The organism is Fluviispira multicolorata, assembly GCF_009208585.1.
Lineage (GTDB): Bacteria > Bdellovibrionota_B > Oligoflexia > Silvanigrellales > Silvanigrellaceae > Silvanigrella > Silvanigrella multicolorata.
The window spans coordinates 288,358-346,028 of record NZ_WFLN01000007.1; the positions used below are offsets into that span (position 1 = coordinate 288,358).

A 57,671-nucleotide genomic window follows, 5' to 3' on the forward strand; every position below is an offset into this window, starting at 1 on the left:
AGTTAAAAGATTTAAATCTTGGATTTACCACTTTAACGATTGATAAACATATACCAGAAAATGTATTTTTATCTTTAATGGTTTTAATATTGGTGGGAGCTATGGTTTTAAATAAAGTCTTTCCAGAAAAATTTAAACAAGTTTAGTTTCTTCTAACCAGTTTTGAAAAAGATCTTCAGAACGACATGCCATTAACTCTCTCTTGACAGATTTATCAAGTTTCTTGAGTTTTAAAATTTTATCAGAATTTATAGAATATTTTTTAATGTCTTCCACACTCAATTCATTAAATAATCCCCAATGAATATTCATAGGGGAAAATCTTTTTGTCTCTCCATAAATGCAATAGCGAGCGAGACTTCCCAGCGATGTATTTGCGGGCGGGCAGTTGAGTGCATGATTATTTTTTAACTTTTGCCCTATTACATGCGCAATATAAACTCCCATGGCAGAACTTTCTAAATAGCCTTCAACTCCCATTATTTGTCCAGCTAAATAAATTCTTTTGTCTGCTTTTAAACTAAAATCCTCATTTAATATATTTGGAGAAACGAGATAAGTGTTTCTGTGCATGCTGCCCATTCTAAAAAATTCAACATTGTTTAGACCTGGTAAGGTTTTTAAGATTTCTTTTTGAGCACCCCAAGTCAAACGGGTTTGAAAGCCAACCATATTCCAAGCTGAGTCACCCATTTTTTCTTTGCGTAACTGAACAACGGCATAAGGCATGCGACCTGTGCGAGGGTCATCGAGTCCACGTGGTTTCATGGGGCCGAAGGCGAGGGTGCGAGGACCTCTTTCTGCTAGAACTTCAATAGGTTGGCAGCCATTGAAGTATTTTGGTTCTTCAAAATCTTTATGAGGCACTTTTGCGCCTGCACAAACTTTTTCTACGAAAGAAAAGTATTCTTCTTTATTTAAGGGGATATTTAAATAGTCACCTTCTTCTTCTTCCTCATTGGGTGGAGGAAGTCCGTCTAAAATTGCTTTTTCCTGAGCTTGCTTCTTTTCAAAAGCATGTGTACGTGTTTGGCGATTTGCAAGGAAAGCTATGCTGTTGTCAATAGTATCGCCATCGAGAATAGGTGCAATGGCATCATAAAAATAAAGCTCTTGTGTACCTGTAATTTTACGGAGATCATTGGCAAGATTATCTTCTGTCAATGGACCAGTAGCTATGACAACTGCTGAAAAGTCATTGATTTTAAAAACATCTTCTACTTTCTCGACTACAGTCTCACGAATTGTAATATTTTTATGATTTTTGAGTTTTTCAGTAATTAATTGTGAAAAAAACTCTCTATCAACTGCTAATGTCTCTCCGGCTGGAACTTCAGCTTTTTTAGCTGCAGGAATAACAATGCTACCAAGTTGTTCAATTTCGCATTTGAGTGTTCCTGCAGGGTTTAATCTACTTTTTGACTTTAAGCTATTTGAACAAACGAGTTCTGCAAATAAGTTAGGAGATATTTGTGCAGGAGTGGTTTTTTTTGACTTCATTTCAAATAATGTAACTTGTATTCCATATCTTTCAGCAAGCACCCATGTGCATTCGCTTCCTGCTAAACCTGCTCCAATCACTGCAACCTTCATCAATGAATTCCCCTTTATTTTGGACTCGTATATTCTGTAAATAAGATTTTTTGTTGTCTAAAAGCTCTCAAGTTATGGTAAACCCCCTAACAGAGGAAAAAGCAAAACTGCTTTTTCAATGAGCGAGTTTTTAGCTCATATACTTCTACTCTTTACCCTTAATGGAGTAAATATGCCACTTTTTGTTGTTACAGGTGCACACGGATTTATTGGAACAAATATTGTGGAAAAGATTTTGACTGCAGCTCCTGAGGAACTAGGGTTTGCAAATGGGCGTCCATCACGTTTTTCAAATTTTGAAGAAAACCAGCAGGAGAGAGGTTGTTCTGTTATAGCAACAGACTTACCTGACTCTATAAATAGAATAAATGCACGTCGATTTCTAGGTTCAGTGCGTTATCAATATGTAGATTATGAAAAACTTATTGCTCATTTAGAATCATTAGAAAAAAAACCCGACTTAGTTATTCACAATGGAGCGTGTTCATCTACAACAGAAACAAATCCAGAAATTTTTCAAAAATTGAATCTAGGCTACTCACAAGCTTTGTGGGAATATTGTGCTCGTAATAATATTCCGTTTATTTATGCCTCGAGTGCTGCAACTTATGGAGATGGAAGATTTGGATTTTCAGATAAAAAAGAAGATTGTAATAAATATGTTTCTTTAAATTTATATGGAAAATCTAAGCTTGATTTTGATTTATGGGTATTAAAGCAAAAAGAAACTCCTCCAACTTGGTTTGGACTTCGTTATTTTAACGTTTTTGGCCAATTTGAGTCCCATAAAGGCGGGCAGGCGAGCATGGTCTATCATGGTTACAATCAAGCTGTAAGGACAGGCAAAATAAAATTATTTGAAAGCAATACTTCTGAATATGCACATGGAGAGCAATTGAGAGATTTTGTTTATATTGATGACTTAGTTGATATTACAATGGAACTTATTCGTATTTCTTTAGCTCGTATTGAAAATAAATCTTCATATTTAATTTCGGAGAATGGCTTATTTTTAAATATTGGTAGAGGAGTTGCTGAGAGTTGGAACAATCTTGCACAGGAAGTTTTTTCCTCGCTTTCCATACCTGAATCTATTGAATATATTCCAATGCCTGATAATATCATAAGACAGTATCAGAATTACACCTGTGCCGATCTTTCGACATTGCGATCCTTAGGTATACAGCATGAGTTTAAAAGTTTAAAAGCGGGTGTAATAAAATATGTTCAAAAACATTTGATGCGTGGACAATGAATTTTTAAATCCCAAAATAAAATTTGGGTAGATAATATGACTTTGCTTGTGGTAAATAAATAATTCATATAAGAATTATTTTTCCCTGTTTATAGAAGGTTTTTTTGCATGGATGCTCAACAACTCACTCGACAGATTTATTGGTCTCCTTCGGGAGGATTAAACGAAATATTACATATGACAACATATCTATGGCTTTTAATAGCAGGTGTTGTTTTTGCATATGGAGTTTGGAAACATATTAAACTCTGGCGGATGGGTAAACCTGAAGTCTCATTTGACCGTCCCCTTGATCGCTTCATTTTATTATTTCGAAATGTTGTCGCACAAGCAAAAGTTCTTCGTGTAAGAAGGCAAAGGGATCCAAAACCTAAATCAGTTTATGCCGCATTAATGCACGGATTCATTTTTTACGGATTTTTAACATTATTTTTTGCAACGACTATAGTTGCCTTAAAAGATTATCACATTCTTGATATTTATTATGGTTGGTTTTATGCCTTTATTAAAGTTTCTTGCCAAATAGCAGGAGTTGCTCTTGCAGCTGGACTTTTAATGGGAATAATCAGAAGAAGTGATAAAAAATTAGAATTTAAGCATAGTTTAGGTTATACGTTACTTTACTCTTTTTTATTTTTATTAGTTGTTCAGGGTTTTTTATTGCAAGGCTTCCGCTTGGCATTTCAAGAAAATGCTCCTGATGAAAGTTGGGCATTTGTTGGAAACTTAATTAGTTTTTTATTTCCTAAAGAAATATCACCAGAAAATGCAAATGCTTTGTATACTGGCCTTTGGTATTTTCATATGGTAACAACTATGGCATTTATAGCAGTTGTTCCTTATACACGCGCAATGCATATCGTTACAGCATCTTTAAATCTATACACTCAACGTTTAGCACCAGCTGTTTTATTGGCAAAAATGGATTTTGAAAATGCAGAGGCTGAATATTTTGGGGCACGTGATTTAAAAGATTTTACTTGGAAAGATCTTTTAAGTTTTGACAGTTGTACAGAATGTAGACGTTGTACAGATATTTGTCCTGCCAATGCGGTTGGAAAACCACTTGATCCACGTGAAGTCATTTTAAAATTAAAAAATAGCATGACAGTTGAGGCTCTTTTCCCCAAAGAAGGTGAAGAAGAAAAATACTATCTTTATGAAAATGGAACAATCACTCACAATGAAATTTGGTCTTGTACAAATTGTGGTGGTTGCGTGAATGAATGCCCTGTGGGAATAGATCAGTTGCGAACAATTATGCAATTAAGACGTTATCAAACTTTGTCCTTAGGAGAAGTGCCTACTGCTGCAGGAAAAGCTATTGAGAATATCAAGCAATATAGTAACCCTTGGGGGTTGCCACATGCGGAGCGATTTAAATGGGCTGAGGGACTTGATCTTCCTATTATCACTGGTGACACACCAGAGGTAGAGTATTTATATTATGTTGGTTGTGCAGGATCATATGATCTTGGCAATCAAAAAGTTGCACGTGCAGTTGTAAATATATTAAAATATTGTGGCGTTAATTTTGCGGTGATGGGTAAAGCAGAGAAATGTAATGGAGAACCTGTAAAACGTTTGGGTGATGAATACTCTTTTTCTGAAATTGCAAATAGCAATGTAGAACAATTAAATAAATTGAAATTTAAAAAGATAGTGACGCATTGTCCTCATTGCTTTAATACTCTAAAAAATGATTACCAAGAATATGGTGGTAAATATGAAGTGTATCATCATTCGCAACTCCTCACTGAATTATATAAATCACAAAAATTAAAGTTACCGGTTGAAGTTAACAAGACTGTTACATTTCATGATCCTTGTTTTTTAGGACGCCACAATGGCGAATACGATGCTCCAAGACAAATACTTGAAGCTGTTGCAGGGTTACGTCTTTCTGAAATGGAATTGAGTCGTGAAACCTCAAGCTGTTGTGGTATGGGTGGTGGTAATATGTGGTATGAAAGCGAGGGTGGCGGTAAAATTGTAGAAAACCGTTTAAAACACGTCGCAAAATCGGGGGCACAAACACTCGTTACAGGTTGCTCATTTTGTATGATTAATTTTAAGAGTGCTTTTCAAAATTTGGAAGAAACAAAAAATCTTGAAGTCATGGACATTGCAGAAGCCATTGTGATGGCTATGCCAAGCGAAGCAAAAAATGCGGCATCAATGCCTGTGAATTGATATTTGACTTATCTTTATGCTAAGGTTATTTGTGTCCTACGGTTCTTTCTATTTTTATGAAAGTTCCATAATTTCCTTTGGATGTGTTGCTTTTTAGTCTTTTTTTGGAGGGTGATATGCACTCCTTTAGCTTTGGTGAATTAGCTCTTATTTTTGGAATTGTAGTTGTGTTATTTGGTGGAAGTCGCCTTGCAAGTGTGGGTAAATCATTGGGTGAAGGAATTGCAAACTTTAAAAAAGGTTTGAACAACGGTGCGCAGCCAGATGACAAACAATTAAAAGCTTCTGTAACACCTACACAGACTCATAATATAGCACAAGTTGTTGACGTTGAGCACAAAGACGCACCAAAGTCTTAAAATGCAATTCTTCAATCAAATATCACAAAAGCTTTTATTTGTTGTTGGTAAAGGCGGAGTTGGTAGAACAACAGTTGCCACGTCACTTGCCTCTTATTATGCTGGGCAAGGTGAGTCTGTTCTTGTTGTGCAATGGGCATTAAAAGATTCTGTTTCTCCTATATTTTCTTCTCCACAGTGCACTCATAAAGAAACAGCTCTCCCTAGTGGTTTTAAGGTCATGAATTATTCTGCCGCTGAGGCGATAAGAGAGTACTTTGTTGATCATCTTAAAATGAGACTCCTTTATTCCGTCATTATTGAAAATAAACATGTTCAAAAATTAATTCATGCAGCACCTGGAGTTCAGGAGCTGTTTTTTTTAGGGCGTTTATTTTGGTTAGTTGAATTGGCTCAAGTTGAAAGGGGCTACAGTTACGATCGAGTGATTGTTGATGCACCTGCCACTGGACATGCTGTTTCTTTATTTGGCATTGCACCAGCAATTGCAAATTTTGGGATTACAGGTCCTTTGGCTGCAGAGTGTGAACGTGTTTCTAAATTGCTAGCAGATTCACAAAAAACGGGTGTCATTGTTGTTACTTTACCTGAAGAACTTCCTATCGAAGAATGTTATGAATCTATTCCAAGAATAACGAAACAATTAAATCGCCCTCCACTTGCAATATTTTTAAATCAATCCATTAATTCTTCTTTTTATGCAAATATTGATAATATTAAAAATGAAGATTGGTTTTTAAACTTAGAAGAAAAATTTAAAGATAATTATTCAAAACAAGAATTGAAATTGATTTTATTTGCTCTCACAAAGCGAAATATTTTTGAAAAAAAACTGTATGATTGGTCTACAATTGGCGAAAATAAAGATTCACCTATTCCAATTTTGCCACTTCCAGATATTGGACTCATGCATAAAGTTAACACCCCATTCACTGTTATTGAATCACTTGCAAAGTATTTTGCAACTTTAACTTGAATGAATTGAAATTTTTTTGAGGTTAATGATGGTCTCTTCTTTTCCAAAGCTCCATGTCTTTTTGGGTGCAGGTGGAGTCGGAAAAACGACGTTGTCAGCTTCCTTCGCACTTTCTTTAGCAAATTCGGGAAAAAAAGTGGGTCTCTTAAGCATTGACCCTGCTAAAAGATTGCAATCAGCTTTAGGGGTAAACAATTTATCTGAGCGAGGTGTACTTATTCCTTTAGCAAACAAAGGTGTGGGTGAACTGCGTGCTGCTGTTTTGCAAATTGGAGAAAGTTTATCTCGCTGGGTTGAAGAAAAAGGTTTACCTACAGATAAGCAAGAAAAATTATTTGAAAATCCTTATTTTAGCGCATTAGCGGAAAAAATGGCATCGGCTTCAGATACTTTGGCGGCTATTCGCATTGCAGAATGGGTTGAGCAATATCCAGATGTAGAAGAATTAGTAATAGACACAGCACCTGGAATTCATGCAATAGATTTTATTTCGAAACCCGAAAAAATTATGGCATTTTTAGATGGTAAGTTGGTTGAGTGGTTAAAATGGTTTGTAGGTGGTGCTCAAGAAAAACAAAGTTTTTTTGCACGTGCATTGAAAACAGGTGCTCGTAAAGTTTTAGATGGTCTTGCCCTTGTGGGAGGAAGAAGTTTTTTAATTAATTTCGGGGAATTTTTGACTATGCTTGATGATGTATTTTTAACTGCAATTGTTCGTTTAAAATACTCACAAAAATGGTTGCAACATTCTTCTACTCAAATTATTTTAGTCTGTTCTATTCGAGATGATGCCGTTTTTGTAACAAAAGAGCTTGGGCGTATCTTAAAAAGTATGGGAATAAATCCATCATTAGCTCTCATTAATAGAGCTTTTCCAGCACATTTAAAAGATGAAATTGCTTTTCAAGATTTTATTAGTAAAAATGAATTTTTAATTGAATCAGAAAAATTACTTTCTAATTATTTATCAAGTTATATAATGACTCAGCAAAATATTTACAATCAACTTATAAATTATGCAGATCTTGTTATTGAAATTCCCATTTCAGCAGGTTTAGATACCGAGCAAGAATTAAGACTCTCTGATTTATCTTCTTTAGGAGATATTATTAGAACTGAAGCGAGATAATTTTTTATATGAAAAAGATTTTTCTATTAATAGAGTTTTTAGGAAATATTGTGCTTTCTACTTTAGGAGGCTTGGGGCGTTTTATTCTTTTTTTAAGAGAAGTGTTGCGCTGGACAATTTCGCCACCATTTAGAATTGGACTTATTTTTAAGCAGCTTGAATTTGTAGGTAATAAAAGTTCACTCATTATTTTTATTGCAGCTTTTTTTGTTGGTGCGGTGCTTGGTTTGCAATTGGGAGTCATTTTCCGTTTATTTAGTGCTGAAGGGTTGATGGGAGCAGCAACTGGAAAATCGTTAGCGCTTGAGCTTGGTCCTGTCATGTGCGGTTTTATTGTTATTGGACGTGCGGGTGCTGCAATGGCAGCTGAAATAGCAACAATGAGAGTTAATGAACAAATTGATGCAATTGAAGCAATGGGTGTAAATCCAGTGAGTTATTTAGTTGTACCAAGGGTAATTGCAAGTGTAATTATGATGCCAATTTTAGCTGGGATATTTTTATTTGTAGGTGTCGTTGGTTGTTATATTGTAGCAATTTTTTATTATCGTGTGGATACAATGGTCTTTTTTCAGCAACTGCAATGGATAGTTTGGTGGAGTGATGTCGTTAAAGGGCTTGTAAAAGCAACATTTTTTGGTTTTATTTTTGCAACAATTGCTTGTTATAAAGGATTTAATGCAAAGGGAGGAGCTAAAGGAGTAGGTGAAGCAACAACTCGAGCTGTTGTTGTTGGTTTACTTTCAATTTTAGTAGGTGATTTTATCATTACTTTATTTCAAATATAATAAGGTTTATATGTCTGAAAAAGGTTTAGTTTCTTTAATTAATTTAAGAAAAACATTTGGTAAAAATAAAGTTCTTAGAGGACTAGACTTAAACGTTCCTAATAAAAAATTATCATTTATAATTGGGAGAAGTGGTGAAGGCAAATCTGTTACTTTAAAGCATATTATTGGGATATTAAAACCTGACGAGGGAGAGGTTTGGATCAATGGAGTTCCAATGCACAATGCTGACGAAAGAGCTTGGGAAAAAATACGTCAGCAAATTGGTACATTATTTCAGGATGGTGCACTCTTTGATAGTTTAAATGTATTTGATAATATTTCATTTCCTATTCAAAATCATACAAAAATGTCTTTAAGTAAAATGAAAGAGGAAGTGAAAAATTTACTCAGTATCGTTGGTTTGCCATCTATTGAGGAAAAATTTCCGCCTGAATTGTCAATTGGAGAAAGAAAAAGAGTTGGATTGGCACGAGCGCTTGCTTTGAAACCAAAACTGTTACTTTATGATGAGCCCACCACAAGTATGGATCCTTTGGTAGCAGATCTTATTGATAATTTAATATTAAATACGCAGCAAAAATTAGAGGGTATGACATCTGTTGTGATAAGTCATGATATCACATCGGTAATGAATATTGCCGAATATATCTTTTTTCTGCATGAGGGAAAAGTGTATTTTGAAGGAACTCCAGAAGCATTTTGCTCAAGTAAAGATGAACTAGTTAAGCAATTTCTAACTGGCGGCAGAAATGGTCCATTGGCAGTTCCTATAGTATAAATTAAAATTATAATGGCGTGTCAAAATCAGAGTTAAGGATCGTGTTTAAATGTCAATGACTTCGGAATTAAAAGTAGGACTGTTTGCGATTGTTGGGGCTTCGGTTTTGACGACCACTGCATTTGTTCTTGGTGGAAACCCTTTTGCAAGTAAAAAACAACATTTTCATACTATTTTAAATAACGTTGGCGGTGTTGCAGAAAGAACTCAAATAAGAGCCTCGGGTGTGCGTGTGGGAGAAGTTACTTCTGTAGAAATTTTGCCTGATGGAGCTCGCGTAAATTTTGATGTTGATTCTAATGTAAAAATTCCCAGCGGATCTTATATTGAAATAAAATCTCGAGGAATATTAGGTGATGTTTATATTGAAGTTGTTCGTAATTTAAAAGGCTCTGGAGAGATGAAATCGGGGGAGCAACTTCAACGTAATCCTGAATCAAATGACATGGAAACACTTATGACAAATCTCAATGCCATTGCAAGAGATATAAAGAAAATAAGTGGGTCTTTAGCAAATGTTTTAGGAACATCTGAGGGTGAAACTTCAATAAAAAATATAGTTGCGAATATTGAAGGAATGACAAATGATTTGCGTGAAGTGACAGGATCACAAAAAGAGAATTTAAAAGATGCTATTCAAGGACTGCGTGATACCTCTGTGAGACTTTCAAAATTAATCGAAAGAAATGATTCGAAAATCGATCAGATTATTGCAGATGTTAAAACATTTACGACAGAGCTAAGACAAATATCTACCCCAGAAAATCGTGAAAAGATTGAAAGTATAATAACCAGCATTGAAGCCGCATCAGCATCAATAAAACGTATGGCAGCAAAGGTTGAAAATGGTGAGGGAACATTAGGACAATTGATTGCTAAAGAAGAAACTGCAGACGAAGTAAAAGCAACTTTAAAAAGCATTCAAGATGCCGTTAGACCCATTTCTCAATTGAAGTTGACTGTACAAGATCGAGCAGAAGCTCGTCTTGCAAATGCAGTTACGGGTGATAAGTATACAAACGAATTAAATCTTCTTTTTTCGACACGTCCAGACAGATATTATTTATTAGGTGTTACAAATGCTGCTTATGCACGTAAAGTAACAGTGAGTACAGCTACTACTACCACAACATCAAATGGTTCAACTGTAACAACAACTCAAGAAAATAAACCAGAAGATGTCGATAAATTACGTTATAATTTACAGGTTTCGCAGCGTTTTGGATTTATGTCTTTGCGTCTTGGATTATTTTCAAGTTCAGCCGGTTTAGCAACAGACTTCTATGCATTTAATGATAAACTTGTTGGTACGGTTGAAATTTCTCAATTTAATGGAGTGCCAATTCCATCAGACACTTTATATGGAGCAAGGGGAGTTATAAATTTAAAGGCATTTGTAAATTATTTTATAACCCCAAATTTTTTCGTAACGGGTGGAGTTGATGGGCTTGTTATTAGTGATAAACCCTTTCCATTCTTAGGGGCAGGAATTTCAATATCAGATGATGATTTAAAGGGCCTTGTAGGTATTGCTGCCATTGCAAAATAGAAAATTTGACATGCATAAAATTCCTATATAATAAATTTTAATAAATAAAAATTTCCTTACTCTCCATTGACTTCTCATTCAGTTTTTAAATGCAATCTTCGATAATAAATGTGGGTATCGATCTCCTTAAATTTTATCGAGGTTGTTCTTTTATGGATGAAGAGTTTGAATTAGAACTGCGGATGATTTTTTTACGTGAAGCAGATGCTAATTTGGAAGAAGCTGAAGAAGCTTACTTGCAATTTAGTGAAAATGCGTCAAATGATCTTTTGGCACGTTGTTTTCGTTTAGCACACAATTTGAAAGGAAGTTCAAAAGCGGTTGGTTATACTGAAATAGCAGAAATTCTTCATCATCTTGAGTCATTCCTATTAAGATTAAAAAACAAAGAGTTTGCAATAACTCAAAAAATTACCAATGTGCTTCTTGGTACAAATGATAGACTTAAAATTATTATTGAACAACTTAAAATAAATCCAAATTATAAGACGAATTATAAACAAATTATTGATGAGATAAATCAGGTTAGTGGAGAAACTCCTCCTCTTATAAATGAAGATCAAAAACCAGACCTAAAAGAGGGAGATATCATTGTTCTGATTGACTATGATAAGTCAGATAAAGTAAAGAATAGTTCAGATATAAATAAATTAGAAGAAAACAAGTTAGAAGAAAACAAGTTAGAAGAAAGTATTAAGCAAAAAAATTTCCATAATAAAAAGTTTTTAAATGATGAGATTATTCGTGTTTCTTTAAATAAAATAGAAATATTACAAAACTACATTGGAGAAATTGTCATTATTGAAAGTATGATTGAAGAACAAATGAGTTTAGTTAACTATCAATCTATGAAGAATTATTTTCGCTTGTTGATTAAAGCGACTAAAGAAGTGCAAGAAATTGTTGTGAGTCTTAGACTTGTTCCTATAAAGCCAGTGTTTCAAAAACTTTTGCGGACGGGACGAGACACTTCAGCAATGTTGAATAAAGAAGTAAATATAACTTTTATTGGTGAAAATACAGAAATGGATAAATTTATTTTAGATGAACTCATGGATCCTCTTATGCATATAGTTCGCAATGCAATAGATCATGGAATAGAGGAGAGCGAGGAACGTATTGAAAAAGATAAAATGCGGGAAGGTAATATTACCGTTAAAGCAAGTCATGAGTCAGGTAATTTAATTTTAACAATTGCAGATGATGGTAAAGGCATGAACCCAAAATTAATTTATGAAAGTGCTGTGAAAAAGGGTGTCATAAGTGGCACTGAAACTCTAACTGACATGCAGTGTTTTGAACTTATTTTTATCCCTGGATTTTCAACGAAAACTGAAACAACAGAAATTTCAGGGAGAGGAGTTGGAATGGATGTGGTAAAAACCAATATTGAAATGCTCAATGGTAAAATAGATATTTTCTCACAAGTTGATATGGGAACTGAGTTTAGAATAAAAATTCCGCTCTCTGTTGGTATAATGGATGCTTTTATAATTGAAATTTCTAAAGAAAAATTTATCATCCCTGTTCATCAAGTTGTCGAGTGCTTGAGTTTAAGTAAAAGTAACTTAACATATTTAACAGGCATTGATAATGTCATTAGCTTGAGAAATGAAGAAATTTCAGTTGTTGATTTATCCCAAGGTTTAAATATTCAAAACAAGAACGATGAAAAACTTAAAGATAAAGTTATTTTTATTGTTCAAGCTAAAGGTAAAAAGATTGGTGCTTTAGTCGATAAAATAATTTCTATTCAATCAGTAGTGACAAAAAATTTAGGAGAGGAATTGCGCTGCGAATCAGGAATTGTTGGAAGTGTTATTCTTGGAGATGGTAAAGTTGTTCCAATATTAGAAATTGCTGAATTAGTTGCAAGCCAATCATTTCAAAAAAATCTTCAAAAAATTAATAGTAGGCAAATTATATGAGTGAAGAATATATAAAAAAGCATCAAATGATGGTTTCTACAGAAAATCGTTATCTATGTTTTAGTCTTGGCAATGAACATTTTAGCATACCTCTTTTACAAGTTAAAGAAGTGATCGGCATACCTGATTTTACTCAAATTCCATATACGCCAAATTATTTTTGCGGCATTATGAATCTCAGAGGAAAAATTATTAGTGTGATCGATATGCGAAAAAAATTAAATATTGTGAGTAAAGGTACAGAGGAAAACTCAGTCATTGTCTGTGATTTAGAAAATATAACAATGGGTGCTCTTGTTGACTCTGTCGACAATGTAATTAATATTGAAAAAGAAAAAATACTACCAAAGCCAAATATGCAATCTTCAATAAAAAATGATTATATTGATGGACTTATTGAGTTCAAAAATCAAATTATAGTTTTAATAAATTTAGCAAAATCACTAAGTATTGAAGATCTTATACACATTGAGAAATCAGGATCGTGAGGCACCGACTATGTTAGAAAAATTATCTTTACGTAGTAAAATTATGATTTTAAGCATTTGTGGGATCCTTGTAACAGCACTAACAACTATTATATTAACACTTGTCAATGTTTCACAACAAGAAGATATGATTAAAGGAAAATTGTTTTTAGCATCAGAAGATCTTTCAAATTCAATTCAAGATCAATTTTTTGAGCGCTATGGTAATGCTAAAACATTTGCACACTTTTTTAAAAATATTCTTGGTTATTCTAGAGAAAGTGTAAATACGTTGAATCAGTTTTCGGCCATATATGGAATATATGATTTAATTCTTATATGCGATCTTAATGGAAAACTTTTATTTGTAAATGATAAGGATCCAAGCGGAAAAAAAATTAATAGTGAAATTTTATATGGAATGAATTTTTCAAAAGCAACTTGGTTTAAAGAAACGTTAGAAAAAAAATTTCTTGAAGATCCAAAAAAAGATTTTACCAATGTAAATTTTCAGGATGCTGATTTTGATGAATTGGTAGAAAAAGTTTATAATGAGAAAAAATTTACGACAATTTTTTCAACATTTATTTATAATTCTAAAGGTGAGCCAATTGCAATAATAAGTAACCATGCAAATTTTGTTTGGCTTGAAAATACGGTGACCCGTATTTATGAAAGTTTTGCAAAAAGTGGACTCAAAAGTCTTGAACTTAACCTACTTGATAATGAAGGAAATATAATTCTTGATTTTAACCCTTCTACAAATGATTATAAAAGCAATGTTATTCATGATGATAAAATATTAAATAAATATAATCTTGTTAAAGGTGGACAGATTGCAGCAATAAATTTGACTAAAGGTATAGAGGGTGTTGTTGAATCAAGAAATCTGCGCAGGAATACCCCTCAATTTACGGCCCATAAGCTGGTTGTAGGTAATAAAATTGTTGATAAAATATCTTGGAAATTACTAGTTCGAATTGATAGAGATGAAGCCTTAGTTACTATTGGCCGGACGCAAATTTTATTTTTTGTTATTCTTTTAGCTATTTTAATAATATCGATTAGTGCAAGTTTATATTTTAGTTCAGGACTTTCAAATGTTATTATGATTTTAGCAAACAAACTGGCAGAAGGAAATAAGCGGCTTAATAAAACTTCGGGCGAGTTAAATCAGGATAGCCAAGAATTATCTGCTGCTTCATTGCAGCAAACAAGTTCATTACAAGAAACAGCCTCAGCCGTAAATGAAATTAGCTCAATGATGAATAAAGCTTCTGAAATTGCCGAAACTTCTAAAAGAAAATCAGATGAAAATAGAAATAAAATAAATGCTGGAAAAAAAGCAATTGAAACTATGGTACATTCAATTTCAAATATAAAAGCAAGTAATATAAATGTTTTAAAAGAAGTTATTGAAGGAAATAAAAGGATTTCTGAAATTGTTAAAGTAATAGCAGAGATTGAGAATAAGACAAAAATAATCGATGAAATTGTTTTTCAAACTAAAATACTTTCTTTTAATGCTTCAGTTGAAGCAGCTCGTGCCGGTGAACATGGTAGAGGTTTTTCTATTGTGGCTGAAGAAGTAGGAAATTTAGCTCAAATGAGTGGTAGTTCTTCAAAAGAAATTTCTGAGATGCTTGATAATAGTGTTGGGAAAGTTAAAAAAATTATTGATGAAACAAAAGAAAATGTTGAAAGAATCATGGTAACTTCGCAAGAAGCGATTCAGAGAGGTGAATATATCAGTCAAGAATGTATGGAGATTTTTGAGAAAATATATGTAAACTCTGAAGAAGTTAATACTCTCATCTATGAAATATCCAATTCATCGCGAGAACAGGCACGAGGTATATCAGAAATAAATAATGCTATGAATGAACTTGATAATTTAACTCATCAAAATTCAAATATAGCGCAAAAATCAGCGGAAACTTCTTCTGAGTTGTATAAAGAAAGTCATGAATTAGAAGCTATGACTATGAGTTTACTTCAACTTGTCCATGGCTACAAGATTAAATTTACAGTTAAGAAATTTAAAGATAATGATTCTAATAAATATTCAGGCCATACAAAAAAAGAATTTAATAATACGAGTGCATTAAAAAATAAAAATTATGAAAAAAATAAATTAGATTATAAAAATCAAAAAAGCACAAATAAAATTAATGTGGGAGAAAATAAAACTAGTAAGAAAGACGAGGTTCCTGCTTATAATGATGAAAGGTTTGAAGAACTTTAATGAATGAAGAATGGCAACAGCTCATAAAAATAGTTAGTAAAATTGTACAAGATGAAACGGGAAATCAAATTTCTGAAAAAAATATTTCCATGGTTGAATCTCGTTTGAGTAAAAGATTTTTGAGCTTGGGCATAAAATCTCCTTCAGAATACTCAGCATATCTTGAAGATAATTTATTAGAAGAAAAAAAAGCTATAATTTCAATGTTAACAACCCATCATAGCTTTTTCTTTCGTGAGTATTTTCATTTTGAAGATATTGAGAAAAAATTATTAAAAAATATATTAATTGCAAAGAAAGATAAAACAATTCGAATTTGGAGTTCAGCTAGTAGTCAAGGTCAAGAGGCTTATTCTTTGTCTATGTTTTTTCATAGACTTAAACTAGAAAGAAAGTTAAATGATTTTGATTTTAAAATAATTGGCACAGATATTGATCATGAATCAATTAAGTATGCTCAAAATGGTGTCTATATTTATCGTGATATCTCCCATGTACCCATGTCATATATTCATGGAAATTGGTTGAGAGGAAAAGGTGAAATTCGTGATTATGTAAAACCTAAAAAACATATTAAAGATTCTGTTTTATTTGAAGAAGCAAATTTGTTGAAATTAGGAAATAGGTTTTTGTCTGAGAAGTTTGATATTATTTTTTGTAGAAATGTTTTAATATACTTCCATTCTGATCAAATTAAAGAGATTATTAAAAATTTATTGTTAAGACTTGAACCGCATGGAATATTAGTTCTTGGTATCAGTGAGTCCATCGTTGGTCTTGACTTACCTGTAAAACTTTTATCAAACTCTATTTATTGTCAGAGCTTTTATCTTGAAAATGAAAAACAAATTGCTCAGAAAATTATTGGAACAAAAAAATCTCTTATTCGAGTTTTATGCGTAGATGACTCTCCAACAATTCTTGTTTTAATGAAAAAAATATTAAGCGCTGATAAAGGTTTTGAAGTTGTTGCAACTGCAGTGAGTGCAAAAGATGCAAGAGAGAAATTAAAGACCCTTTCTATTGATATAGTAACTTTAGATATTCATATGCCAGAAGAAACTGGTATTGATTATTTGCGCACTTCATTTACAAAAGGTAAACATCCTCCGGTATTAATTGTCAGTTCAATAGAAAGAGATGGAACGGATATAGCTAAGGAAGCTTTAGATCTAGGTGCTTCTGATTACGTGGAAAAACCAGATTTAAAAAATATAGTTGAATCTAGTGAAGAAATATGTTTCAAAATAGATACAATTATTAAGAGTCATTCAAATTCAATTTTGGAAAACAATAATTTTAAACTTGAGCCAATAAAAACGACAAACCTAAGAATGAGGGAGCCTATTAAAGTTCTTATTGTTGACGATTCTCAAACAATACGTATGCAATTGAAAAAAATATTATCAAGCAGCAGTGAAATCAAAGTTGTCGGAGAGCTTGAAGATCCAAGGCAAATCGATAAATATATCCAATTATTAAAACCGGATGTCATTACATTAGATATTAATATGCCTTATTTAAATGGTATCGATGTTTTAAAATTAATTATTCCACGCTATAAAATTCCGACAATTGTAGTGAGTGCTCTCAATTTAGAAGAAGGTTCTTTAGTCATGGAAGCCCTTGAATTAGGAGCCATTGATTTTTTCCAAAAACCTGAAATGCAGTCTATTTTTGAAGAAGGTAAAGCATTAATTGAAAAAATAATTCAAGCTAAAAATGCAAAAATTTCTATTCATAATAGTAGGGCTTATAATTATAATGAGAATAAGATTTTAGATGAAAACTATTTAATTGCTATTGGTTCTTCTACTGGAGGAACTGAAGCTTTAAAACTTATTTTAGAACAACTCCCTTCACAAATTCCTCCAATTTTAATAGTGCAACATATTCCAAGAATTTACTCTAAAGCGCTTGCCGAACGGTTAAATAATATATGTCCATTTGATGTTGTTGAAGCAGAAAATAATGAAATTTTATGTGCAAATAAAGTTTATATAGCACCAGGTAATTATCATATGACGCTAAAGAAAACCTCTTATAAATTACAAATTCAAATATCTGATGCAGGTTTGGTAAATGGACACAGACCTTCGGTTGATGTCTTGTTTAATTCAATTGCAGAACAAAATTTAAAAAAAATTGTGGGAGTTATTTTAACTGGTATGGGCAAAGATGGCGCGCGAGGTTTAAAACAATTAAAAGAATGCGGAGCAAAAACTATCGCACAAAATGAAGAAACGTGTGTTGTTTTTGGTATGCCTCACGAGGCAATAAAATTACAAGCGGTTGATTTTATTGAGCCTCTTGAAAATATTTCAAATAAAATTATAAGTTTAACTAAATTAAATTTATAATTTAACGAAAGATTTATTATTGTCTCGTTGATTTTTCATTTTATTTTGAAGCAAGACGAGTGTCAATTTCTTTCTTTAAACTATCAAAGCTTAAATTACTTTCATACTTTTCACCATTGATATAAATGGATGGAGTCGCATTAATACCTAATAAATTAGCATCATCGAGATCGGCCATAATAGATTTTGTAATTTCTTTTTTATCATCAGCCATACAGGAATTAAACTCGGGCATATTGAGTTTAAGCTGTTCTGCATACTTTGTGTAGAGATCGGCTGTAAGTGGTGCCATGGGCGAGCGTGAGAAAAGCAATTTATGCATTGGCCAATACTGTCCTTGCTTGTCAGCACATTTTGCCACAATTGCTGCAGGCATAGCCTGTGGGTGAATTTGCGTGAGCGGGAAGTCTCTGAATACGTATTGTACTTTTCCTTTATAGGTGTCGAGAACTTGCTGAATTGTTCCACTCGCTTGAACACAATATGGGCATTGATAATCTGCAAATTCAACAATAGTTATTTTTGGATCTTTTAAAGTTGAGTCATATTTATAACCAATATCTGCAAATTTAACTACAGGTCTATTTGGTTTATCAATAGCTATGACTTTAATTTTTCCTTCATCTTCAGCTTTTTGCAAAATACTTTGTTCTGCTTTGGCTTGTTCAACTTGGGAAAGATAACGTTTGACGAGTCCTTCTCTTTCAGTTTCTGGTATCTGTTGCATTTGTGGATTTGCTGAATTTTGTGCAATAAAATTTTTTACTTCTTCAGTATTAATTTTAGTGTTTTTCGCAAAAAAATCATTTTTAGCTTCTTCTAATGTGGCAAATTTATTTTGTGATTGATACTTTGTAAACCAATCATCTAAATAATGTTTTTGTATAATTGTTTGAGCTGTTTCATACAATTTTTTTTGCGCATTAAAAAGTTCGTTGCGTTCTGCTGGTGTCAGTTCGGCAATTTTAAGATTCTTTGAGTCGAAAGATCCAAGGATATCATTGTTGCTTAATGCTTTTTTTGCACTCTGTGATTGGCAACCAATAAGTGCAAGTGAGACTAAAGTAAACGTAGAAATATTCTGCAATTTTTTGTTTTTAAGAAACCGAAATGAGCTAGAAAACATAGTGCCTCCAAATCAAGAAAAAAAGACTCGAATAATGACATACCTTAACTTGAATACGAAATATACTCATTTGAAAAATTAAATGACAAGATTTTTTATTTTTTCAAGTGCATCTTTTAGTGAAGAATCGTCCGTTGCAACAAATGTTGCATATTCTTTAGAAGGTTGCACAAAAGCATCATGCATTGGCTTTACCAAAGAATAAAATTGCTTTTTGACTCCCTCGGGCTGCCGGCCACGTTCTTCAACATCTCGTTTGAGACGGCGCTTGAAACGAGTTTCTTCAGCTATATCAATAAATAAAGAAGCAGTAAAAAAAGGTCGTAGTATTTCTTGAGAGAGTATAAGGATTCCATCAACAATGAGGATCTTTGGTGGATGAAATAAAATATTTTCATTTTTTCGAGTATGGGTAATAAAATCATAAATTGGAATTTGAATTGTTTTATTTTTAATAAGATCTGACAAGTTTTCAGCCATTAATGGAAAATCAATTGCATTTGGATGATCAAAATTTACTGTTCCATCACCTTTAAAATTCAAGCTTTGATCGATATAATAACTATCTTGGCTCAGTATTTTACAGTTTTCATTTCCAAGAATCTGTTGTAAATAATGGGCTGCTGTTGTTTTACCTGAACCACTCCCACCAGAAATGGCAATAATCTTTATTTTATGTGTCATATCCAAATATCAATCCCTAAATTTGAAATTAAATTGTTCCATAGATGCGATCACCAGCATCCCCTAATCCGGGCAGCAAATAGCCTTTCTCATTCATAGTTCTTTCTATGGACAAGCAGTAAATCTGCACATCTGGGTGAACATTTTGAAGAATTTCAATTCCCTCTGGCGATGCAAGCAGACAATTAAAGCGAACTTCTTTTACTCCATACTGCTTAAGTCTTTCAATTGCCGCTACTACCGTTGCTCCTGTGGCAAGCAGGGGATCGAGAAGAAATACTTTATTTCCTTCGATATCATCAGGAAGTCTAAAGTAATATTCAACAGTATTATTTAAAAATTTATCACGATAAATCCCAATATGACCTACTTTGGAAAGTGGGAACATTTGCATAAATCCATCAAGCATTCCCATGCCTGCGCGCATAACGGAGACAATTGTGACATCCTCGCAGATAAATGAGCTATCTGTTTTTTCAAGGGGTGTCTCAATTGGAAATGTTTTAAGAGTTAAGTCTCGCGAACATTCATAAGCCATAAGACGACTCATTTCAGAAAGAACTCTGCGAAATTCACTTGAGTTTGTTTCTTTTTTTCTAAGAGTTGAAAGTAAATGCGTGAGTAAAGGATGATTGATAATATGAATGTTTTTGTTACTTTCTTTATTTGTATACTTAGACATAAAAGACTCCAAGGCAAAAATTTACAACAATTATATTGAATATATAATTATAACTTTATCACGTTGAAAATTCTTGCATAGAGGAAAGCTTAGAAAAAATTATCTTATAAAAATTTACTCCAATTATAAATTTCTTCAATAATATATTGCATTTCATTTTCATTTAAATCTGGATAGAGAGGAAGTCTTAAAAGTCTTTGGGAGTATTCTTCAGTGAGTGGAAGATCTGTTAATTTATTGCCGAGCTTGAGTCCAGCTGGTGCGCTATGCAAGGGGATATAATGAAAAGTTGCTCCAATATTTTTACTGCGAAGATGAGAAATGAGTGAGTTTCTGAGATTTTCATTGCGGGCAATTAAATGAAATAAATGATAATTACTTTCACAGTCATTTGGGATATATGGCAAATTTATTATTTCTTTATCTGCAAGTTCTTTTAATTCTTTCATATAGAATTTATAAATGACTTCTCTTTTTTTATTTAATTCATTCATAATATCAATTTCGGCATCAAGAATAGCAGCTAACGGTTCGGCTAAAATATAACTTGAACCTTTCTCTATCCATGTATACTTGTCGACTTGACCTTTTAAAAATTGTGAACGATTGGTGCCTTTTTCGCGAATAATTTGTGCTTTGTTAGCAAGGAAATCATTATTTGTTAAAAGAGCACCCCCTTCTCCGCAAATTACATTTTTAGTTTCGTGAAAACTTAATGCAGCCATATCACCAATGGTTCCTAAATTTCTTCCTCGCCATTTAGCGCCAATTGAGTGTGCAGCGTCTTCGATTATAATAATATTTTTACTCTGGCATAAATCTTCGAGTTTATCCATGGCACATGCTACTCCTGCATAGTGAACAGGAATAATAGCTTTGGTTTTATCAGTCATTTTACTTGCAACGTCTTCCATGTCCATATTCATGGTTAAAGGATCGATTTCACAAAAAACAGGTTTGAGACCAGCAACTAAAATGGCATTTGCTGTAGATGTAAAAGTAAAAGAAGGGAGAATAACTTCATCACCTTCTTTCGCATCTAAGAGTAACGTTGAAATTTCAAGTGCATGTGTACATGATGAAGTTAATAAAGCATGTTTAACTGAGAGTATATCGCAAAACTTTTTTTCAACTTTACGGCAAAAAAGACCATCGCCTGATAAATTTCCAGAGGATAAAACATAATTAATATTTTCAAAAGCTTTTTGAGGAATATGTGCGCGTGATAATGGTATTTTCATTTGTGACTCCAGATATCTTCATAAAGTTTATTTAATTTAGTTAACTTATTTTCCCAGCTGTGTTCATTATAAACCCATTTTTTTGCATTTTCACCATGCTCGCATATGAGTTTAGGATTTTCAAGATATGTCGTGATGGCATTTGCAATTTCTTGTGGATCTTTGGGTTTAATAAGAATCCCTCGGTGATTGTGTTTTACCTGTTCGGGAGTTCCTCCTGAATGTGTTCCAATGACTGGTAAACCCATGCTCATAGCATCGATAACAGAGAGGGAGTAGGTTTCTTCGTATGTGCCTAATATAAAAATATCCATGGCATTTAGAAATGGAATAATATTTGCTTGAAAAGGAATTAACTGGATGCGGTTTTCAACTTCAGATAAAGTTATAAAATTTTTAAGCCAATTATTAAGTTCGTAAGCTTTTTGTTCGTATATGGGTTTTCCATCGTTTGATGTTTTTAATAAAGTAGGTTCGCCCATTATCCATAATTTTATTTTATTTTTTATCTCTGGTTTAAGTAACAAAATAGCTTCGGCAATTTCACGCACCCCTTTTGCGGGATCGATGCGACACATTGTTGCAATAACAATGTCATCTTTATGAGTGTTCCATTCTTTTCTTAAATTTTCGGCCTTATGAGGATCTTTTACATATGAATTTAATTCACGACCATATCTTAATAAATGTATTTGTTCAGGTTTTATTGGGTAATTTTCTTTGATATTTTCATTTAATATTTCGGAAGAAGAGGTGATTGCAGAAACTTTGCTATATATTAAACGATGGATAAAACTTTTTTTAGAAGGTGCACTCATATATAAACTAAATATTTGTTTTACATTTTTTATGAAAATGAGAGTGAGTGATACTAACCAAACATCTTGGCGAGTGTGTGTGTGAATTATTTGAAATTTATTTTTTTTAATTATTTTCTTTATATTTAAAATATCTTTTATGCTAATACGCGCTTGTTTGTACGCATAAAATACTTTAATTCCATGTTTTTCAGCTTCGCAGGCTATTTTTGAACCCTCAATACAATATATTGCAGGCTTTTGCCCTGTCTCGTGCATTTTTTTTAGCAAATTGATTGTGTAGAGTTCAAGACCTCCCCATGCGTGAGATGTGTTGACATGTAAAACGTGCGGCTGTTTTTGCATTCTATATCCTAATTGAAAATCATCCTTACTAAGCAGAAAACTTTAGATTTTCCTTAGTAATCTAAACTCACTTTGTGAGTGATACTATATAAAGAGAAAAATTTGCACAAGTTTTGGTATTTTTTGTCTGATACGGCAATAAAAACGCCTCAATAATTCTCCCGCTTTGACACAATGCAAAGCGGGAGAACATACTTTTATGCCTGGAATGAGAATCAATACAGGATCAGGCATCGATCCCAAAATGGTCGATCAGCTTGTAGAAATGGAACGTGAGCCCGTTAAACAGCTTGAAACTAGACGAAAAGCTGTTCTGGATGAGCAAAAAGTATTTGGTGAGCTTAAAACAAATATCAGCGCACTTGGCACAGCCTTAAATGGTTTGCGCACAAAAGCTGACTTTAATAAATTAAAACTAACCAGTTCTCATCCTGATATTATTGAAGGCACAGTTGATAACAATGCACCTATTGGCACATATGAATTGGAAGTCCGTAATTTAGCACGCACTCAGAAACTTTTGACCCAAACTTTTCCAGATAAAGATCAAACATCTGTTGGTTTTGGATATCTAACTATAGAATTTGAAGATGGAAAGAGCTTTGATGTTGATATAGACCCCGATAAATCATCACTCAATGATGTTGCCTCTCAAATTAACTCGATGGGGCAAGGTGCACGTGCAATAGTGATTAATACCAAAGAAGGAATTGAAATTAGTGATGAAGATAACTTCCGTCTTTTAGTTTTGTCAGAAAAATCAGGGAAAGAAGCAAAAATATATATTGATCCTGACACGACCTATATGGAATTTAATGAGCAAGTCACAGGACGAAATTTAGAAATGCTTTTTGAAGATGTTAAAGTTTATAATGAAACAAATAAAGTAACAGAGTTGTTTCCGGGAATGGTGCTCGACGTAAAAAAAGCAGAACCTGGCACGAAAGTAAATATAAAAATAGATTATGATGTAGAAAAAAGTCTTGAAATTGTGAAAAAATTTATTGAGGCATATAACAAAGTAAATGATTTTATTGATAAACAATTTCAAGTCAATTCAGATACAAATAAGGCAGGAGTTTTATCAAAGGATAATAGTTTAAGAACTTTAAGAAGAAGCTTACAGTCAAACTTACAATACAGTGTTCCCAATAAAAAGTATCAAACTTTAGCAGATATTGGAATTACTACCGACCCGAAAACTGGCGCATTAAAATATGATGAGTCTAAAGCTAAACAAGCATTGTCCGAAGATTATATCGGTGTTTCTAAGTTGTTCATACAAACAGACGACTCGGTTGGTCTTGGTATTAGAATGTCTGATGCAGTGCGTGGAATGCAAAACCAGCAAAGTGGTGTGGTCTCTTCGAAAGACAGAGAATATAAAAGAATTCTCGAAAACTTTGACAGAGATCTCGCAACTAAGGAAAGGCTTGCAACGCAAAGGGCAGAAGGCATTCGGAGAAAATTTTCTGTTGTAGAGCAGCTGATAAGTGGAATGAATGCACAGGGACAAGTATTGCAGCAAAAGTTAGGTGGTATGGGATGATAAATCGCTCAATACTTTTCATTGTGACATATATTTTTAAGGGTGGAGTTGCATGAATTCAAAAGCATTTAAGGCTTATCAAGCTACTAATGTTACAACTGCAAAACCTGAAAAAGTATTGTTAATGCTCTATGAAGGTTGTATTAAGTTTGTAAGACTTGCAAAGACTAAAATGAATGAAAAAAAGATTGCAGAAAAAGGAAAAAGCATAAGCAAGGCTTTAGCAATAATATCTGAATTAATAAACACTCTCGATCATGAAGTCGGTGGGCAACTGTCAGCTGACCTTGAAAATTTATATATGTTTATGATGGATAAATTAATTGAAGCAAATATGCATAATAAAATAGAAGATCTTGAAGTGGTTGAAAAGCTCCTTCTAACTTTATTTGAAGCATGGACTGATGTTGTAAATAACCCAAGACCAGATGGTGTTCCCAGTCCAAAATTGCAACCAGAGCTTTACGCAATGTATTTGACTTCAAATAATCAGTCAGCAAAAACAGGAGTCACTAAAAATAAACAATCAACAAAACCCAATGGGGCTACTGCGGTTAATTTGTCAGCAGAAGTTAAGCAGCCTCCTGTGGGTGGTAATGTGATAAGTAAAAAATGAATTAATATTAATAATTGCAAAAGAGTGAAATATTTATAATAGATTCATTTATTATAAATAATAATGGGAAGAGCGAAATTCCATACTATTTTGAAAAATAAATTTTTCAATTAATTTTTTATCGTTTAAGCTCATGATTTGAAATTTTACTCCAAATCCTTCTTCAGTAATACGAACCACAGTGCCTTTGACAATGATTTTTCGATCTAGTTGTGGTAAGAAAAACTCAATTTCTAAATCATTTCCAACATAGGGATTTATTCTTTGTTCTCTATCTGCTAAATGGATGCCTTCTGTGGAAATATCTATTGAGAATATTTCAGTCTCTTTATTTTTAAAGCGTACAATAGTTTTTAATTTGTATTTAACTCTTTCTGCTCTTCTATAATTAATTTGTGTAAGTTTTTTTATTTCTTCAATTATTTTTGTTCTTGGCATAGGTTTAGGGAGAAATAAATCTGAATTGAGCGAATATACTTTATCTTTTATTTCCTCAAAATTTTCTGTACCTGTTACAATAAATTTAATTTTTTGATTGTAACTTATTTTTTTAGCCTTCTCTATTTCATAAATACCTAAGCCATTGTAAGAATGGAAATCGAGTATGGCAATATCAAAATTTTCTTTTGATAATAAATCCATCATTTTCTTAAGATCTGATGTTAGCTCAACTTGAAATCCGGCATTGCTGAGAGCTACTTTTTCTATACGTCCAGTTATAGGGCTTTCGTCACTGATTAGTAATTTAACTTTATCTTGTTGAGGTCTTTGCATATTTTTTTGGAGTTTTTTTGCTAATGACATAAAGTTCTCTTTGTTAAAGTGAAATTAATTTCGTATATATTTATCGGGGAACTTTAAGATGCTCTTAAGGAGGAATCATGTTGTGGCCTGCGGTTTCAGCATCGGATCTTATTGAATTAGTTGTTGAATTTAATGAAGAAAATTATAAAAATTGTTTAAAAACCAATGGATATGCTGGTTTTGTTTTTTTTGATATTGGAAGTGTTCTTTTGGATCTTGATTGGGATGTTTCGTTTCAAGCATACGAAAATCTCTTGCCAGAAGGGAGTAAATTTAATTATTCTAATACTTTTAAATTGTTACGAGAAAACTCAGTGCTTCAAAATTGGTGTACTGGTCAAATAGGAGCGTTTGATTATGCTCAATCCTTTATGCATGCTCTTAAAAAAACTTCAAAACTTCAAGATGATTATCATTTTTCTGCTTTCGAAATTAAGAAGGCAGATAGTTTTGTTGTTGGCTCATTGAGGCCTTCTGTGCTTGAACTTGCAAAAAAATTAAAGGACCTCAATTTTGGAATAGGGGTGCTAAGCAATGCAACAACTTGGCATGAAGTGGTTATAGAAAAGAGACTTCCAGTTAGAGATATTTTCGATGTTTGTATTTTTAGTCAAGATTTGGGCTGCGAAAAACCTGAGCAAAAAATATATGAAATAGCTCAGTCTGAGGCAGAACGTTTTGTTCAAAAAAGGTTTAATGCTACACTGCATTTCAAAGATATCTATTTTATTGATGACACTCCTTCAAATGTAAAGGCGGCTCGAGCAATGAATTGGAATGCAAGCCTTGTACTTTTATTTAATGAACATATCTTAGAGCAAATATCAAAAAATAAATTATCAGAAATACAAATAATTGAAGCATCACATAAAAGAGATAATCTAATATTTGGACAAGATGCAGCTAAGCGAGTTGAAAAAATATTTGAAAGAATTGTTACTTTATGAAAAATAATAATCATCCAAATATTGCTTTTTTTGACTCTAGTCAAGGCGGATTGACTGTCTGGGAAAATGTACTTAGAAGATATCCAAATTTAAATACTCAGTATTTAGGGGATAACGCTCGCTGCCCTTATGGAAATAAAAGTGCGGAAACAATTATTAAATATGCAGCTGAGGCAGCGTTATTTTTATCAAACCGAAATGCGAATTTATTAATTGTAGCATGTGGGACAGCCTCAAGTGTCGCAGCAAAAGAAATACAAAAAATATTTAAAATTCCAATTATTGGAATTGTGGAAGGGTTTTGTCAATTTGTAGGCTCAATATTGAAAGATAAATCGAGAACTGTAGCCGTTTTGGGAACCCGTTTTACAATTAAAAGTAAACGCTTTAAAGAAGAGCTTTCATTTTATGATGTAAATAGAGTGTGGGAAAGAGCTTGTCCTTTATTTGTTCCTTTAGTTGAAGAAGGAATATCAACTGGACCTATGGCCGATGCTGCTGCTGATATGTATTTATGGGATATTCCTGAAGACACTAAAATAGTTATGTTGGCTTGTACGCATTACCCTAGACTTGTGCATGCAATAGCAGATTCAATTGAAAGAAGACTTGGTAAAACTATTATTTATAAAACAATCGATGGAGATTGGGTTTTAAAAATTGGGCATAAAGATGAATCTGATCCTATTTATTTAGTGGAATCATCCTTGCCAATTGTTAGCTATATTTCGAATTTTTTACATAAAAATAATTCTACTGGATTATACAGTCAAGGTGAAAAACATGTTTTTTGCACTGATTCACCTGAGCAGTTTGAAAGTATAGCTCGCTTTTTTACAACTATTTCTTTACCAAAAGTTGAGGCAGTTGATATTCAAACTTAAGCCTGTTTTCTTAAATTGGTTGATTCAAATATTTTATCTGCATTATCTGTTACAAAGCCTTGATAGTAGCTGCACCAAATACCGTCTCTCTTTTTTCCAAGCAAAGGATGTCTAAAAGCAAATTCTACAAATGCATATGGTATTTTACGAAAGCCATCTTGAAAGGGAACAAGCAGTTCTTCGGCGAGAGTTGCACTTTGTTCTAATTGAACCTCTGCTGAGCCTTTAATAATCCCTCCTCCAGCTGTATTCATTGAAATTCCAAGTTCTTTTTGTATAAATTGATTGAAATTTTTGAGTGTTTTAAATTTTTTCATGAGATGAATGCTGACCGTAAAATGATTTGGAGTATTGCCATAGACGAGAGTCCAAGCAGCATATTCACTTTCTTTGCGGAGGAGCTCGTAATCTTTAAAACTCGGTGTGCGCCATACAGGGCCATTGCTTAAAAAGAGGGTTAAGGATTCAACAAAGGCATCTATATTTTCAGGCTTTGATTTTAAGGCTAAAAATTCAGATTTTAGCTTATTTACAGGTGAATTTTCGAGATCTTCCGTGTATTTTAAAATGCATTTTTGAAATTCTTGGGAAAAACTTTCGGGTTCAAGTACGCTTATAAATATTTTAGGAGGTACTTTAGAGCTGTGTTGTAGTTTATCATTGGGTGGATTCATAGAAATTGCATTTAATTTCTTATCTTTAAAATGGTATTCGTCTGCTTTAGAATAGCCTAGTATTTCAAAAATTTCTTGTAATATATGTAAACCACAAAACGAACCAGGGAGAGTGCGGAAAGCGAGATGGTCTTCGCTCCAATGATCCCCTTCTGCTCGAATTGTATTCTCAATCTTCTTAACCTGTTGCACCTTGTTTTTGTAATTGAGCCAAAGGTGTTTGATTAATCTATTGATTATTTTTTCTTGTAATTTAAGCATTCAAAATCCCTCAAATATTAAGCTAAAAAAAAAGGAATAGTCCTTTGTGAGCGTGAAAAAGTTATGTTAGTAATTTAGCTCAAGCCTAAGTTTTTGGCTAGGAGAAGTCATTTATTTTATGATTGAGGAAATTAAATTGTCCATAGAGGTTCTTGCGCTCGATCGAAATGAATATTATTTTGAACATCACCCTCAGGTTTTAGCTTCATTTCATTTATGTAACAGTCAAAATTATTCACGCTATGCTTCTAATGATGGTCATACTCAAATGCTAAATTCTTTAGCTCTGTTATTAAAAATAGAAGCAGAAAATATTACTTTAGCTCACGGTGCTGAAGATGCGCTTATAAAAGCGCTTTCTTGGTTAAAATTAAAGTATAAGACTATTGTGGTTGATGATTTCTCTTGGACAAATTATATTCATATTGCAGAAGGTTTAGGTTATCAAGTTCATAAAATCCCAACTCAAATGAGTGGAAATAGTTTCATACTAAATATAGCGGGATTAAAAAATCATTTAAATAAATGCGAGCCGAGCGTTATTCTTTTAACCTCACCAAATAATCCCACAGGCCACAGTATTTCGCAAAATGAACTTTATTCTTTGCTGAAAACTTATCCAGAACATTTTTTTATTTTAGATATGGTTTATGCCCCTTTTTTTGAGCAAACCTACTTTTGTTTAATGAATCATGAAAACTCACTTTTTGTCGGTAGTTTTTCAAAGTACTTTGGCCTCCCTGGGCTTAGAGTGGGTTTTGCAGTCGGTTTGTTGCCAAAAGCCTTCAAGCTCAACTTAGGGCTGCAACCGCAGGCAATTCATATTTGCCAAACAGTATTAAATCACATTAACTGGTATCAAAGTAATCGAAGTGAAATGATACAGTTTGCACAAGCGCTGTTAGAAAAAAAATATAAAAATATTAAGCCTTTTAAGAGTGATGCTCCCTTTATACTTGTGCAGCTTGTTAGGGTAAAGAGCTTACAGAAAATACTTTTATCAGCAGAAGAGATGACTTTTGTACGTCCTAAGTACTTAGTAAAAGATAATGTACCCTATATTCGTTTTGGTTTAGGTCCCGCTCATGTATGTGCTAAAATAGAGGATTATTTAACTTTTATTGATAAAAAATTTGACGAAAATTCTTTTTAAATCTCAACTAAATAAAATACTATAAGATCGAATCAGGCATGGCTCTCTTAAAGGGAAATAAAATGGCAAATTCTCAATCTAAAATCAAAAGTTTGAGTGGTCAGCTTGCAGTATTGGTCATTATTCCTATTTTTTTTATAGTTATAATGAGTATATTAGGCTGGCAAGGAATTAAAACACAAAATGATAATCTAAATTATATTGCTCATCAGCGCATAAAAACTGTTAATATCATAACTGAATTACGATTTAATATTACAAATACTGCTCGTCTTCTTTGGATAGCAAATGCAAATCAAGAAAATAAAGAAGAAAGAGAAAGAAAAATAAAAGAAGTAAAAACTTCTAATAAAGATTTTTATAATTTATCAGAAAGCTTTAATAAACATAATACATCTGAAAAAAATAAAGTAAAAATGAATGAAATAAATGAAGTTTGGAAAAAAAATGAAAGTGTTATTGAAAAAGTTTTGGCTTTTGTAGAGCAAGAAAAATATGAAGATGCAAGAAAGACAATGCTCACAGAATATTATCCAAACGTAAAACCGCTCATTGCAACTTTTGAAGAAATGGAAATCACATCGGCTGAAATAAATACTCAAATTGTGTCTAAGGCACTTTGGGATTCTGAAAAAACGACGTGGTACGTAATAATTGCAGGTATTTCAGGCACATTATTTTCAATATGTTTAAGCTATATTATTTCAAAAAGACTCGTAAAAATACTCGTTCAATTATCAGATCAAATTTCTCAATCTGGTAAAGATGTTTCTCAGGCCAGCGCATATTTATCTTCTGTCAGTCAGCAAGTATCTTCGGGAACAACTGAGGCTGCCGCCGCTCTTGAAGAAACTGTTGCTTCTGTTGAGGAACTTTCGAGTATGGTTAAACTCAATGCCGAAAATGCACAGCAGGCCGCGAAACTTTCTTTATCAAGTTATAAAACTGCTGAAGCAGGAGAAATTGAAACACAGAAATTAGCAAGATCAATGGCAGATATTTCTGAAAGTTCCAAAAAAATAGAAGAAATTACAGCTGTAATTGATAGCATTGCGTTTCAAACCAACTTACTTGCTTTAAATGCAGCTGTTGAAGCTGCTCGAGCTGGTGAACAAGGCAGAGGTTTTGCGGTTGTGGCTGAAGCTGTGCGTAATTTAGCGCAAAAAAGTGCTTCTGCTGCAAAAGATATTTCTAACTTAATTAAAGACAGCGTTGATAAAATAAAAAAAGGCGAAGAGATTGCCGATTCAACTACTGAAGTATTAAATAATATTGTTATCTCAATCAAAAAAGTATCTGAACTAAACTCTCAAATTTCATCCGCTTCGCATGAGCAAGCGAATGGAATTGTTCAAATAAGTAAAGCTATGAATGAAATAGACAGTTCAACTCAGCAAAATGCAGCTGGTTCTGAAAAAGTTGCTTCGATAGCATCAGAACTCACTCAACAAGCTCATTCTTTACATGGCTTTGTCAATCAATTAAATTCAATAATTCATGGTTTTACAAATGACGGTAAAGAAAATTTATTGCATAAGAATAAATTTTCAGAAGAGCAAATAACTCTTTCATAGAAAAATTAATAGAAATTAATTAAATGAAATTGTATTTTCATCTGGTAAATAGTTTTTATAATAATCATTTTTTGGTAGGCTTTCAAAAGATAAATCAATTTTAGCTAATTCATCTATTAAAAATTCTATTGCATTATCATTTTCAATTATTTTATGATTTTGTAAATTTGTAAAAGCTGATTCCATAAGCAAACGAGCAAGTCTTTCGCTTCTACTATAAGAACTGAGAATATCTTCATTGCTAAATTCGGGAAAAGAGTTTAGTAAAGATTGTAGACGAGCAATTTTATAGTAAACAAGAGCTGAATAATCAATATAGCATCTTTTACACTCAAGATAATTTTTCTGTATTAAAGCATGTAAATATAACTTTGTTTTTTTTGTTACAGTTTCAATTTCAGTTAAATCAAATTCTGTCTGTCTATTTACAATATAAAATTTTTCATTCCAATTTAGATTGGATTTTATATTTAAAAGATTTTGACTTCTTTCAAGAAATGCTGTTCGGAGTAATGTTATATATGAATTCGTATTTTGTATGAAATATTGTAAATGTGAATAGACTATTTTTTTATCTACAAAACTCATTGCAGTAGCTAATACGGAGAGATGAAGAATAAAATATCTTTCAAAGTATGCGAAAGATAAAAGAGATTTACTTGAAGAGCAATAAATTAATTCTTGGACTACATTTGCTTTTAAAAATAATTCATTTATCATCAAGTTTTTTCTTGTTTCCCAGGCTTCGCTATCGATTTCTTGTTCATTCGTACTTTCAATTAAAAAATTGTTAAAATAATTTTCTGTATCTAAAAGAGCAGCATTTATTTTTTCTTCAGTTTCTGGTAAAATTATGGCATTAATTTTATTTTTAAATGAAATGATTGTTTTTTCCCAATTTTTTATATAATTCGTATCTTTAAACCATTTATTTAATAAATGTGATTTTTCATTAATACAAGATTGGTTTGGAATTGGAAAAAGCTGACTTAGATTAGCAAGCTTTTCAAAATAGTCAGGAATTGAATTTTGTGACATAGATTCGTCTTGAATTTCAATAGAATTATTTGATATAATATTATATTTTAAATATGTCTCTGAGCTATTAATAATATTTAAACTATTTAGAAGTGTTGTGTTAATTTGTTTGCTTAATTTAAAACTATTCCACCATGAATAAGAACTTAAATTATTTTTAGCAAGAATTTTATTTTCATCGTAAAAGTAAGTTGGCTTTAAAATTTCCAATATATTTATAAGTTTAATGATATCTAATGATTCTAGGTAATCTATTGCAATATTTTGTTTTAAATAATTACAAAAAATTCCGGATCTGTCTGTGTGCTTAGAATGTTCTTCTGCACTAAAATTCATTAAAATTGAGTGATTGAATTGATCTTCAATTTGGTGAATATTTTTTACTTGAAAATTTGTTTTTATAATTATATATTGAGTTCTTTTATTATAAATATAATCTATTGCTTGGCAAAGATAATTATATGATTGTAACCATATATTTTGAATTGTGAGATGATCTTGAAAATAGTTTCTATCAATATTATCTTTATTATTATGTTCGGAAAGAGCTTGAGCTCCAAAAATAAGTAAAATCCAACGTAGAAAAAGATTAGGTTCAATTTTTTTGTCAATAGATATAACATCAAATAAGAAAGTTTTTATATCATCAATTTTATTACTAAATTTGTCGATTAAGACATTTGTCTCATTTTGTTTATTAAAATTATTATTTTGATTGTAAATTAAAAGTATTTGATTAAATTCACACTCTAGCAAATCAAATTGATCATGCAGGGATTGTAGCTTAATTTTTTCTTCGTCGTTTATTTGATAGAAATCAGGATCTTTTATAAAAATTTTAGAAATAGGCCATTTAATTGGAATAAAGCCGTTGAATTCATGATCATTTAATGATATTAAAGCTAAGGATATCTTATTAATAAGAGGAATGTCATGGGATATTTTTAAATTATCCATATTTAATCCTTTAAATTTAAATTTGAAAAGATAAACAAATTTTGAGGAGTGTAATTGAAGTTACAAAGAAAATCAAAAAAAAGTGAAATAAAAATTATAGTTAATTATTACCAGAGAATAATACGATCATTGTCATCAAGAGTCATGGGGTCGCCTGTTGTGCAAGAAAATGTTTTTTCAAAATCTTTAGATAGTTTCATTTGTAGGTTGACACGCGCTTCATTTGGAGAATGATAATCTCCTTTTAGGAGAAACTCTCTTATTTTTGGAGTTGCTACCCAACACCAATTGCGTGCATACTGTATGTAAAAATCTTTTTGCTCAGAAATACGTGAAGTTTTTGGATTTGGAAATGCAGTTTTAAATGAATTGGTGACGCCGACAAAATCAGCGATATTTTCTCCAAGTGTTAATTCACCGTCAATTCCATTTAAATTAAATAGATTTTTTATTTTCTGGGTTTTTTCTTTAAATAATTTTAAATCTTTTTCATTCATCCACGGTGCAAGTACTCCATTTTCATCATAACGAGAGCCTTGATCATCAACGGAGTGTCCTATTTCATGGGCAACAAGCATACCAAATGCACCCAAATTCGCTATGTCAGATTTTTCAGGATCAAAAAAAGGAGGGTGCAATATGCCAAGTGGCATAACAAATTGATTGGATGTTGGTTCATAATAAGCATTTATTTCAAGTGGTGACATGCCCCACTCATTTTTATTACGTTGAGTTGATATTTCAGATAGCAATTTCTTAAATTTATTTTTTTTTATTAACTCTGAATTTTCTATAAATTTATCAGACTTTAAATGAGCTATATTTTCTAAATTCCAATCTTTTATGTTATCAGGTTTTAAAACTTGAAAAGTCATTTTATTTATTTTTGTAAGAGCTTTTTTCTTAGCTTTCTGAGAAAGCCATTTATTATGAGAAATTCTTTCGTAGGTTGTATTTTTTATTTTATAAATAAGTTTTTTAACGCGTTCTGTTGGAAAATTTTTATAATATTTCTCTACAATTTCAAAATCTAAACTTCTTTCTAAAGTTTCTGAAGTGATACTTATACATTGGTTCGTAATTGCTTCTTCAACGGGAGCAGAGCCAAAGTATTTGCTTTTAAAGGCTTCTGACGTTTTATAATAATCTGGATAAGAATATTTGATAATATTATCTGATAAGTTAGTCCAAAGAGTAAGGGCATGCAGTTCATCTTGTGAAGCTTTTTTGAGTTCTAAGTCTAAAGCTTTAAATGTTTTAAGAAGCATATTGCTAATTGTAACTTGTTTGGGAATATTTTTTAATATTAAATTTAAGTATAAATTTGGATATTTTTGAATTATTACTTTTCTTTCTATAGTATTATCCTTGGTTTCGAGCTCTCTTATTTCAGCTTGAGTAGGGAAAGATTGAGCAATGTTTTTTTCGAATTTTATAATATAACTTGCTAACATTTTAGTGTTTATTAATTGAAATTTTTCAAAGAAATTTTCAATGACTTTTTCGTAATCTGACATGAGTTGCGGATTATCATAAAATTCTTTTATGTGTAAACTAATATCGTAACTTAGAGCAAGATCTCTTTTGTATGGATTTCTAGGATTGCTATCTTGATAAAGAGTTATTAATCCATGAACTCCTTCAAGGGAGTCCGTTGCAAATTTTTCTAATATCTGATTGCGATTTAAAGATTTTATTTTTTTAAAATACAGATCTAAATATGCTAGTTCTTCTTTTTTTCGTGAATTTATGTTAAGACAAGAGTCATAAAATGTTTTTATCATGTTTTGGCGTTCAGACATGTCTTTTAATTTATTTAGATATGTTATATATGTATATCTTTGATATTTAATTTTTTCATGAGAATCATCAAAACTAAAAATATAGTGACTACGACTTTCGGGTAGATAAAATTTTTCGATTTCTTTTGAGCAAACATAATCATAAAAATTGCGGCAAGGAGAAACATTTGCATTTAATTGAAATTCTCTTTTATTAGGAATACTGAAATCAGCATCGGGAATGGTTTTTATTGCATTTTGAGTTGACTGACAAGAATTCAAGAAAAAAAATAAAGTAAGGAGTGTGCACTTAGAAAGTATATTTTTAACTACGATATGCATAACTCACCTTTATTTAGCTTACCAAACTCCGACTGCAGCATCTCCTTCAGAACGTGGGTCGCTGCTTCCTAAAAAACGATTTTCTATGTTTTTTTGCACAGTTTGTAGTGAACCATATGGATTGACTCTTTCTATATCATGCCCCATCTTTTTTAAAACCTCTAAGGTTTCATATGCAATTCCATCTTCATAATAAAATTTATCGGGCCAGAGTTGCCTGTGAAAGCGAGGATAAGAAGCTAAAGATGCAATATTTTTTTGATAATCTATGAAGCCTGTGATCATGAGAAGGGACTGCGTGATAATTCTGCTGCCACCTGGTGCTCCTGTGGCAAGAATGGCTTCTTTCTTAGAGTTTAATAAGATTGTGGGAGTCATAGAACTGAGCGGACGTTTTTGCGGTTCGATTGAATTCTTAGCTCCTTGTACCAGGCCAAATGAATTTGCAGCTCCAACTTTTGCAGTGAAATCATCCATTTCATTATTCAAAAGTATGCCTGTTCCTTTTGCGGTTTTCCCATTTCCATAATAATAATTGAGTGTATAAGTATTAGAAACCATATTGCCAAACTTATCAACGACAGAGTAGTGAGTTGTATTGCCATCTTGATTGCTTTCCCGACGAATGCCTTCTTTTTGGACAATTTCAGAAGGAATATGGTTTTTTAAATCAATTTTTTGAAATATTTCTTTTGCATATTTTTTAGAAATTAATTTTTCAATGGGATTTTTTACAAAATCAGGATCACCTAAAGAATTATTTCTATCATAATAAGCAAAATTCATAGCTTCACTTAAAATATGAAAATATTCTGCGCTGCGGAAAGGAATTTTTTTAAAATCATAATTTTCTAAGATATTTAATATCTCTATTAAAGTAACACCACCAGAGCTTGGTGGGGGCACTGATAAAACTGTAAAGCCATTGTATGTTCCTTCGATGGGAGACATTTCAATTGCTTTATAATCTTGAAGATCTTTTAAAGTCATAATGCCTTTATGTGTTTTAACATCTTCCACTATTTTTTTAGCGATACTGCCTCTATAAAAAGCATCAGTTCCTTTATTTGCGATCTCTTCTAATGTGTTTGCAAGATCTTTTTGATATAAAGTCTCACCTGGATTATAGGGCTCTTTATTTTTCTTAAAAAATATACGTGTAGATTCTTCATTTTTTTGTAAATGTTTCATACTTTCTGTTAGAGAAATGGATAATGCATGAGTGACTGTAATGCCATTACGAGCTAAATTTATTGCTGGCTCCATTACTTTTTTTAAAGGAAGAGTGCCATATTTTTTGAGAGCGAGGTTTAAACCATAAACTGTTCCTGGCACACCGGCTCCATTATAGCTTGTTGTGATTTCATCTACATTAACACGTCCTTTTTTATCTAAAAACATATCTTTAGTTGCGGCAAACGGTGCTTTTTCTCTATAATTAATAACAATAGATTTCTTTTCTTTGTTTAACCAAACGAGCATAAAGCCTCCTCCACCAATATTTCCAGCCTTTGGTAAGGTGACGGCGAGGGCGTAACCAACGGCAACCGCAGCATCTACAGCATTGCCTCCTTGTTTTAATATTTTTGCTCCGATTTCAGAAGCTGTTTTTTCTTGGCTTGCAACCATTCCTTGTTCAGAGTATTCGGGATGAAAAATTTGGAAGGATTCTTCAATAGGGAAACTACTAGCTGAGATTGCTTTATTAGAAATAAATAGGATTAAAAATAAGATTATTTTTGTTTTTATAACGAGTTTTCTAGGTTCTTTTTTCATAAATAACTCATACCTTTTGATAAAATGATAATAAATAAGATAGGTAGGAGTTTAATTTATCAAGCGTTAAAAATAAAATCAATCTTGTAATTATGAAAAGTTAAAAAAGAAAGGGGTCGTCTTGTTTCGTGTCTTCTATAAGTTTTGCATTTTCTCCATAAACAGTTTTTCGAACAATATTTCTCTCATCTGTTGTTGTGAATTTATTTTCTAATACACCCCAAAAAGATTGAGCTATATCATCTGATAATTTCTGCTGTGAAATAGAATTTGAGCAATTTGTGAACTCTTCAAAGCACTTTGTAATATTTTCTAAACTTTGTCTTACACTGTCTTGAAATTGGAGAGCCATAATTACAGGTGCAATCATATTTGCAAGCTCTTTATCGGATTCTGAAAGTTTTTCGAGTTGCTTTGAAAGTCCACTTGTCTTTGCGCCAATTTCTTTATATCGATCGCTTTCGCCCAGTCTTTTAGCGGCATCTAAATCTCCAGCAGATGCGCTTTCAAATATTTTATCTGCAATTGAGTTTGCTTCGACAGCCATTTTTTCAACTTCTTTTTGCTCTTGAGTGCCTTCTTGATACATGCTCGTTATTAAACCTTTTACAGTTTGTGCTTGATCTGAAGAAAGACTGGACACGGTTTCCATTTTATTGCCAATTTCAAGAGCAGCTTTTTCGGTTTTGCTTACAACGTTTTTTAATATTGTATCTGTGATTTTTATAAGATCTTTGGCAATTGATACAAAATTTTCATGAGAGAGTTGAAGTTTATCTGACATATGTTACCTTATCTTCCTTCAAGGAGTGTGAGAGCCATTCGTGATGTTTGGTTTGCTTGCTGAAGGACACTGGTACCAGATTGAAGTAATATTGAATTTCTTGTTAATTCGGAGCTTTCTTCTGCAATATCAACATCTTTAATGCGGCTGTTCGCGGCACTTAAATTTTCGACAGTGGTTCCTATACTGTTAATTGTCGATCCGAGTCTGTTTTGGAGAGCTCCCAAATCTGCTCGTATTGCACTTACATAATCTATTGCAGTTTCTATAGCAGTGAGTGAATGTTGAGCTCCTTTTTTAGTATCAAGAGATAATTCTGAAACTCCAAGTCTATTGGTTTTTACGTCTGCCTTAAAGGAATTATATTCAAGACGATCTACACCTAAAATATTGTCACCACCTGTATTAATTTGAATTTCAAGAATTCCTCCTGTTCCATCAAGCAGCTGAGTTCCATTAAATTCAGTTGCATAGGCTATTCTATCAATTTCATCTTTAAGGGCTTGGTATTCAATATCAAGGTAGACTCGTTCTTTAGGGCCAATCGTATCGGAAGCAGCTTGTACACCAAGCTCACGCATGCGAATGAGCATGTTTTGAACTTCATTCATACCACCTTCAGCGGTTTGAATAAGGCTAATTCCATCATTTGCATTTCGTTGTGCTTGTTGTAAGCCTCTTATTTTTGAGCGTAATTTTTCACTTATGGCAAGGCCGGCTGCGTCATCTGCAGCTTTGTTAATTCGAAAGCCCGACGCTAATCTTTCCAAACTCTGATCGAGCATTTTGCGTGTGTTGCGCATATGTCTCTGGTTCGTAATTGAGGTTACGTTGGTCATTATCCGATAGCCCATAGCCTTCTCCACTTCTTTCTATATGCAATAGGAATAGGTTCTCTTTTTTAACGCTATCAAAAAATGCTTAATTTAAAAGCGTTTGGTGTCAATTCTGTGGTAGGTATATAACTCCATACAATTTCTATGATTAATTAGGAAAGTCCTATTTTCGTGTTACAATTCATGAAGGTTTCTTCATTCAACTCTTAAATTTTGTTTTTTTCAAAAAGGACACGTGCAATGATAAATGTCGAAAATAATCGTTTTCCGCATAGCGCAGAGTTATTCAGATTTTGTAAAGAAGTACTTACATTAAGAAAAAGTACGCCCGAAAAAGTAACAGACCAAGATGTTGGCGCTCTCCTTGGCTTCGACCCTGCTGATTGTACTCACTGGAAATATGGCCGAAAAAATATTAAATCAATTCAAAATATCAATCAACTTGCTAATGCTCTCGAGGTTGATCCTAGAAATTTAATTGATATATCACTGGGAAAAAATGTTTTATATGATGCTTTATTTGAATATCAAGGTTATGGAGAATTTTTAAACAGTGCTGATGAACGAAATACGCTCATGCAAGAAGCAAATCGAATAATAGAACTTGCTAATATTAAGGCCGTTCCTGTACTCTTGCCCGAGTTGTCACAAGTGTTACCTGATGTAGAATTAAAAGCTCAAGAAGATCAAAAGGAGATTGTTCAATCTCGCTATGAAAATGGAAAGTGTTTAATTTCTTGGCAAAAAGGAGAGCGATTTGGAACCGCACTCCGGTTTTTATTAGCGCGTGAGTTTGCTTTGGTGTTATTGAGTTCTGAGACATTAAAGTCAGAACTTCCGCAAGGAAAAAATACAAATTTTGCGAACACTCTAGCTCTTTTCTTGCTTATGCCGTCGCATTTGTTACAAATTGCTTGTAGCCAATGTGATCCTGCTCGCGACACAGTAGAGCAATTGATGGATCTTTTTTGGCTGAGCCGCACTCTTGTGAACATTCGGCTTAAAGACTTTTTGATTTATAGAAACTAACGGCTCTTTGATTGGTTTTCAGAGCTGTGTTTCTACTCAACTCTTGGAAACAGTTATGGATATATTTGCAATTGTCTCGCTCGTATTTTCTGGCATTGTGCTTTTATTATGTGCATGGCTTGTTTTATCGAAACAAAAAATATCTACGAAAGTTATTGAATTAAATAATAAGCTTATTGTACTAGAAGCTAGAGAATTCGCAGTAAAGAGTCCACAATACTCTCCAATAAGTGAAAAAAAATTGATCCAAACAAAGCCTCAAGTTTCAGAAGTGACTTCTGTTCACTCTTCAGAATTACTTGATTTAAGAAAAGAAGTATCAAAATTAAAGGATGATAATAAAAAATTTAAAGAAGAACTGCGCCTCAAAGAAAAAGAAATTAAAGGGCACTCTGAAGCAACTATGAATAAACTATATATATTAACCGAAGAAAACTCAAAGCTTATAGAGCAAATGAGATCTATGGATCTTGAGCTTAAAGCATCTCATAATATAAATAAAAATAAGGTACCACTCCAAGAGTTTGAAAATAAACTTATTGAAATGAACTCATTAAAAGAAGAATTCTCAAAAAATAGACAAAAAACTGCTGATCTGGAAAAGAATTTAAGGCAGAACTCACTAAAACTCTCTGCTCATCTAGAAAAGTTAAAAGTGACTGAGTTTGAGCTGCAAAAATGGCAAGAAACCGCTAGAACCCTTGATGGAAAATCTCTCGATCCAAATTCCTTTTTAAGGTGGTATGATCGTGCAATAACTGGTAGGAAAATGTACCGTTTGATGCGTCAAATGAGGGAACTCTCTGACAGTAAGGTCACAACTTATCAAGAAGGGGTTGTTGCCTTATCTAAGTGGGTATTAGAACAAAAAAACTTGACCCCGCCTGCGCTTTCTGAAAATGAAATTCAAGCGGATAGACTCTTGGCTGAAGCTTGGAATGCTATTTTAAAAGCAGAAGCAAATGTGAAAAGCATTCCTGAATCTGCTCAATCAGCAATCAACTAATGTGAAATTAGAGTTTTAAAAAGAGTTAAATTTTTTTGATTATTTGTTATGTAATACATATATAGTATGTAAATATTGAGTATATTTGTTTGTTTTTTGAAAACTTTAATATTGGTGATATTTTCTTTATGAAAGATTTTAGTAAAGTGGGTTTTAGCAGCCGTTCGTCTTCCTCTTCCTCTAGACCGGATAAAAGAGGAGGCTTTTCCGATAAAACCTATAGGCGGGATAGAGACCAGTATCCTGAGCGAGATAGTCGTGATGTTCGTCCAAATCGTGAAAAAGACAGAAGCCCCGAAAATTTTGTAAGATTGATAACGACAAAATCAGGGGTATCTGAACGTGTTATGCACGAAGATCAATGTCGAGTTCTCGAAAAATGTGGTTCATGCCCATCTCTTGATATTTCATACAAAAACCAATTAATACAAAAGACTGCAGATCTTAAATTGCGTGTCCAAAAAGCAGGATCTGACTTTTCTTCAGTCTTAGTTAAGGACTGCGTTGAGTCCGAAGATCGTTTGGGTTACCGTCATACAGTCAAGCTCGTTGTTTCTGAAAGACTCAGTTTAGGGGGGCGCTCTTTTCAAAAAGAAGGGAATAAGCGTTGGATTGATCTTGGTTTTTACAGACAATCCTTAAATGAAGTCGTCGATATAGGCCGTTGTCCTATCCAGTCCAATACTCTGAACGATGTTATGGGCTGGCTGCGCACGGGTATTCGACTCCACAATGTGAGTGTTTACACACCAAGAAATAAAACAGGGCTTTTACAAAGTGTTCTTTTACGAACATCTCGGCATACAAGACAAACACTTCTTACTTTTATAGTTACAAAAGCTGATCTTGCGACTTTACGTCCTTTAGCGCGTGACATTGCAGAAAAATATATGAACGTTCAAGGAATTTATATGCAAGTTGTTGCACCAGGACGTACTTTAAATTCTGATGAAGAAAAACAAAATGAAAATTTAACTTTAATCGTTGGACAAGATCTTCTCGAAGAAAAATATGGTAATTTTATTTTTAAATTTTCTGCTGCAAGTTATATGCCTGTGAACCCATTATTAACCAGTCGTATTTATGCTCGTATTGAAGAATTAATGGAGCTTTCTGGTAAAGAAACAGTAGTCGATCTATTTGCTGGTTCTGGTGGAATCTCTATAACAGCCGCACCTTCTGCCCGTGAAGTTATTGGAATTGATTGTTCTCCACATTCAGTAAAAGATGCTATTCGCAATGCAAAAATAAATGAAATTAAAAATGTTGACTTTTATGAAGGCAAAGTTGATGAAGTATTGGCAAAATTGAATGCAGAAAAAAGATTGCAAAAAGCCGATGTTGTTATTTTAAATCCTCCTCGATTGGGATGTGAAGGAAAAACAATTGAACATATAACTGAGCTCGCACCAAAAACAATTATTTATTTGTCATCTTTTATTGATACCACTTTTAAAGATTTAAAAAACTTTAAAAAAGCAGGTTTTGAACCTGAGTTTTTTGAACCTTTCGACTCTTCTCCTGGAACTCTGAATTATGAAGTTCTTTGTTACTTAAGTAAAAAATAGTTTTAATCTAAATGAAGAGAGTCGCTCTTTTCTTTAATTTGGTTCTTTTTATTTTCAATACTTTCATTTGCAGGTATTTTAGTTTGTGAAATACTTTCAATTGAATGAAAGAGTGAATTGATTGCTTGGCTCACAGCATGATCTGGATGACCTATGACAATGGGTTTTATCTCTGAATGAGACTCACGAATTTTAACACTTGATGGAATAAAAGGTTCTAAAATAGAGAAACCAATTTTTTGTAATTCTTGAATAATTCCTAAAGAATGTTTTGTGCCTTTTTGATATTGATTTACTACTATCCCTAAGACTTTTAAACTTGGATTATGATCTTGACGAACTTCTTCAATTGTATTTTTAATTTCTGATGCAGCACGGATGCTAAAAGCATCACAGTCAATTGGGATTATAATTTCATTGGCAGCAATAAGGCAAGCAAGACTAAAGAAATCATTTGCAGGTGGAGGATCTAAATAAACATGGTCGTAAGTATTGTTTTTTAATCCTTCACGCAATTTCATTATTTTATGTTTATTTTCTAATTTTGTGCGTAAATCTTCGAGTTCTCTGTTACAAGCAACTAAGTGTAAATTAGGAATTTTTGTATTCAAGGTAATATATTCAAAAATAGATTGTCTAAAAATATTTAAATGAAGACAGCTTTCATAATAATCAGCAAGAGTGTTATCAGGATATTTTTCTTGACCTAAAATATATGAAGTTGCATTTCCTTGTGGATCAGAATCGATTAAGAGAGTTCTTTTTCCTGATCTTGCCGCACAAGCGGCTAGATTTACTGCTAAAGTTGTCTTGCCAACTCCACCTTTTTGATTGTAAATAACCCGAATTATTGGTGCCATTATTTCCCCTTAACCAAACCAGATGCTGCGTCTATTTTTAAGTTTATCTACGATCGTATCTTGAATTTGTTCCTTAACCATTCTACTCATTTTATAAACTAAGACTCTATCTTTTTCAGCCCCAGGTCCAAAATTTGTAAAATCGATGGGAGGAAGTATGTGAATGCTCCATTTACTTGGTAATGGCAGAGCGCCCAGAGGACCAAGCCACGGAAAAGTCCAAGTGATAGGTGTATAAGGAAGCCCTAGTATTCTAGAAATAGAAGTTTCTTTGGCAATCATTGGGTGAATTTCTTCGGGCCCAATAAAAGCAACAGGAATCAGTGGGGAACGTGTTCGCAAACAAAGACGGATGAACCCACCACGACCAAAACGAGCAAGATGATATTTATCTCGATATAATTTCCCTAGTCCTTTGACTCCTTCTGGAAATACTATGACTGGATGATTGTTTTCGAGAAGTTGTTGAGCATTGTCTTGACTTGCACGCACTCCCCCAAAACGATTCATAAGAGAACCTAAAAAAGGAAAATGAAATAAGAAATCTTCAACCATAAAGCGAAGATCTCTATGCATATGATGTTCTCTTTGTATTGCCATTTTTAACATAGTTGCATCGTAAGGGAGGCCTCCTGAATGGTTACCCACTAGCAATGCAGGGCCTTCAGAAGGAATATTTGATATTCCATACGTCTCAACTCGCCAATATTTAATATAAAAGAAATTTAAGAGAGGGCTGACAAATTTGTCAAAAATAGGATCATAACCAAAAGGGTCAACTTCTTCACTTCGTAACCTTAATGAAAATTCGTGATATTTTCTGCGCAGATTAAAAGGATTTAATCCGGTAAAAAATTCGTCAGCAGCAGGCTCAAGTGGATTGCTTTCACTTGTTGTAAAAGTTTTTTCAATTTCTTGGCGAAATTCTTGCATTTTGCCAATTACGCTTTGAAGTTCTTCTTTGGTAGCAAACTTTTCTTGATTGTCAGTAAATTTATTTTGTAAATCTTTTTCTATGCGACTGAATTGTTCAATGAGCATTCTTCTTATATTAAATACTTGATTAGAAAAATTTTGTAAGGAATCATTTGCTGAAAGGTGTTTATTTTTTTCTTTGTGTGCTGTACTAGTGCTCATAATTAAGTTACCTTATTAATATATTCTTTGAAAACCTTGTGAAGTTGCATACGCCTCATCTTCACCGAGAGTTGACGAAGGAACAGAAAAACCAATTTGTCTTAATCGGTTGGCTTCAATCATGGATTTAAGCGCTTGTCGACTGGAATATTTAGCAGTAAATCCCAATTCAGTTTCAGCTTTTTTCCCATCAGCAACACATAGAAATTGAAAAAAGGGTACAATTTCTGAAGGTAATTCCCATATTCTTGTGGCATAACCCGCAGAAAAGAATGTTTTACACAGAGCAGAAAAGAATGGCACAGGTATTTTTCCAGACATATGAACACCTGTACTTAATGGTAGAATACCCCGACCAACAATATTAAAAACTCCTTTAATGTTATTGGTAAGGGCAATAATTTGTGCTCTAACAGCATCATCTTCATGAATAAATTGAACCAGTGGATCGTAGCCTAGTACTTTTGGTACAATTCCAGACATAAAGTAACGAGCACGAATATTTGTTGAGTTAGGTCCTAAAATAGGGGCGAATCTTAGAATTGTCACTGCGCACTCTGGATAGTTTAAAATAAAATCTTCCAATTGTTTTTCGACATCAACACGTGTTTTTACAAAGGAAGGACCTTGAAATTTTAATTCATAATTTTCATGAATAAAATTCGGATTTTTAGGATGTGCGCCATAAACAAATGTTGCGCTATGGACAATTAATTTTTTTATTTGTGCTTCGGCAATAGCATTTAAAATATGAAAAGTTCCAATGGATTCGACTTCGTGATGATAACTTTTTCGTCGCGTTGGGCCTGAGAAAAGAGAACCATGAATAAAAGCTGTTACATTATTTTCTAAAAGAGTAGAAGCTATTTCAGCGCTGGCCTCGTCTTTCGTTAAATCCACTCGATGGAAAATAAATTTGCTAGATGCAACTGAAGGAGAATGAATATCAAAAATATGAACTTCTTTAACTGTTGATAATTCAGCCAGTCGTTTTAAGACCAAAGTAGTTAAAAAACTTGAAGCACCTGTTAGACCTATACGCTCGTGAATTTGTATATTTTCCATACCTTTACAGCCTATTTCTCTTTCTTGTTGAAGCTTAGAGTTTTTTCACTTATACCACGCAGTGTTTGAAAAATGATTTTATCGAGGAATGAGTGTGTTGTCGTCAACAAGTAAAAATAATATAAGTAACAACATCATAGGATTAGCGCCTATGGAGGGCGTTACATGCCTTGCAAGTCGACTGTGGTTTTCACAAACATCCTATCCCGATTTTGCCATGACACCTTTCTTACGCGTCACTCGAGACTACCCTTGGAAACGGGTTGCTTCAACGTATGCGGCAGAAATTTTTGACCTAAAAAAATGTTTTAACTATGACCTTATTCCTCAGTTGATGGGAACTTCACCTGAGGACTTAGAACGCATTGCAACACCTCTCCTAAGCAATACTTCTTTTGTTGATATCAATTGTGGCTGTCCTTCTCCAAAAGTAGTTGGAAGCCATGCAGGAAGTGGATTACTTGAAAAGTCTGAAGTCTTTTCAAACTTTGTAAATGGACTTGAAAGTCGCCTAGGGGAAAAAAAATTTAGTATAAAAATGCGTTCAGGGTTTACCTCTGACGAGGAGTTCCCTGAACTCTTAAAAATTGTTGCTCATGCGAAAATATCACAATTAACACTCCATGCGCGTACGAGAAAAGATCGTTACACAGGAAAAGCACGTTGGAATCTTATTCATGCAGCTTCACAAGAATGTAGCTTTCCTATTGTTGGTTCTGGAGACATCACCGATTTTAAAAGTTTTCAAAAGCTGAGTCAGCAAGCTCCAAATTTAAATAAATTTATTATTGGTCGCGGAGCTTTACGAAATCCATGGATATTCAAAGAGTTAAGAGAAAAAACTTCGGTTACTATATCGAACCAGGTGCTTATCACATCACTGGCAACTTTTGCTATTTTGCAAGAATTGGTAGTGCGCGATAGTCAAAAACTTTTTAATTTAATTGAACGTGGAGATTTTTTGTCGAGTTGTGATACAAATGAAGAACGATGGGAGAATTTGTATCATAAGTTGTCAAATGCTTTGTTTGGTGATTATATTCCCACCGCAAAACTAAATGTTGAAAGAGCAAGTTTTGCTAGAGTAAAAATGATCTGGAACTCTCTAAGAAGTTCTTTACCTGAAAAGTTTATGGAACCAACTTTATTAAGATCTGCCTGTTTCTCAGATTTTGCGCATAGTTTTATGGGTTTATGTGAGAAAAAAGAAATTCTTTTGCCACTTGAATATAAAGAGCAATTTGATTGGATTTACTCGGGAGCAAAGAATCATGAACATGAAAATCAGCAAAGACATAATTAATGAAAATAAGTCGTTAAATAAAGCAAATAATGCACAACAAGAAGATGTGCAAAATTTATGGAACCAATATCAAAAGCAATTAAATAAGAAAAAAGTGGGATCAGCAATTTTTGTAACAATTTTTCTTTTTATTGTTATTTTGCTTGTATTCATTGGGCTTTATATTGTGATGTCTACAAATTCTCCTCTCAGTGGTTCGTAATTTTGACCTCATACACTATTGATTTATTAATTATCGACCGATAAGATTATTGTAAGTTTAGAGTTATATATAAATTAAATGTTTTCATCATTTTATATCTCATTAAAATGATCAGGAAGTGGCGCGTCTGATTGTTTTTTCAATATAATCAGGATGGTCTATGGGCAGTTTTGAAAGAAAAGTGCTTGTTCTTGATTCCCGTTTTGAGCCTGTGAAAGTCGTCACAATGGAAGCTGGATTTGTTCTTTTGTATGCAGGCCGAGTTTCTGTCATTCTTGAATCTGAACGAATTATTCAAGGTGTTTCACGTTCATGGAAAGTCCCTTGGATTGTCCGCTTAGAAGGATGCAGACCTCGTACAAAAAGACTCAATGGTCCTCGCTTTTCAAGGCAAAATATTTATTTACGTGATGGTTTTCGCTGTCAGTATTGCAGTTGGAGTGGGCCTTGTTCAAATCTCACTCTTGATCACCTTATTCCTTCTGCCAAGGGTGGAAAGACCACATGGGAAAATATCGTTACAGCATGCAAAACATGTAATATGAAAAAAGGTGCGAAAACAATTGAAGAGCTTGGTATTCGCTTGCAAAGACCACCCTCAAAACCACATTTGCACCCTACCGCATTGTTTCCACTTCGTTATGGTTTAACGACTAAAAACTCTCCAGTCGTCTGGGTTCCTTATCTTGATTTATCGGTGGCCGACAGAGCCTTAGCTGTGGGATTTGATTCTTCACCTTTATTTATTCCCGCTTTGCAGCAGGGGATGGGCATTCAATTTTAAAATAAAAAACTTAATAAATGCTCGTGTTCCATTAGTTCACATTTTTTAGCCCAACTGTTTCTTAATTTGGACACACAATATTATTTATTACTTAAGGCCGTTTTGAGCTCTATTGTATAACTTATCTGTTAAATAATTTATTATTAATTCTAAACTTATAATCTCTTTTTTGGGGTTTGGATAATTTATCCACTTGGCAAATGATTGATAGGCTGAAGGATTATAAACTTTTTCTAACTTTTTAAAAGCTTCAACTAATATAATCCGTATATATTCTTTATCTATAGATTTTAAATCATGTATTTTAAGGCGAAAAGTACCACTAGAATCATTCAAAAAATTGTCTTTATCATAATCACTAAAATTATTTGCTGGTTTATCTAAACTAAGCTTACTCCATGGAGTTTTTTTATAATTCATATTATCTTGTAAAAATGCAAAGCTCCATCCATGATCTATTTTTACAAACACTTTCTCATGATCAACTAGAGCTGTTCCTAGATTGGCTGAATGCGTGTCATAATCTCCAAGCCATAAACTTATAGCAATAACTTCACCTAAATTTGTATTTTTATTATTTTGAACAAAGTTTTTAAAAGAAGTGCCTTTCGTGTGTATACGCCCAGGTCGTTTACTCAAACCCATAATCTTAAATACTTCTTTAAAATCATCAAAAAATGATGAACCTACATATATATTATTATGTAGATCATCTTTTACATTTGTTTTTGTATCAATTGATGAATCGTATTTCGCTAAAATCACACCAGCACCATATCCTTGAAGAAAACAAGAATAGAAAATTGCGGCAATAAATTCTGCGATATTTTCTCCATCATCTCTTCCCTGTTTAAATAATAATCTTCTTTTTTTTCCATTGGTATCTATTTCATAAACGCCAGTAAGAGCGCCTTTTGCCGAAACTCCACCTATTTTTTTAGAAATACTTTTATATTCATTTATGTAGCTTGGAAAATCTTTTAACTGATTCTCAATAAAAACAAAGCAGTCCTTCGCTTTATCTGAAGGGGAGTTTTTAGAGAGGTTAGAAGTCCTAAAAGGAGAAGAATTTTTAGAGGGGGCAAAAGTGTTAGAAGGGAGGTTTTCTCCTCCTTGCCCACATGAGGTGCTAATTATTGAAAATATAAGAAAAATTAAAGTTAAAGAAAGTTTATTTGTGCACATTTCTCCCCCTTTTCTTACAAAATAAACTTATATCGACAGAATCATTCTTAAATTTAATAGTATTTTTTGATAATATTAGGGTGTCTTCTCGGGTTTCATCCCTAAATGAGAGAACACTCAATATAAATCGTTGGCAGCTAGAATGTTTTAATTTATTATACTGAATGAGTGATAAATAAAAAAAAATGCTAGTATACAAAATGTTCTTATAATATAAATCACTTATTGTGATTACTTAACTTTTTTTATTGTGTTTAACTAATCCATTGCCTTTCCTTTTCTTGCTAAAAAGTATCAACTTGAAATGGGGGTCATGATTAATTATAAATATTTTATATGTTGGAGATGATTATATGCATTTATTTGAAAACTATTTTATTGATGTGAATGGATATAATACGCGATATTGGTCAGTTGGAAGTTCTCCATCTATTATTTTATTACTTCATGGTTTTGCATTGTCAGTTGAGTTTTGGAGTGAAAATATTCTAGAGCTGTCTAAAGATCATAAAGTGATAGCTGTTGATTTATTGGGATTTGGTCAAACTGATAAGCCGAAATCTAAACCAAAATTAGAAAATCACCCTTTATTTATTCATGAATTTCTTAAAAAATTAAATATAAAAAAAGTAAAAATAATTGGTCACTCAATGGGTGGTCTTATTTCATTAAAATTTTCACAAATGTTTCCTGAAATGGTTGAACATTTAGTTTTAATTGGAAGTCCAGGATTTAGAACGGATATTCCTATACATTTATCAATATTCTCACTTCCTTTTTTAGGTGAAATTATGGTTAAGCCGAATAAAAAAGGTTTGGAGAATGCATTAAATCGAAATACATTTAATAAAAATGTTATTAAAAAAGAACAAATTGAGTTATTATATAATTATTCACTTAATCCGCAAATGAATAAGGTTTTGCTTTGGGTAAACAGAAGTGCTGTAAATATTTTTGGCATTAAAAAACATATTGTAAAAACTATAAAAAAAGAAATACATAAACTAAAAATGCCTGTTATGATAATTTGGGGTAAAGAAGACTCTATTATTTATGTCAGTCATGCCCATGCAGGAAAAGAACTCATTCAGCACTCTCGTCTCGTTATTTTTGAAAATTGTGGACATATGCCGCAAATTGAGTATCCCGAAAAGTTTAATGAAATAGTTCTTGATTTCTTTTCTCAATAGAATTTTTTTTTGACTTTAAGTTTTTGAAATATTAGAGATGTTTATCTCTCCCAAAGAGTTGGATTGATATTATAAGTTGACAAGTAAGGTATAAAAGGATTTTATGACCTCTTGTTTTGGCTAGTCATCCAGTTCTTTGGGGATTTTATCATGTCGGCTCAAGTTAATTCGGTTGCAAAATTTAAAATATTTATAGCGGGTTTTGCAGCATTTGCAATGTTTTTTGGATCTGGAAATCTTGTCTTTCCTTTAATGTTAGGAAGTCAAAGTCCATCAAATTGGCTTTATTCTTCAATTGGGCTTGCAATTACTGGAGTCTTTGTCCCTTTTTTAGGTCTTGTTGCAATGACATGCTTAAAAGGTTCTCAAGATGCCTTTTTTCGCTGGCTTGGCAAAGTAGGGGGGTGGATTATTCCATTTCTTATACTTATGTTGATAGGCCCTTTTGGAGTCATTCCTCGCTGTATTGCTGTTGGCTACGGCGCTTGGCAATCCTTTTCTGAACAGACTCCATTATGGATATTTGCTCTCGTCTGTGTAAGCATAATTTGGCTTGCTACGTTTAGCAATGCAAAAATTGTTGATATTATTGGAAAATATTTTACACCATTTAAATTAGGCGCTTTGGCTCTTGTTATTGGAGGTTCTCTGTATTTTGCCTTGATTTCTAAACAGACGATCTCAAGCGACATAAACTCAGTAAGCCCCGCAACTTCATTTAAAGTTAGCTTTTTTGAAGGTTACCATACGATGGATTTAATGGCAGCGCTCTTTTTTGGGGTAAGTTTGGTCACATATTTTAAATCGAAAGATAATGAGTCAATTCCATTTAAACCCACTTTGGGTGCTATGGCTATTGGAATGTCTTTGCTATTTGTTGTTTATATGGCTCTTGTTTATTTAGGGGCTGCTTATTCGGGACAAATATCACACTTGCCCGCAACTCAAATGTTGCCCGAAATTGCTAGTATTGCTTTAGGGGAAACCTCAGATTATCTTATTTCATTTACATTGGTAGTGTCTTGTCTAACAACTGCAGTGGCCCTTACCTCTGTTTCTGTCGATTTTATATGTGAAAAAATTTCTTTCTTACGGACAAAACGTCAGCTTACTTTGATGTTTTGTATAGCAACAACATTTGTGATTGCTCTCACTGGCTTTACAGGGATAATGGCCTTTATGGCTCCCATTTTGATTTGGCTTTATCCTTTTATTATCTTTTTGGCTGTTTTAAATATCATAGTGCATTTTTATAAAAAAATTGCTGCTGCAAAGTTAAAAACGGATGCAAAGAAAGCCGCATAATTTAAATAGTTTTTAGAGCTTTTTGTTTTTAAGAGAGACCAGCCTTGGTCTCTCTTTTAATTTCTTAAAGAATATCTACTTTGAAAATTTAAATTAAATTCAATGAAATACTAAATTGTCTGGCAAGAATAAATAAACATAAATTTATATAATTAAAAAAAAATAAAAAAATAAATATTTTTTTGAGTTTTCTTTTGCAAATAATTAGGTACTAGAGCTCGTGATTATTTTGTAATATAGGGAGTTGTATATAGAAGAGACTTGATTGTATTTCTTATAATATTTTTTCACAAAAAAAATTAGTTATTCGGCCAAAATAAAAATAATTAAATTTAAAAAAAAATAAATTTTACTAATTTTAATTTTTTGGTATTCTATTTTTTATTGAATACTCAGGTTTTAGCGTGATTTTTGTTTTTTTATTGTAAAAAATATTAATAAAATATTTTTTAAATTAATTATTTATATGTCCAATTAAAATATGTATTTTATTGTTGTCAATATTTTAAAATTCTCTTTATTTTTATTTATTTGGGTTCTTGACATGTATTTATTTTTAATTTAAGTCTTTGCAAGAGCTTAAATACTATTTTTAGTTAAAAAATATTGATAATTAAGGGTTTTTAATAATGCTTTAGAGATGTTTCTGAAGGGTTTTATTTTACTTATATTAATTATAAATTCTGAATTTGTATTTAGTGCTTTAATCTGAATTTTTGCTTTTAATTAGAGAAATTTTTCTCATTCAATTTGGAGATTAGATATGATTAAGAAATATATATTTGCAGTAAGTTTAGTTAGTACAACTTTTTGCTTTGCAGAGAGTTTACCACAAGGTTCGTATGAAACTGAGCTTATGTCAAGCCAACATGGTCAGCCAAAAATTGTTGTAAAAGAAAATAATAATGTTGAAGTTTATCTTGACAATAGATGCCGATTTAACCAATTTGGTGAAATTGCGCTCTGTACCAGAAATCTTATAATTCCAGAATTAACAAAAGCAAGTCATGTATATAGTTCTGCAGATGGGGTTAAAAAGATTTATAAACTAGGACATACTCACTATTCAGTTGTTACAAATAAAGATCAACCAAATAGATTTTTAGTCCAGGACAATGAAGGCAATATAGTTTATTCATTACCATTAACTAAAAATTAATTATATAAATGAATAGTTTTTGTAGTATTTAAGATCAAATGAATTTTAATTTGTAAAAAAATTTATTCTTGACAATATTTAAAAATTCGTTTAATAAATTGTTTCAGTGTGAAGTATTGTTTATTGTTGTTTATGTCTTATTAATTAAATTGATTTTTTCTTAGTATACACTCGTATTTTGGAAAATAAATTTATTATTAATCTAATGTTTACAATGACTGGGGTAAGCGGTACTTCATGCTTTTTTTACAAATTTTAAACGATTTTTATATTTTGAAAACAAACTTTCAATTTAATAGGAATTCAAATGTTTAAAAAATTTGTTGTAAGTACGTGTCTTATTGTATCTGGGGTGAGTTTTGCCCAAAATTTACCAAATGGTATTTGGGAAACAGAATATATGTCTGCAAGAGATGGACAACCAAAAGTTGTTATTCATGAAAATAATAAAGTAGATCTCTATATAGACAAGCGTTGCATTTTCAACATTTTTGGTGCGCCAGGAGTATGCACTTTAAACTTGTTGATTCCAAAATCAACAACTGCAGAGGTTGTGCATAGCTCAGCTGATGGTATTAAAAAAGTTTATAAACTGAAAGACACCAAATTTGCATTAGTGACCGTTAATGGTGTGCCAAAACGCTTTTTAGCTGAAGAAGCAGATCATGTTATTTACTCTTTACCAGTGAATAAAACAATTCTTCATCCATAATAAAATCACCTCAAAATAAATTATTTGAGGTGATTTAAAGTATGATAAAATATTTTAAATTAATAAATATTATCGGCAAACATTTTATTTAGAATGCGATAGCTTAAAACAGAATTGAGAAAATGAATTGAATCTTTTTCTTTGGGAAATAATTCTTGAAAGCAAAAAATGAGTTCATTTATTTTGATTTGTCCTCTGTTTGATAAATTTTGGCACTCTGGTTTTCGCTGTAAAAAAGATTCATTTAGAGTGTTGAGTTGAAAAAATTCTGGATGAACATTAATATTGTTTTGCAACTCAATAAATTTTTTGCTGAAAGCTTCAATCTCTCCATTTTTTATAATTTTTAATAGTCTTTGAGAAAAAATATCTAAATTTTTTTCTTCGCACGTGTTATCTGCCCATAATTGAATAGAAAAGCGGTCGAGTAACGGGCCGCTTATTTTTTGCAAATATTTTCTGCTATTCGTAGGATTGCATCGACAAGGCTTCTTGCGGGAAAAGAGATAACCGCAAGCACAGGGATTGGTCGTTGCACAGAGTTGAAATTTTGCTGGGTAAATAATATGTCCCCCTGCTCGTGCGAGGCACACTTGTCCAGAGTCGAGCGGCTCTCTAAGGGATTCAAGGCTTGAGCGTGAAAATTCAGCCAACTCATCTAAAAACAGGATTCCGTGATGAGCCAGTGATGCTTCTCCTGGTTTGAGCATACTGCCTCCGACAAGTGCTGCCGAGCTTGCTGAGTGGTGAGGTGCACGAAAAGGTCTTTCTTCTTCATTTTGGGGAGATGCGTGAATCAGTCTGACATCAATCTTTTCTTTTTCACTGAGTGGAGGGAAAAAATTTGTAATTTTTTGCAGAGAGAAACTTTTTCCAACTCCCGGTTCTCCGGCAATTAATATGTTAAATTTACCAAGTGCAGCAATAATAATTGCAACACATATTTTTGGATTTTTTACCAAAAGTAAAATTGTATTTGTAATGGTCTTCGTTGAAATTTCATCTGTTATTTGAGCATTTGATTTTATGGTTTCTTTATATAAATTTTTTTTATTTTGTAAAATAATGGAATTGTTTTTTTTACGTGTGAGAAGCCATTTTTTTAGGGAAGAATAATATTCAATATTTTCTATTAAATTTAAGTCTATGTTTGTTTTAGACTGTGGCAGACAAAAAATAGTTTCCTTTTTAATTGAATGAAAAGCTGCATGATAGACGAGTGGGTTTTCAATTTTTTTTATTTCACCTGTTAGAGATATTTCTCCAGCAAGATATTCTTTTAAGGGTTTGAATAATTTTATTCCTTTATTGTTTTCTTGAAAAAGAGCATAAATAATAGAGGCGGCAACAGGAAAATCAAGTTGTGACAAAGGTGTTCGAGATAATTTAATGCGATCGCTTGGAGTGATATTAACAACAACTCTCCTTGCTGGTATGAGAATGCCTACGCTTTCTAATGCAGAGCGAATGCGTTCACGCATATCTCGAGTGATTTCAGAATTGAGGCCGAGAATATTTAAACCTGAAAATCCATTGCCAATTACGGTTTCTATTTCGATGGTGAAAACTTCAACACCAACAAGTATGCAAGAAAATGTTTTAGCCAATGAGAACCTCTATAAATAATTTATTAGTTTTAGTAATTTGAAAAAAATCAATTTACATAAGGAAGATGACCTATGTAAAAAACAAATTCTCTCTCCGCACATTTTTTGAACAGAGATGAGGCAAAAATGGTTGATTCATATTTTATGTAAGATTTAACACAATTAGAAATTTGATTAAAGATAATGTAAGCGAGAAGGAAAATCTTAATTATCTTGAAAAAAATGAACCATCATTTCATAGGAAACAATTTGCAGTTTTAGATCTAAATAGTTTCCAACTCTTACGCTGCTACACTAAGATCCAAGATTGTTATACTTAACTGGCTTCATCCTTAAATAAAAACGTTTTTTCGCCTGTGGCTTGCTGTTTACATCTTGGCCATCGTTAAGTATCTGCACCGAAGCATAATCCACACAACTTCCATCATCACGGTTAATTTCATCACACTGCGCTGTCACGACGAGAGGAATCTTAGCGGTATCTGCCTCAGATTTCAGAGTGTAAATAAAGGGAGAATGCTCTTTATCCTTCCAGTGAATTGCGCCCTGAATCGGACCGCCGACTAAACTAACCCGTACTTGGACAGGGAATTTAAATTTGTAGACTGCGGAATTCTTAAGCTGAACGGTGAGATTGAAGGGTTTTGTTTCGCCAGCTTTGAGCGTAACTGGAATAGGCCTAGAACGAGAACCGAGCTGGCCCGCACTCACGTCATTTCCATCCGCTTTGAAAACAAATTCAGCGTGGGAAGAGCCATCCATACTGAAATTACGTTTTGACAACGCAGCAAGAATAAGCGACCTAAAGTCGCCACTTTTGCGAACATTGCCATTGCCTAGCTCGTCGGCAAACAGCATATGTTCAAACCACTCTTTTTCTCCAAGTGCTGGGTGGTTTCTACTGAGGCGCATTGCATCTAAAGTCAAGTCGGTCATCATTTGCAGTCCGTTATAGATCCCGAATTTCTTTTCTGCGGAGGTCAAGATATCAAACATGGTGCCGCCAAACGCTTCGCCGTCGTCATGCACTTCGTTGGTCAAGAAAAATCCTGTTTGGTTAATAATACGCATATCTGATAAACTAGGGAATGAACTTGCGCCCGTCACATCATGCAACACCATTTGAGCAACAAAATCCGCCATACCTTCACTGAGTCCACCCGTGCCAGCCAAATTAATAAAATCTCCCATCAAACGATCCATGACACCGTGGCCAAGTTCGTGCCAAATCGTGGTATTATCACGAGCCATGTTGCTTTGATTTGGTGAATAAGTCGTAAAATTAATTGTGTCGTCTGTGTAATAGGCGTTGTTCTTCATGGAAATATCGGGGTCATATAAGAACGCATGGAACGGTCTAGTAGATAACTCTGGATCATTAAACCCACTTTTATGAAGTGTCTCGAACAATTGATCCACAGCCCAGTAAACTTGAATGCTGTCGAAACCGTTGTTCAGGTACTCGAGAGCGTTATGATCGACGAGACGAACTGCGTCGACGCGCTCAATTTCTTTGCGTGATACAAACGGCTTGCCGTGGTAAGTTCCTGTCGGAATCATCTCATCGTCACGATAATCAAAACGGAACTGCCCTGAAAATTGTGGTTTGAAGGCTAACTTCCCGGCGTATTGCTTAATAGCTTCAGGATGAACGTTGATTGAAGTGAATTTCCCTTCGAGTACAAAACCAGAAGCAAAATTATTATCAACCAATGGTAAAGCATTGTGAATTGCATTACCTTGCCGCTTAACATATGTGGGGGCCCAAAAACCATCTTTGCGACCGGCAGCGGTTAATCCTTTAAATGGATCGAGCATGGTATAAAAGTATTTCTTGCTACGTAGAGGTGTGTAAGGATCAGCATCAGCTTTGTGGATTTTGCTAACGAGGTTCCGCAAATAACCGGGAACACGCGGCATCAGTTCATTGGTTTTCTCAACTTCTTCATAAATTGGGTAAATGTGCACAGGAATAGTCATCGACTTGATGTTACTGTCAGCGTTTGGAAACTCTTCATAAAGATGATCAACAACTTTCATTCCAATCGGATCGATTTTAATAAGGTGCGTTCCGCGCTTTCCTTTGACTTTGACAATGCGGAGAACTTTATCTTTCTCAATCACATCTTTCCACTGTACTTTTCGAATCTGTTTATCATCTGGATGGTTAAGAACTTCGTTTCGCACTAAATCCATTGTTATGTCTGATGAAAGATGTGCTTGAACGGTCTCTAGATTAATGGAGCGACTTTGTTTTGCTAACTCGGAAGAAGTCATATCGCTCACTTGCGCTTCGACTTGGAAAAGTTGTCCTTGGCTATTAGTCCAAATACGCAATGTGTTTCCCTCCACCGGTAAACCATTTTGCAATTGTGTGAGCATGAGATAATTGTACTTAGCGAGTTTACGACTCTCCATCATCGAGAAGTCGGACACCGAAAGTGCAAAGCCGGTTTTCTGATTGATCACATCAATGATGTGAACGAAGTCACTATTGTTATCTTCTTTATACGTCCAACGTACACTTTTTGGATCGCTTGCAAATGCAACCAAACTGGATACCAAGCTAAAGTAAGTTGTGGAGAATGCCAAAATCAGTTTAATTTTCATTGGTATTTACCCCCTGAGGTTTAATAAAAAAGTTTATCGCGATAATAAATTTTTCTTATCACCTTCTCAATGGAAAAATTGCTTTTTTTATGCGCCAAGATGGCCATTTGAGTCCGCAATGGCATTCGGTTAATAATCAGACTTTCAGTTTCATAAAATTTGAGCCAAGGTTTTTTAAATATATTGAAAGCATACAGAGCCAGCGGGTATGGGTTAGTTTTAGAGTCAAGACTTTGGGAAACATATTAAAATCATTGAAGTGATAGTGGCAACATCTTAGGAAAGTGACAATGACAGGCGACGGTTGACTTCGCTGCTTATAAGATGTATTTTAAATACATCTTATAAGTTTGTTCACATCCCCGCTGTGCAAATGGATAAGGTGTGAGTTGAAAAACATTGAAGGTATTAATAACATTAAAGGAACAAAATATGACAATTACAAGAACTCTTT

The 57,671-nt window shown here is 33.0% G+C and carries 49 protein-coding genes (2 of these 49 only partly in view); 30 read left to right on the forward strand and 19 right to left on the reverse strand.

Going from position 1 to position 57,671, the window contains the following annotated elements; genetic code table 11:
* Positions 1-146, forward strand: partial view of a TerC family protein gene (locus tag GCL57_RS10300; RefSeq protein ID WP_152213259.1) — the 3' portion only. The gene continues 592 nt to the left of window position 1, outside the view; the window shows 146 of its 738 coding nt (coding positions 593-738); its start codon lies beyond the left edge, outside the window; its stop codon occupies positions 144-146.
* Here GCL57_RS10300 and trmFO read toward each other — a convergent pair.
* On the reverse strand, positions 133-1,593 hold the full coding sequence (trmFO, locus tag GCL57_RS10305) for a methylenetetrahydrofolate--tRNA-(uracil(54)-C(5))-methyltransferase (FADH(2)-oxidizing) TrmFO (RefSeq protein WP_152213260.1): 1,461 nt from the start codon (positions 1,591-1,593) through the stop codon (positions 133-135). The two genes, GCL57_RS10300 and trmFO, sit on opposite strands and share 14 nt — an antisense overlap.
* Positions 1,594-1,765: 172 nt before the next feature.
* Here trmFO and GCL57_RS10310 point away from each other — a divergent pair, with 172 nt between their 5' ends.
* The 12 genes from GCL57_RS10310 to cheB all read left to right on the forward strand — a co-directional run bounded on the left by GCL57_RS10310 (position 1,766) and on the right by cheB (position 17,623).
* Positions 1,766-2,848 (forward strand): NAD-dependent epimerase/dehydratase family protein, encoded by a 1,083-nt coding sequence (locus tag GCL57_RS10310; protein WP_161597702.1) that lies wholly within the window; start codon positions 1,766-1,768, stop codon positions 2,846-2,848.
* Positions 2,849-2,956: 108 nt separating this feature from the next.
* A complete protein-coding gene (locus tag GCL57_RS10315) occupies positions 2,957-5,041 on the forward strand; it encodes a heterodisulfide reductase-related iron-sulfur binding cluster (RefSeq protein ID WP_152213262.1) in 2,085 nt (694 codons plus the stop codon).
* Positions 5,042-5,157: 116 nt separating this feature from the next.
* Positions 5,158-5,400, forward strand: a complete 243-nt coding sequence (locus tag GCL57_RS10320) for a Sec-independent protein translocase subunit TatA/TatB (RefSeq protein WP_152213263.1) — start codon at positions 5,158-5,160, stop codon at positions 5,398-5,400.
* Between the two features lies 1 nt (position 5,401).
* Complete coding sequence (locus GCL57_RS10325) at positions 5,402-6,376, forward strand: ArsA family ATPase (protein ID WP_152213264.1); 975 nt, start codon at positions 5,402-5,404, stop codon at positions 6,374-6,376.
* Between the two features lie 28 nt (positions 6,377-6,404).
* Positions 6,405-7,505 (forward strand): ArsA family ATPase, encoded by a 1,101-nt coding sequence (locus GCL57_RS10330; RefSeq protein WP_161597703.1) that lies wholly within the window; start codon positions 6,405-6,407, stop codon positions 7,503-7,505.
* A gap of 8 nt (positions 7,506-7,513) precedes the next feature.
* Entirely contained in the window at positions 7,514-8,293 is a 780-nt protein-coding gene (locus GCL57_RS10335) for an MlaE family ABC transporter permease (protein WP_152213266.1), read from the forward strand.
* Between the two features lie 10 nt (positions 8,294-8,303).
* A complete protein-coding gene (locus GCL57_RS10340; protein WP_152213267.1) occupies positions 8,304-9,074 on the forward strand; it encodes an ABC transporter ATP-binding protein in 771 nt (256 codons plus the stop codon).
* Between the two features lie 49 nt (positions 9,075-9,123).
* Entirely contained in the window at positions 9,124-10,623 is a 1,500-nt protein-coding gene (locus GCL57_RS10345) for an MlaD family protein (RefSeq protein WP_152213268.1), read from the forward strand.
* A gap of 152 nt (positions 10,624-10,775) precedes the next feature.
* Positions 10,776-12,551 carry a chemotaxis protein CheA gene (locus GCL57_RS10350; protein WP_161597704.1) on the forward strand — a complete coding sequence of 592 codons (1,776 nt, stop codon included), beginning with the start codon at positions 10,776-10,778 and terminating at the stop codon, positions 12,549-12,551.
* Complete coding sequence (locus tag GCL57_RS10355) at positions 12,548-13,039, forward strand: chemotaxis protein CheW (protein WP_152213270.1); 492 nt, start codon at positions 12,548-12,550, stop codon at positions 13,037-13,039. Before GCL57_RS10350 ends, GCL57_RS10355 begins: the two co-directional genes overlap by 4 nt.
* Before the next feature lie 10 nt (positions 13,040-13,049).
* Complete coding sequence (locus tag GCL57_RS10360) at positions 13,050-15,263, forward strand: methyl-accepting chemotaxis protein (RefSeq protein WP_152213271.1); 2,214 nt, start codon at positions 13,050-13,052, stop codon at positions 15,261-15,263.
* Positions 15,263-17,623 (forward strand): chemotaxis-specific protein-glutamate methyltransferase CheB, encoded by a 2,361-nt coding sequence (gene cheB / locus GCL57_RS10365; RefSeq protein ID WP_152213272.1) that lies wholly within the window; start codon positions 15,263-15,265, stop codon positions 17,621-17,623. The genes GCL57_RS10360 and cheB overlap by 1 nt, the downstream gene beginning before the upstream one ends.
* 40 nt (positions 17,624-17,663) lie before the next feature.
* On the opposite strand, the gene GCL57_RS10370 is transcribed toward cheB, so the two are convergent.
* The 5 genes from GCL57_RS10370 to GCL57_RS10390 form a co-directional block, all read right to left on the reverse strand.
* The gene (locus GCL57_RS10370) at positions 17,664-18,749 is read right to left on the reverse strand and encodes a DsbA family protein (RefSeq protein ID WP_152213273.1); all 1,086 of its coding nucleotides are present in this window, start codon (positions 18,747-18,749) and stop codon (positions 17,664-17,666) included.
* 78 nt (positions 18,750-18,827) lie between these two features.
* Positions 18,828-19,433, reverse strand: coding sequence for a uridine kinase (gene udk, locus GCL57_RS10375; protein WP_152213274.1), 606 nt, complete (start codon positions 19,431-19,433; stop codon positions 18,828-18,830).
* A 28-nt stretch (positions 19,434-19,461) separates the two neighbouring features.
* Positions 19,462-20,115, reverse strand: coding sequence for a uracil phosphoribosyltransferase (upp, locus tag GCL57_RS10380; RefSeq protein ID WP_152213275.1), 654 nt, complete (start codon positions 20,113-20,115; stop codon positions 19,462-19,464).
* Between the two features lie 104 nt (positions 20,116-20,219).
* Positions 20,220-21,356 (reverse strand): dTDP-4-amino-4,6-dideoxygalactose transaminase, encoded by a 1,137-nt coding sequence (gene rffA, locus GCL57_RS10385; RefSeq protein WP_152213276.1) that lies wholly within the window; start codon positions 21,354-21,356, stop codon positions 20,220-20,222.
* Entirely contained in the window at positions 21,353-22,519 is a 1,167-nt protein-coding gene (locus GCL57_RS10390) for a glycosyltransferase family 4 protein (protein ID WP_152213277.1), read from the reverse strand. Before GCL57_RS10390 ends, rffA begins: the two co-directional genes overlap by 4 nt.
* Positions 22,520-22,718: 199 nt before the next feature.
* Here GCL57_RS10390 and fliD point away from each other — a divergent pair, with 199 nt between their 5' ends.
* Both fliD and fliS read left to right on the forward strand, forming a co-directional pair.
* A complete protein-coding gene (gene fliD / locus GCL57_RS10395; protein WP_152213278.1) occupies positions 22,719-24,068 on the forward strand; it encodes a flagellar filament capping protein FliD in 1,350 nt (449 codons plus the stop codon).
* 52 nt (positions 24,069-24,120) lie between these two features.
* Entirely contained in the window at positions 24,121-24,684 is a 564-nt protein-coding gene (gene fliS, locus GCL57_RS10400; RefSeq protein ID WP_152213279.1) for a flagellar export chaperone FliS, read from the forward strand.
* Positions 24,685-24,735: 51 nt separating this feature from the next.
* Here the strand turns inward: fliS and GCL57_RS10405 are convergent, their stop codons facing one another.
* A complete protein-coding gene (locus GCL57_RS10405) occupies positions 24,736-25,488 on the reverse strand; it encodes a PilZ domain-containing protein (protein ID WP_152213280.1) in 753 nt (250 codons plus the stop codon).
* Between the two features lie 77 nt (positions 25,489-25,565).
* On the opposite strand from GCL57_RS10405, the gene GCL57_RS10410 reads away from it, so the two are divergent.
* The gene (locus tag GCL57_RS10410) at positions 25,566-26,435 is read left to right on the forward strand and encodes an HAD family hydrolase (RefSeq protein ID WP_152213281.1); all 870 of its coding nucleotides are present in this window, start codon (positions 25,566-25,568) and stop codon (positions 26,433-26,435) included.
* Positions 26,432-27,319, forward strand: coding sequence for a glutamate racemase (murI, locus tag GCL57_RS10415; protein ID WP_152213282.1), 888 nt, complete (start codon positions 26,432-26,434; stop codon positions 27,317-27,319). Before GCL57_RS10410 ends, murI begins: the two co-directional genes overlap by 4 nt.
* Here the strand turns inward: murI and GCL57_RS10420 are convergent.
* Entirely contained in the window at positions 27,316-28,254 is a 939-nt protein-coding gene (locus tag GCL57_RS10420) for a DUF1338 domain-containing protein (RefSeq protein ID WP_152213283.1), read from the reverse strand. The two genes, murI and GCL57_RS10420, sit on opposite strands and share 4 nt — an antisense overlap.
* A 118-nt stretch (positions 28,255-28,372) precedes the next feature.
* On the opposite strand from GCL57_RS10420, the gene GCL57_RS10425 reads away from it, so the two are divergent.
* Positions 28,373-29,407 carry a pyridoxal phosphate-dependent aminotransferase gene (locus tag GCL57_RS10425; protein ID WP_152213284.1) on the forward strand — a complete coding sequence of 345 codons (1,035 nt, stop codon included), beginning with the start codon at positions 28,373-28,375 and terminating at the stop codon, positions 29,405-29,407.
* Positions 29,408-29,469: 62 nt separating this feature from the next.
* Positions 29,470-30,981, forward strand: a complete 1,512-nt coding sequence (locus tag GCL57_RS10430) for a methyl-accepting chemotaxis protein (RefSeq protein ID WP_246164845.1) — start codon at positions 29,470-29,472, stop codon at positions 30,979-30,981.
* A 15-nt stretch (positions 30,982-30,996) separates the two neighbouring features.
* Here GCL57_RS10430 and GCL57_RS10435 read toward each other — a convergent pair whose 3' ends face one another.
* The 5 genes from GCL57_RS10435 to GCL57_RS10455 form a co-directional block, all read right to left on the reverse strand.
* Complete coding sequence (locus GCL57_RS10435) at positions 30,997-32,976, reverse strand: hypothetical protein (RefSeq protein WP_152213286.1); 1,980 nt, start codon at positions 32,974-32,976, stop codon at positions 30,997-30,999.
* A gap of 107 nt (positions 32,977-33,083) precedes the next feature.
* Positions 33,084-35,099 carry a M13 family metallopeptidase gene (locus tag GCL57_RS10440; protein ID WP_152213287.1) on the reverse strand — a complete coding sequence of 672 codons (2,016 nt, stop codon included), beginning with the start codon at positions 35,097-35,099 and terminating at the stop codon, positions 33,084-33,086.
* An 18-nt stretch (positions 35,100-35,117) separates the two neighbouring features.
* Positions 35,118-36,875: a gamma-glutamyltransferase gene (gene ggt, locus GCL57_RS10445; protein ID WP_152213288.1), complete on the reverse strand. Its 1,758-nt coding sequence runs from the start codon at positions 36,873-36,875 to the stop codon at positions 35,118-35,120.
* Positions 36,876-36,975: 100 nt separating this feature from the next.
* Entirely contained in the window at positions 36,976-37,659 is a 684-nt protein-coding gene (locus GCL57_RS10450) for a hypothetical protein (protein WP_152213289.1), read from the reverse strand.
* A gap of 8 nt (positions 37,660-37,667) precedes the next feature.
* Entirely contained in the window at positions 37,668-38,513 is an 846-nt protein-coding gene (locus GCL57_RS10455) for a flagellin N-terminal helical domain-containing protein (protein WP_152213290.1), read from the reverse strand.
* Between the two features lie 222 nt (positions 38,514-38,735).
* Between GCL57_RS10455 and GCL57_RS10460 the strand changes: the two genes are divergently transcribed.
* The 3 genes from GCL57_RS10460 to rlmD all read left to right on the forward strand — a co-directional run bounded on the left by GCL57_RS10460 (position 38,736) and on the right by rlmD (position 42,098).
* Entirely contained in the window at positions 38,736-39,524 is a 789-nt protein-coding gene (locus GCL57_RS10460; RefSeq protein WP_152213291.1) for an ImmA/IrrE family metallo-endopeptidase, read from the forward strand.
* A gap of 55 nt (positions 39,525-39,579) precedes the next feature.
* Complete coding sequence (locus GCL57_RS10465; protein ID WP_152213292.1) at positions 39,580-40,530, forward strand: hypothetical protein; 951 nt, start codon at positions 39,580-39,582, stop codon at positions 40,528-40,530.
* 128 nt (positions 40,531-40,658) lie between these two features.
* On the forward strand, positions 40,659-42,098 hold the full coding sequence (gene rlmD, locus GCL57_RS10470) for a 23S rRNA (uracil(1939)-C(5))-methyltransferase RlmD (RefSeq protein ID WP_152213293.1): 1,440 nt from the start codon (positions 40,659-40,661) through the stop codon (positions 42,096-42,098).
* Positions 42,099-42,100: 2 nt separating this feature from the next.
* On the opposite strand, the gene GCL57_RS10475 is transcribed toward rlmD, so the two are convergent.
* The 3 genes from GCL57_RS10475 to GCL57_RS10485 are packed head-to-tail and all read right to left on the reverse strand — an operon-like array spanning position 42,101 to position 45,160.
* Positions 42,101-42,958, reverse strand: a complete 858-nt coding sequence (locus GCL57_RS10475) for a ParA family protein (protein ID WP_152213294.1) — start codon at positions 42,956-42,958, stop codon at positions 42,101-42,103.
* Positions 42,959-42,967: 9 nt separating this feature from the next.
* Positions 42,968-44,095 carry a lysophospholipid acyltransferase family protein gene (locus GCL57_RS10480; RefSeq protein ID WP_152213295.1) on the reverse strand — a complete coding sequence of 376 codons (1,128 nt, stop codon included), beginning with the start codon at positions 44,093-44,095 and terminating at the stop codon, positions 42,968-42,970.
* Between the two features lie 15 nt (positions 44,096-44,110).
* Positions 44,111-45,160: an NAD-dependent epimerase/dehydratase family protein gene (locus tag GCL57_RS10485; protein WP_152213296.1), complete on the reverse strand. Its 1,050-nt coding sequence runs from the start codon at positions 45,158-45,160 to the stop codon at positions 44,111-44,113.
* Between the two features lie 94 nt (positions 45,161-45,254).
* Here GCL57_RS10485 and GCL57_RS10490 point away from each other — a divergent pair, with 94 nt between their 5' ends.
* The 3 genes from GCL57_RS10490 to GCL57_RS10500 all read left to right on the forward strand — a co-directional run bounded on the left by GCL57_RS10490 (position 45,255) and on the right by GCL57_RS10500 (position 47,449).
* Positions 45,255-46,463: a tRNA-dihydrouridine synthase family protein gene (locus tag GCL57_RS10490; RefSeq protein ID WP_161597705.1), complete on the forward strand. Its 1,209-nt coding sequence runs from the start codon at positions 45,255-45,257 to the stop codon at positions 46,461-46,463.
* Positions 46,432-46,665 carry a hypothetical protein gene (locus tag GCL57_RS10495; RefSeq protein ID WP_152213298.1) on the forward strand — a complete coding sequence of 78 codons (234 nt, stop codon included), beginning with the start codon at positions 46,432-46,434 and terminating at the stop codon, positions 46,663-46,665. Before GCL57_RS10490 ends, GCL57_RS10495 begins: the two co-directional genes overlap by 32 nt.
* A gap of 160 nt (positions 46,666-46,825) precedes the next feature.
* Positions 46,826-47,449 (forward strand): HNH endonuclease, encoded by a 624-nt coding sequence (locus GCL57_RS10500; protein ID WP_152213299.1) that lies wholly within the window; start codon positions 46,826-46,828, stop codon positions 47,447-47,449.
* A gap of 87 nt (positions 47,450-47,536) precedes the next feature.
* Here the strand turns inward: GCL57_RS10500 and GCL57_RS10505 are convergent, their stop codons facing one another.
* Entirely contained in the window at positions 47,537-48,634 is a 1,098-nt protein-coding gene (locus GCL57_RS10505; protein WP_152213300.1) for a hypothetical protein, read from the reverse strand.
* A gap of 353 nt (positions 48,635-48,987) precedes the next feature.
* On the opposite strand from GCL57_RS10505, the gene GCL57_RS10510 reads away from it, so the two are divergent.
* The 4 genes from GCL57_RS10510 (at position 48,988) to GCL57_RS10525 (ending at position 53,000) form a co-directional block, all read left to right on the forward strand.
* On the forward strand, positions 48,988-49,824 hold the full coding sequence (locus tag GCL57_RS10510; RefSeq protein WP_152213301.1) for an alpha/beta fold hydrolase: 837 nt from the start codon (positions 48,988-48,990) through the stop codon (positions 49,822-49,824).
* A gap of 150 nt (positions 49,825-49,974) precedes the next feature.
* Positions 49,975-51,129 carry a branched-chain amino acid transport system II carrier protein gene (locus GCL57_RS10515; RefSeq protein WP_152213302.1) on the forward strand — a complete coding sequence of 385 codons (1,155 nt, stop codon included), beginning with the start codon at positions 49,975-49,977 and terminating at the stop codon, positions 51,127-51,129.
* A 763-nt stretch (positions 51,130-51,892) separates the two neighbouring features.
* Positions 51,893-52,288 carry a hypothetical protein gene (locus tag GCL57_RS10520; RefSeq protein ID WP_152213303.1) on the forward strand — a complete coding sequence of 132 codons (396 nt, stop codon included), beginning with the start codon at positions 51,893-51,895 and terminating at the stop codon, positions 52,286-52,288.
* 307 nt (positions 52,289-52,595) lie between these two features.
* A complete protein-coding gene (locus GCL57_RS10525) occupies positions 52,596-53,000 on the forward strand; it encodes a hypothetical protein (RefSeq protein ID WP_152213304.1) in 405 nt (134 codons plus the stop codon).
* A gap of 59 nt (positions 53,001-53,059) precedes the next feature.
* On the opposite strand, the gene GCL57_RS10530 is transcribed toward GCL57_RS10525, so the two are convergent.
* A complete protein-coding gene (locus GCL57_RS10530; protein WP_152213305.1) occupies positions 53,060-54,607 on the reverse strand; it encodes an ATP-binding protein in 1,548 nt (515 codons plus the stop codon).
* Positions 54,608-54,901: 294 nt separating this feature from the next.
* Positions 54,902-57,217: a gluzincin family metallopeptidase gene (locus tag GCL57_RS10535; protein ID WP_152213306.1), complete on the reverse strand. Its 2,316-nt coding sequence runs from the start codon at positions 57,215-57,217 to the stop codon at positions 54,902-54,904.
* A 432-nt stretch (positions 57,218-57,649) separates the two neighbouring features.
* Between GCL57_RS10535 and GCL57_RS10540 the strand changes: the two genes are divergently transcribed.
* Positions 57,650-57,671, forward strand: partial view of a cupin domain-containing protein gene (locus GCL57_RS10540; protein WP_152213307.1) — the 5' portion only. It continues 293 nt past the right edge of the window; only the first 22 of its 315 coding nucleotides appear in the window; it begins with the start codon at positions 57,650-57,652; the stop codon falls past the right edge of the window.

Bases quoted from the DNA above. Each gene is read 5' to 3' on its own strand.
- GCL57_RS10405 (WP_152213280.1), bottom strand. From the start codon at position 25,488: ATGTCATTAGCAAAAAAACTCCAAAAAAATATGCAAAGACCTCAACAA.
- GCL57_RS10325 (WP_152213264.1), top strand. From the start codon at position 5,402: ATGCAATTCTTCAATCAAATATCACAAAAGCTTTTATTTGTTGTTGGT.
- GCL57_RS10495 (WP_152213298.1), top strand. From the start codon at position 46,432: ATGAACATGAAAATCAGCAAAGACATAATTAATGAAAATAAGTCGTTA.
- GCL57_RS10390 (WP_152213277.1), bottom strand. From the start codon at position 22,519: ATGCAAAAACAGCCGCACGTTTTACATGTCAACACATCTCACGCATGG.
- GCL57_RS10500 (WP_152213299.1), top strand. From the start codon at position 46,826: ATGGGCAGTTTTGAAAGAAAAGTGCTTGTTCTTGATTCCCGTTTTGAG.
- GCL57_RS10450 (WP_152213289.1), bottom strand. From the start codon at position 37,659: ATGTCAGATAAACTTCAACTCTCTCATGAAAATTTTGTATCAATTGCC.
- GCL57_RS10520 (WP_152213303.1), top strand. From the start codon at position 51,893: ATGATTAAGAAATATATATTTGCAGTAAGTTTAGTTAGTACAACTTTT.
- GCL57_RS10440 (WP_152213287.1), bottom strand. From the start codon at position 35,099: ATGCATATCGTAGTTAAAAATATACTTTCTAAGTGCACACTCCTTACT.
- GCL57_RS10370 (WP_152213273.1), bottom strand. From the start codon at position 18,749: ATGTTTTCTAGCTCATTTCGGTTTCTTAAAAACAAAAAATTGCAGAAT.
- GCL57_RS10425 (WP_152213284.1), top strand. From the start codon at position 28,373: ATGATTGAGGAAATTAAATTGTCCATAGAGGTTCTTGCGCTCGATCGA.
- fliD (WP_152213278.1), top strand. From the start codon at position 22,719: ATGCCTGGAATGAGAATCAATACAGGATCAGGCATCGATCCCAAAATG.
- rlmD (WP_152213293.1), top strand. From the start codon at position 40,659: ATGAAAGATTTTAGTAAAGTGGGTTTTAGCAGCCGTTCGTCTTCCTCT.
- GCL57_RS10535 (WP_152213306.1), bottom strand. From the start codon at position 57,217: ATGAAAATTAAACTGATTTTGGCATTCTCCACAACTTACTTTAGCTTG.
- GCL57_RS10485 (WP_152213296.1), bottom strand. From the start codon at position 45,160: ATGGAAAATATACAAATTCACGAGCGTATAGGTCTAACAGGTGCTTCA.
- cheB (WP_152213272.1), top strand. From the start codon at position 15,263: ATGAATGAAGAATGGCAACAGCTCATAAAAATAGTTAGTAAAATTGTA.
- rffA (WP_152213276.1), bottom strand. From the start codon at position 21,356: ATGAAAATACCATTATCACGCGCACATATTCCTCAAAAAGCTTTTGAA.
- GCL57_RS10480 (WP_152213295.1), bottom strand. From the start codon at position 44,095: ATGAGCACTAGTACAGCACACAAAGAAAAAAATAAACACCTTTCAGCA.
- GCL57_RS10340 (WP_152213267.1), top strand. From the start codon at position 8,304: ATGTCTGAAAAAGGTTTAGTTTCTTTAATTAATTTAAGAAAAACATTT.
- GCL57_RS10525 (WP_152213304.1), top strand. From the start codon at position 52,596: ATGTTTAAAAAATTTGTTGTAAGTACGTGTCTTATTGTATCTGGGGTG.
- murI (WP_152213282.1), top strand. From the start codon at position 26,432: ATGAAAAATAATAATCATCCAAATATTGCTTTTTTTGACTCTAGTCAA.
- GCL57_RS10460 (WP_152213291.1), top strand. From the start codon at position 38,736: ATGATAAATGTCGAAAATAATCGTTTTCCGCATAGCGCAGAGTTATTC.
- GCL57_RS10420 (WP_152213283.1), bottom strand. From the start codon at position 28,254: ATGCTTAAATTACAAGAAAAAATAATCAATAGATTAATCAAACACCTT.
- ggt (WP_152213288.1), bottom strand. From the start codon at position 36,875: ATGAAAAAAGAACCTAGAAAACTCGTTATAAAAACAAAAATAATCTTA.
- GCL57_RS10410 (WP_152213281.1), top strand. From the start codon at position 25,566: ATGTTGTGGCCTGCGGTTTCAGCATCGGATCTTATTGAATTAGTTGTT.
- GCL57_RS10455 (WP_152213290.1), bottom strand. From the start codon at position 38,513: ATGGGCTATCGGATAATGACCAACGTAACCTCAATTACGAACCAGAGA.
- GCL57_RS10515 (WP_152213302.1), top strand. From the start codon at position 49,975: ATGTCGGCTCAAGTTAATTCGGTTGCAAAATTTAAAATATTTATAGCG.
- GCL57_RS10350 (WP_161597704.1), top strand. From the start codon at position 10,776: ATGGATGAAGAGTTTGAATTAGAACTGCGGATGATTTTTTTACGTGAA.
- GCL57_RS10430 (WP_246164845.1), top strand. From the start codon at position 29,470: ATGGCAAATTCTCAATCTAAAATCAAAAGTTTGAGTGGTCAGCTTGCA.
- GCL57_RS10330 (WP_161597703.1), top strand. From the start codon at position 6,405: ATGGTCTCTTCTTTTCCAAAGCTCCATGTCTTTTTGGGTGCAGGTGGA.
- GCL57_RS10345 (WP_152213268.1), top strand. From the start codon at position 9,124: ATGTCAATGACTTCGGAATTAAAAGTAGGACTGTTTGCGATTGTTGGG.
- GCL57_RS10435 (WP_152213286.1), bottom strand. From the start codon at position 32,976: ATGGATAATTTAAAAATATCCCATGACATTCCTCTTATTAATAAGATA.
- udk (WP_152213274.1), bottom strand. From the start codon at position 19,433: ATGACACATAAAATAAAGATTATTGCCATTTCTGGTGGGAGTGGTTCA.
- GCL57_RS10360 (WP_152213271.1), top strand. From the start codon at position 13,050: ATGTTAGAAAAATTATCTTTACGTAGTAAAATTATGATTTTAAGCATT.
- GCL57_RS10335 (WP_152213266.1), top strand. From the start codon at position 7,514: ATGAAAAAGATTTTTCTATTAATAGAGTTTTTAGGAAATATTGTGCTT.
- GCL57_RS10475 (WP_152213294.1), bottom strand. From the start codon at position 42,958: ATGGCACCAATAATTCGGGTTATTTACAATCAAAAAGGTGGAGTTGGC.
- GCL57_RS10310 (WP_161597702.1), top strand. From the start codon at position 1,766: ATGCCACTTTTTGTTGTTACAGGTGCACACGGATTTATTGGAACAAAT.
- trmFO (WP_152213260.1), bottom strand. From the start codon at position 1,593: ATGAAGGTTGCAGTGATTGGAGCAGGTTTAGCAGGAAGCGAATGCACA.
- GCL57_RS10465 (WP_152213292.1), top strand. From the start codon at position 39,580: ATGGATATATTTGCAATTGTCTCGCTCGTATTTTCTGGCATTGTGCTT.
- fliS (WP_152213279.1), top strand. From the start codon at position 24,121: ATGAATTCAAAAGCATTTAAGGCTTATCAAGCTACTAATGTTACAACT.
- GCL57_RS10505 (WP_152213300.1), bottom strand. From the start codon at position 48,634: ATGTGCACAAATAAACTTTCTTTAACTTTAATTTTTCTTATATTTTCA.
- upp (WP_152213275.1), bottom strand. From the start codon at position 20,115: ATGTCTAAGTATACAAATAAAGAAAGTAACAAAAACATTCATATTATC.
- GCL57_RS10510 (WP_152213301.1), top strand. From the start codon at position 48,988: ATGCATTTATTTGAAAACTATTTTATTGATGTGAATGGATATAATACG.
- GCL57_RS10315 (WP_152213262.1), top strand. From the start codon at position 2,957: ATGGATGCTCAACAACTCACTCGACAGATTTATTGGTCTCCTTCGGGA.
- GCL57_RS10320 (WP_152213263.1), top strand. From the start codon at position 5,158: ATGCACTCCTTTAGCTTTGGTGAATTAGCTCTTATTTTTGGAATTGTA.
- GCL57_RS10355 (WP_152213270.1), top strand. From the start codon at position 12,548: ATGAGTGAAGAATATATAAAAAAGCATCAAATGATGGTTTCTACAGAA.